Origin of the sequence: Sinosporangium album (assembly GCF_900100605.1) — a bacterium.
Classification (GTDB): domain Bacteria; phylum Actinomycetota; class Actinomycetes; order Streptosporangiales; family Streptosporangiaceae; genus Sinosporangium; species Sinosporangium album.
Genome location: NZ_FNCN01000007.1, coordinates 169863 through 227533 on the forward strand (window position 1 = coordinate 169863; position 57671 = coordinate 227533).

The 57671-nt window shown below is 73.5% G+C and carries 39 protein-coding genes and 2 pseudogenes (2 of these 41 cut by a window edge); 20 read left to right on the forward strand and 21 right to left on the reverse strand.

Going from position 1 to position 57671, the window contains the following annotated elements; translation table 11 throughout:
• Positions 1–545, forward strand: partial view of a sensor histidine kinase gene (locus tag BLQ73_RS09770; protein ID WP_093170057.1) — the 3' portion only. 826 nt of this gene lie to the left of the window's left edge; only the last 545 of its 1371 coding nucleotides appear in the window; its start codon lies beyond the left edge, outside the window; the stop codon is at positions 543–545.
• 34 nt (positions 546–579) lie between these two features.
• Here the strand turns inward: BLQ73_RS09770 and BLQ73_RS09775 are convergent, their stop codons facing one another.
• Positions 580–1500 carry a TAXI family TRAP transporter solute-binding subunit gene (locus tag BLQ73_RS09775; protein ID WP_093170058.1) on the reverse strand — a complete coding sequence of 307 codons (921 nt, stop codon included), beginning with the start codon at positions 1498–1500 and terminating at the stop codon, positions 580–582.
• A gap of 139 nt (positions 1501–1639) precedes the next feature.
• Here BLQ73_RS09775 and BLQ73_RS09780 point away from each other — a divergent pair, with 139 nt between their 5' ends.
• Positions 1640–2662 carry a DUF4037 domain-containing protein gene (locus BLQ73_RS09780; protein ID WP_218125695.1) on the forward strand — a complete coding sequence of 341 codons (1023 nt, stop codon included), beginning with the start codon at positions 1640–1642 and terminating at the stop codon, positions 2660–2662.
• Positions 2663–2701: 39 nt separating this feature from the next.
• Here the strand turns inward: BLQ73_RS09780 and BLQ73_RS09785 are convergent, their stop codons facing one another.
• The 5 genes from BLQ73_RS09785 to BLQ73_RS09805 form a co-directional block, all read right to left on the reverse strand.
• Entirely contained in the window at positions 2702–3301 is a 600-nt protein-coding gene (locus BLQ73_RS09785) for a rhodanese-like domain-containing protein (RefSeq protein ID WP_093170060.1), read from the reverse strand.
• An 82-nt stretch (positions 3302–3383) separates the two neighbouring features.
• The gene (locus tag BLQ73_RS09790; protein ID WP_093170061.1) at positions 3384–4724 is read right to left on the reverse strand and encodes an MBL fold metallo-hydrolase; all 1341 of its coding nucleotides are present in this window, start codon (positions 4722–4724) and stop codon (positions 3384–3386) included.
• Between the two features lie 307 nt (positions 4725–5031).
• Positions 5032–5301, reverse strand: coding sequence for a metal-sensitive transcriptional regulator (locus BLQ73_RS09795; protein WP_093170119.1), 270 nt, complete (start codon positions 5299–5301; stop codon positions 5032–5034).
• A gap of 390 nt (positions 5302–5691) precedes the next feature.
• The gene (locus BLQ73_RS09800) at positions 5692–6726 is read right to left on the reverse strand and encodes a tyrosine-type recombinase/integrase (RefSeq protein WP_093170062.1); all 1035 of its coding nucleotides are present in this window, start codon (positions 6724–6726) and stop codon (positions 5692–5694) included.
• Positions 6727–6990: 264 nt separating this feature from the next.
• Positions 6991–7926, reverse strand: a complete 936-nt coding sequence (locus BLQ73_RS09805; RefSeq protein ID WP_093170063.1) for an AraC family transcriptional regulator — start codon at positions 7924–7926, stop codon at positions 6991–6993.
• Positions 7927–8007: 81 nt separating this feature from the next.
• Here BLQ73_RS09805 and BLQ73_RS09810 point away from each other — a divergent pair, with 81 nt between their 5' ends.
• Positions 8008–8799, forward strand: coding sequence for an NmrA family NAD(P)-binding protein (locus BLQ73_RS09810; protein WP_093170064.1), 792 nt, complete (start codon positions 8008–8010; stop codon positions 8797–8799).
• 201 nt (positions 8800–9000) lie between these two features.
• On the opposite strand, the gene BLQ73_RS09815 is transcribed toward BLQ73_RS09810, so the two are convergent.
• The gene (locus BLQ73_RS09815) at positions 9001–10161 is read right to left on the reverse strand and encodes a pyridoxal phosphate-dependent aminotransferase (protein ID WP_093170065.1); all 1161 of its coding nucleotides are present in this window, start codon (positions 10159–10161) and stop codon (positions 9001–9003) included.
• A gap of 57 nt (positions 10162–10218) precedes the next feature.
• On the opposite strand from BLQ73_RS09815, the gene BLQ73_RS09820 reads away from it, so the two are divergent.
• Complete coding sequence (locus BLQ73_RS09820; RefSeq protein ID WP_093170066.1) at positions 10219–10764, forward strand: helix-turn-helix domain-containing protein; 546 nt, start codon at positions 10219–10221, stop codon at positions 10762–10764.
• A 220-nt stretch (positions 10765–10984) separates the two neighbouring features.
• Positions 10985–11428 (forward strand): annotated as a pseudogene (locus tag BLQ73_RS33920) (TetR/AcrR family transcriptional regulator); the annotation flags it as partial.
• 377 nt (positions 11429–11805) lie between these two features.
• Here BLQ73_RS33920 and BLQ73_RS09830 read toward each other — a convergent pair.
• Positions 11806–12585: a response regulator gene (locus tag BLQ73_RS09830; RefSeq protein WP_093170068.1), complete on the reverse strand. Its 780-nt coding sequence runs from the start codon at positions 12583–12585 to the stop codon at positions 11806–11808.
• On the reverse strand, positions 12582–13442 hold the full coding sequence (locus BLQ73_RS09835) for a sensor histidine kinase (RefSeq protein ID WP_093170069.1): 861 nt from the start codon (positions 13440–13442) through the stop codon (positions 12582–12584). The genes BLQ73_RS09830 and BLQ73_RS09835 overlap by 4 nt, the downstream gene beginning before the upstream one ends.
• A 134-nt stretch (positions 13443–13576) precedes the next feature.
• Here BLQ73_RS09835 and BLQ73_RS09840 point away from each other — a divergent pair, with 134 nt between their 5' ends.
• The 3 genes from BLQ73_RS09840 to BLQ73_RS09850 are packed head-to-tail and all read left to right on the forward strand — an operon-like array spanning position 13577 to position 15818.
• Positions 13577–14290: an ABC transporter ATP-binding protein gene (locus BLQ73_RS09840; protein ID WP_093170070.1), complete on the forward strand. Its 714-nt coding sequence runs from the start codon at positions 13577–13579 to the stop codon at positions 14288–14290.
• Positions 14287–15033 (forward strand): ABC transporter permease, encoded by a 747-nt coding sequence (locus tag BLQ73_RS09845; RefSeq protein WP_093170071.1) that lies wholly within the window; start codon positions 14287–14289, stop codon positions 15031–15033. The genes BLQ73_RS09840 and BLQ73_RS09845 overlap by 4 nt, the downstream gene beginning before the upstream one ends.
• Entirely contained in the window at positions 15030–15818 is a 789-nt protein-coding gene (locus BLQ73_RS09850; protein WP_093170072.1) for a hypothetical protein, read from the forward strand. The genes BLQ73_RS09845 and BLQ73_RS09850 overlap by 4 nt, the downstream gene beginning before the upstream one ends.
• 51 nt (positions 15819–15869) lie before the next feature.
• Here the strand turns inward: BLQ73_RS09850 and BLQ73_RS09855 are convergent, their stop codons facing one another.
• The 4 genes from BLQ73_RS09855 to BLQ73_RS09870 form a co-directional block, all read right to left on the reverse strand.
• A complete protein-coding gene (locus BLQ73_RS09855) occupies positions 15870–16277 on the reverse strand; it encodes a RidA family protein (RefSeq protein ID WP_093170073.1) in 408 nt (135 codons plus the stop codon).
• 49 nt (positions 16278–16326) lie between these two features.
• On the reverse strand, positions 16327–17424 hold the full coding sequence (locus BLQ73_RS09860) for a sugar kinase (RefSeq protein WP_093170074.1): 1098 nt from the start codon (positions 17422–17424) through the stop codon (positions 16327–16329).
• Positions 17425–17742: 318 nt separating this feature from the next.
• A complete protein-coding gene (locus BLQ73_RS09865) occupies positions 17743–19344 on the reverse strand; it encodes an N-acyl-D-amino-acid deacylase family protein (protein ID WP_093170075.1) in 1602 nt (533 codons plus the stop codon).
• 52 nt (positions 19345–19396) lie between these two features.
• A complete protein-coding gene (locus BLQ73_RS09870; protein WP_245690952.1) occupies positions 19397–20644 on the reverse strand; it encodes an alanine racemase in 1248 nt (415 codons plus the stop codon).
• Positions 20645–20789: 145 nt separating this feature from the next.
• Between BLQ73_RS09870 and BLQ73_RS09875 the strand changes: the two genes are divergently transcribed.
• Complete coding sequence (locus BLQ73_RS09875) at positions 20790–21542, forward strand: IclR family transcriptional regulator (protein ID WP_093170077.1); 753 nt, start codon at positions 20790–20792, stop codon at positions 21540–21542.
• 70 nt (positions 21543–21612) lie between these two features.
• On the opposite strand, the gene BLQ73_RS09880 is transcribed toward BLQ73_RS09875, so the two are convergent.
• From BLQ73_RS09880 to BLQ73_RS09895, 4 genes and pseudogenes are all read right to left on the reverse strand, one after another.
• A complete protein-coding gene (locus BLQ73_RS09880) occupies positions 21613–22218 on the reverse strand; it encodes a DUF1963 domain-containing protein (RefSeq protein WP_176955348.1) in 606 nt (201 codons plus the stop codon).
• Positions 22219–22665: 447 nt separating this feature from the next.
• The gene (locus tag BLQ73_RS09885; protein ID WP_093170079.1) at positions 22666–22920 is read right to left on the reverse strand and encodes a hypothetical protein; all 255 of its coding nucleotides are present in this window, start codon (positions 22918–22920) and stop codon (positions 22666–22668) included.
• Positions 22921–23178: 258 nt separating this feature from the next.
• Positions 23179–23697: pseudogene (locus BLQ73_RS09890) on the reverse strand (UDP-N-acetylglucosamine--N-acetylmuramyl-(pentapeptide) pyrophosphoryl-undecaprenol N-acetylglucosamine transferase); the annotation flags it as partial.
• Between the two features lie 246 nt (positions 23698–23943).
• On the reverse strand, positions 23944–24408 hold the full coding sequence (locus BLQ73_RS09895) for a hypothetical protein (RefSeq protein WP_093170080.1): 465 nt from the start codon (positions 24406–24408) through the stop codon (positions 23944–23946).
• Positions 24409–24655: 247 nt separating this feature from the next.
• Between BLQ73_RS09895 and BLQ73_RS09900 the strand changes: the two genes are divergently transcribed.
• Positions 24656–25891, forward strand: a complete 1236-nt coding sequence (locus tag BLQ73_RS09900; RefSeq protein ID WP_093170081.1) for an RNA-guided endonuclease InsQ/TnpB family protein — start codon at positions 24656–24658, stop codon at positions 25889–25891.
• Between the two features lie 124 nt (positions 25892–26015).
• Positions 26016–27017: a UDP-glucose 4-epimerase GalE gene (gene galE / locus BLQ73_RS09905; protein WP_093170082.1), complete on the forward strand. Its 1002-nt coding sequence runs from the start codon at positions 26016–26018 to the stop codon at positions 27015–27017.
• Here the strand turns inward: galE and BLQ73_RS31090 are convergent.
• Complete coding sequence (locus BLQ73_RS31090) at positions 27007–27318, reverse strand: hypothetical protein (RefSeq protein ID WP_143020192.1); 312 nt, start codon at positions 27316–27318, stop codon at positions 27007–27009. The genes galE and BLQ73_RS31090 overlap by 11 nt on opposite strands.
• A gap of 196 nt (positions 27319–27514) precedes the next feature.
• Positions 27515–28891 (reverse strand): NsdA family TPR-like regulatory protein, encoded by a 1377-nt coding sequence (locus tag BLQ73_RS09910; protein ID WP_093170083.1) that lies wholly within the window; start codon positions 28889–28891, stop codon positions 27515–27517.
• Between the two features lie 150 nt (positions 28892–29041).
• Here BLQ73_RS09910 and BLQ73_RS32190 point away from each other — a divergent pair, with 150 nt between their 5' ends.
• The 5 genes from BLQ73_RS32190 to BLQ73_RS31095 all read left to right on the forward strand — a co-directional run bounded on the left by BLQ73_RS32190 (position 29042) and on the right by BLQ73_RS31095 (position 36027).
• Positions 29042–29194 (forward strand): hypothetical protein, encoded by a 153-nt coding sequence (locus BLQ73_RS32190; RefSeq protein ID WP_176955349.1) that lies wholly within the window; start codon positions 29042–29044, stop codon positions 29192–29194.
• Between the two features lie 92 nt (positions 29195–29286).
• On the forward strand, positions 29287–32346 hold the full coding sequence (locus BLQ73_RS09915; protein ID WP_093170084.1) for a lantibiotic dehydratase: 3060 nt from the start codon (positions 29287–29289) through the stop codon (positions 32344–32346).
• Positions 32343–33635: a lanthionine synthetase C family protein gene (locus tag BLQ73_RS09920; protein WP_093170085.1), complete on the forward strand. Its 1293-nt coding sequence runs from the start codon at positions 32343–32345 to the stop codon at positions 33633–33635. Before BLQ73_RS09915 ends, BLQ73_RS09920 begins: the two co-directional genes overlap by 4 nt.
• Positions 33632–35707, forward strand: a complete 2076-nt coding sequence (gene fxlM / locus BLQ73_RS09925) for a methyltransferase, FxLD system (RefSeq protein WP_093170086.1) — start codon at positions 33632–33634, stop codon at positions 35705–35707. Before BLQ73_RS09920 ends, fxlM begins: the two co-directional genes overlap by 4 nt.
• A gap of 26 nt (positions 35708–35733) precedes the next feature.
• Positions 35734–36027, forward strand: a complete 294-nt coding sequence (locus tag BLQ73_RS31095; protein WP_143020193.1) for a hypothetical protein — start codon at positions 35734–35736, stop codon at positions 36025–36027.
• A gap of 762 nt (positions 36028–36789) precedes the next feature.
• Here the strand turns inward: BLQ73_RS31095 and BLQ73_RS09935 are convergent.
• Entirely contained in the window at positions 36790–38619 is a 1830-nt protein-coding gene (locus BLQ73_RS09935; RefSeq protein ID WP_093170087.1) for a hypothetical protein, read from the reverse strand.
• Positions 38620–38735: 116 nt separating this feature from the next.
• Positions 38736–39410: a helix-turn-helix domain-containing protein gene (locus tag BLQ73_RS09940; RefSeq protein ID WP_245690953.1), complete on the reverse strand. Its 675-nt coding sequence runs from the start codon at positions 39408–39410 to the stop codon at positions 38736–38738.
• Between the two features lie 68 nt (positions 39411–39478).
• On the opposite strand from BLQ73_RS09940, the gene BLQ73_RS09945 reads away from it, so the two are divergent.
• From BLQ73_RS09945 to BLQ73_RS33925, 4 genes are all read left to right on the forward strand, one after another.
• Positions 39479–40189, forward strand: a complete 711-nt coding sequence (locus BLQ73_RS09945; RefSeq protein WP_093170089.1) for an AzlC family ABC transporter permease — start codon at positions 39479–39481, stop codon at positions 40187–40189.
• Positions 40189–40497, forward strand: coding sequence for an AzlD domain-containing protein (locus tag BLQ73_RS09950; RefSeq protein ID WP_093170090.1), 309 nt, complete (start codon positions 40189–40191; stop codon positions 40495–40497). The genes BLQ73_RS09945 and BLQ73_RS09950 overlap by 1 nt, the downstream gene beginning before the upstream one ends.
• A 160-nt stretch (positions 40498–40657) precedes the next feature.
• Positions 40658–41683, forward strand: a complete 1026-nt coding sequence (locus BLQ73_RS09955; protein ID WP_093170091.1) for a GDP-mannose 4,6-dehydratase — start codon at positions 40658–40660, stop codon at positions 41681–41683.
• A 166-nt stretch (positions 41684–41849) separates the two neighbouring features.
• Positions 41850–57671 carry the 5' portion of a type I polyketide synthase gene (locus BLQ73_RS33925; protein ID WP_143020194.1) on the forward strand. 14967 nt of this gene lie beyond the right edge of the window, so 15822 of the gene's 30789 nt are visible here — the first part of the coding sequence; its start codon is at positions 41850–41852; its stop codon lies off the right edge, out of view.

Genomic DNA, 57671 nt, shown 5'->3' on the forward strand with positions numbered 1-57671 from the left:
CGATGGCGGAGATCGGGCGGCTGGCGGGGCTGGTGGAGGATCTGCTGGCTTTGGCGAAGGTCGAGGCGGGGGCGGTGCCGCGGGTGGTGGAGGCGGTGGCCGAGCTGGCTCCGCGGCTTGAGGGGTGGCGGGAGGTGTACGCGGCGAGCGGGCTGCGGCTTGTGGGGGTCCTGCCGGAGTCGCAGTGGGTGATGGCGGTTCCGGGGGCGGTGGGGCGGGTGGTGGACATCGCGCTGGACAACGCGCACAAGTTCGTGCCGGCGGGCGGGACGGTGACGGTGACGTTGGAGGGGGCGGTGACGTTGGAGGAGGCGGTTCTGCGGGTGGCCGACGACGGGCCGGGGCTTCGGTCCGACGAGCTGGAGGTGGCGTCGGGCCGGTTCTGGCGTTCGGGGTCGCACGTCAACGTGCGGGGCAGCGGGCTGGGGCTGGCGATCGCGGCGGAGCTGGCGCGGGTGTCGGGGGGTTCGCTGGAGATCCTGCCGGTGGAGCCGTGCGGGCTGGCGGTGGAGCTGCGGCTGCTGGCGGCGTGCGGGGAGGATTGACGCCGCCTGGCGGGGCCGCGGCGTGCGGGGCGGCTCAGCCGTACACCGAGCGGTAGTAGCGGGCGGCGCCCGGGTGCAGGGGGACGGCGCCGGTGTGGATCGCGTAGCGCAGGTCGAGCCTGCTGCCGGGCGCGTCGGGGGCCTCCAGCCGGTCGCGGTTCTCGAACAGCATCGCGGTGATCCTGTGGGCGGCGTCGTACGGCAGGGCGGCGGGGCACAGCAGGTAGCTCGGTGTCCCGACGGTCGGGACGGGTCGGCGGCTGCCGTACTGCCCGGCGGGCACCAGGGTGCTCTCGTACACCGGTCCGTGGGCTCTGCGCAGGGCGGGCGCCAGGGAGCCGAGCGGGATGAGGCGGACGGGGACGCGGCGGGCGAAGGCGGCCAGCGCCGGGGTGGATACGCCGCCCGACCAGAAGAACGCCTGGACTCGGCCGGCGAGCAGCGCCTCGATCGACTCCTCCAGGTCCAGGCGGAGGGTGCGGGCGGGCGGATGCAGGCCTACGGCGGCGAGCAGCCGTAGGGCGGTGACGGCGGTGCCGGATCCGTTGGCGCCGACGGAGATGGTGTGGCCGGCGAGCTGGCCGGGGGTGGTGACGGGTGAGCCGGTGGGGACGACGAGGTGGAGGTAGTTCATGTAGAGGCGGGCGATCGCGGCGATCGCGGGCCCGTTCGCGGCGTTTACGGCGTCGTCGGCGCTGTCGGCCATGGTGAACCCCAGGTCGGCGCGGCCGTCGGCGAGCATGGCGAGGTTGGCGACGCTGCCGCCGGTGGTGAGGACGCGTACGGCGAGGCCGCCGTGTCCGAGTTCGGTGGCGAGGCGGGAGCCGAACTGGGCGTAGGGGCCGCCGGCGGGGCCGGTGGCCACGCGCAGGGGTGCGGGGGGGCCGGGGTGGGCCGAGCAGCCGAGCGCCATGCCGCCGGGGAGTACGAGTAACCCGCGGCGGGACAGGCGCATGGGCACACGTTAGCCGCGCTCCCGTGACGTTTCCACCGTTAAGGCGACATGGGTGGATAGGGGGTGGGGGTGGGGGTGGCTGGGGGCGGCGGTGTGAAATTCGGGTGAATGTGGCGCGGCACTCAGGCACAGTGGCGTGATGATGTCCAATTTCGTGCAGGGGATCGACTTGTCGCGCGCTTTCTACGGGGAGGTGGTCCGGCCGCTGCTGCCGGGTGTGCGGCACAGCGCGGCGCTGATCGGGCCGGGGTCGGAGGTGCTGTTGTTCGATTCGCCGCGGTCGACCGACCACGACTGGGGGCCGCGGGTGCTGGTGTTCACCGAGCCGGAGCTGGCGGGCGAGGTGGCGGCGGCGGTGGAGGCGGGGCTGCCGGAGAGCTTCCAGGGGTTCGCGACGCTGATCGGCGGCAGGCACGGGGTGGTGGTGACCGACCTCGGGGCGTGGCTCGGGGAGCGGCTGGGGTTCGATCCGCGGGGCGGGGTGGGGGCGGCGGACTGGCTGGCGATGCCGTGGCAGCGCCTGGCGGAGGTCACCAGCGGCGAGGTGTTCTGGGATGAGTCCGGGGAGCTGGACCGGGTACGGCGGGCGCTGGCCTGGTATCCGGATGCGTTGTGGCGCTATGTCCTGGCGTGTCAGTGGCGGCGGATCGCGCAGGAGGAGCCGTTCGCGGGGCGCTGCGCCGAGGTGGGCGACGAACTGGGGTCGGTGGTGGTCACCGCGCGGCTCGTCCGGGACCTGGCGCGGCTCGCGCTGCTCATGCGGCGCCGCTACCCGCCCTACAGCAAGTGGCTCGGCAGCGCCCTGGCGCGCCTGCCGGGGGCGGCGGAGCTGGCCGACTCGCTGTCGGCCGCCCTGGCCGCCCGCGACTGGCCGACCAGGGAGCGCCACATGTCGCGCGCCTATGAACGGCTCGCGCTCCTGCACAACCGGCTGGGGCTCACCGAGCCGCTGCCGGCGGAGGTGCGCCTGTTCCACGACCGGCCGTTCCAGATCATCGGGGCCGACCGCTTCGCCGACGCCCTCACCGCCACCATCGGCGACGCCGCCGTCGCGGCGCTGCCGCACGCGGGGTCGGTCGACCAGTTCGTCGACAGCACCGACGTGCTGGTCCGCCCCGCGCTGGCGCGGGCCGCGGCCCGCGCCGTGCTCGGCCTCGGGTAGAGGGCGGGCGGCGGGAGGCGGGCGCGGGGCCGGGCGCGGTCAGGCGGGGGTGTGCGCGGCGCGCAGCGCGCGCAGGGCGGCGTCGAGGTCGATGCCGCCGCCGATGCCGCCGCCGCGGTTGTAGGGGAGCTTGGACAGGGCTGCTCCCATGGCGCAGGTGTTGGTGACGGCGGCGAACACCAGGCCGGCGCCGATCGCGCCGGCGGCGAAGCGGGCGCGCGGCCAGCGTACGCTCGCCGCGATCGACCCGGCGACCAGGCCGCCCGCGACCAGCCGCACCTGGCGTTCCAGGGCCCAGCGGGGCTTGGCGCCGGGCGCCGGGACGGTGGAGCCGCCGGCGGCGCTCCAGGCGTTGAGCCCGCCGTCGAGCACGGACGCCCCGGCCAGGCCCTCGGCGGCGAGCGCGGCGTGGGCGCGGGCCGCGCGGGCGCCGGCCTGGCAGACGATCAGGACGGGCCCGGAGAGGGCGTCGGCGACGCGCCGGGCGTGCCCTTCGGTCTGGTCGAGGGGCACGTTGACCGAGCCGGGGATGTGCCCGGTGGCGTACTCGCCCGGGGTGCGCACGTCCAGGACAGCGGGCGGTGCCTGGCCGGCGAGGAGGGTGCGGGCGGTGGCCACGTCGACGGTGGTGAGGGACATGTGGTTCTCCTGCGTTCGGGTGGTCGGGAATCCGGGTCGAGGTCTCGGGCGGGGTCTCGGGCGGGGGCTCTGCGCGCGGCGGTCACGCCGCGCGCAGGCCGGCGAGGTCGGCCACGCCCGCGCCGGTCAGCACCACGGGCCGGTGGCCTTCGGCCAGGAGGGGGCCGGTGGCGATGGCCGCGCGGCGGCCTGAGCCGCATGCCACCAGGACCGGCCGCGCCGGGTCGAGCCGGTCGGGCACGCCTTCGGCGTACAGGTCGGGCAGGTAGCGGTGCACGGCGCCCGGCAGCGGTGCGGCGGCGTGCTCGCCGGGGGCGCGCACGTCGAGGAGCTGGGCGTCGGGGGCGGCCAGGCGTTCGGCGAAGGCGGGCAGCTCCAGCAGTTCGAAGGTCTGGAGCGCGGCGGCCGGCCCGGCGTCGGTGAGGACGCCGACGACGGTGTCGACGCCGATGCGGGCGAGCTGGGTGAGGGCCTCCTCCGCGTCCTGGCCGGGGTCGGCGACCAGCGCGATCGGCGTGCCGTACGGCACCAGCCACCCCACCCACGATCCGAAGTCGTCGCGCAGTTCGACCGGGGTCGAGCCGGGCAGTATCCCGGCGGCCTGCCGGGCGCGGGGCCGTATGTCGACCAGGCGGGTGCCCTCGGGCAGCGCCGCCAGGTCCTCGGGGCGCAGGGCCGGGGCCGAGACGGGCGGCATCGGCGGCGCGCCGTACAGGTTGGCGGGGCCCATGTGCCGGTAGAACGCGGGGATCGGCAACGGTTCGGCGAGGATCTGGTCGGCGAACCGCTCGGCGTCGGGGATGGCCAGCAGCGGGTTGCCCGTGAGTTCGTCGGCGATGGTGGAGGTGTGGCGGCCGGCGCCGGTGACGGTGCAGAAGGAGCCTTCGCCGTGGGTGGGCAGGAGCCGTACGTCGCCGGGCAGTCCGGCGAGCCTTCGCAGGGAGCCGTGCTGGAGCCGGGCGAGGGTGCGGGCGCGTTCGGGGCCGAGCAGGTCGGGGCGGCCGGCGGAGGCGACGAGCAGGCTGCCGCCGGAGAACACCGCGGCGGGTTCGCCGTCGAGGAGGATCAGGTAGCTGGTGTGCTCGGGGGTGTGGCCGGGCGTGTGGAGCGGCCGCACGGTGAGGCCGCTCGGGCCGGTGATGTCCTCCAGGTGGAAGGCGGGGGTGTGGCGGTAGGCGGGGGCGGTCGCGGCGGGCAGGACGAGTTCGGCGCCGGTGGCGCGTGCGGCGTCGCGTGCGCCGGAGACGTAGTCGTTGTGCAGGTGGGTCTCCAGCACGAACCGCACGTGGACGCCTTGGCGTTCGGCGGTGTCGAGGAAGCGGGAGATGTCGCGCTGGGGGTCGACCAGGATGCCGTGGCCGTCGTGGACCAGCAGGTGGGTCTGGTCGCCCAGGCCGGGGGTTCGGAACGAGGTGATGTCCATGGTGGGCCTTCCGGGACGTGTCGGCACCCTTCGCGGGGTGTGCCGGGGATCGGTTGTCCGCCCCGATCCGGGAGGGGCCTCCGCGGGAGGTCTCGCTCCGGACAGGATACCCCGGGGGGTATCGTGGTCTGAGGCGGGTGCCGTTCCGGCGGGTCGCGCGGGCAGGAACGGCTCTGCTGCCGGACGCCGCCGGGCCCGCCCGGGCCTGCTTCGGGCCTCTGGCCGGGACCTCGGGCCGGTGGTCGGGCGGGGTGCTCTGGCCGGTGGTCGCGGCGGAGGGCTCAGGCCGGTGGTCGCGGCGGAGGGCTCAGGCCAGGGAGAGGAAGAGCTTCTCCAGCTCCTCGGTGGTCATCGGCGCCTGCTCGCCCCGGGCCTGCGCCTGCTGGCAGTGGCGCAGGCCGCTGGCCACGATGCGGAACCCGGCGCGGTCGAGGGCCTTGGAGACGGCCGCGAGCTGGGTGAGCACCTTCGCGCAGTCCTCACCCGCCTCGATCATGGCGATCACGCCTCCGAGCTGTCCGTGCGCGCGGCGCAGGCGGGTCATCGCGTCGCCGAGCATCGCCTCGTTCATCTCCATGCCTCCGACCATACCCGGGGGGGTATCCGCGGGCAAAGGCGCCCCGCCGGAATCGGCTTCCGGCCCTGGCTGAGCGGGCCGGAACGATAGGAGTGTGCATTTTTACCGGTTCGCGGTTTTCCGGCTTCTCGGCGGTATGCCGGTGCCGTAGCGTGGTCGCCGCCAGGCGGGCCTTGTACGGCGATCGCGCGCCGCGGGAGCGGCCGGATCCGGAGCGAGGCCCCTGCCGGGCTCGCGCACCGGCCCGCCCGCGGTGCGAGGAAGAGGACCCGGCGAACGCGGCGCCGGGGAGGAGAGGACAGGCCGAAGACCCGGAGCACCGCCCGGGGCCGCCCGTGCCGGTCGCGGCCGGAGAAGCGCCTCACGCGCCCTCCGGCCGCGACCCCCGGGTCACGCCTCCTCGGGGCGGCCCTTCAGCAGCGGATGCGCCCGCATCGCGACCTCCAGCTCGCCCGGCAGCTCGTCGCGGTAGCGGCCGAGCGTCGCCAGGTCGCTGTGGCCGAGGACCCGCCGCACCGCGTCCATGTCGACGGCGTCGGCCAGCAGGTGGGTCGCGGTGGTGTGGCGCAGGCCGTGAGGGGTGACCGAACGCCGGTGCGGCGGGTCGACCCGCCGCTGCACCCGGTCGATCACCGCCTGCACGTCGCCCCGCGCCAGGCGGTTGCCGCGCCACGACAGAAGCAGCGCCTTGTCCGGCGAGGGCCCGCGCCCGGACCCCAGGTAGGCGTCGAGCACCCGCGCCACGTCGGCGGGCAGCGGCACGTCGCGGGTGCGGCCGCCCTTGCCGAAGATGCGCCAGTAGCGGACGCCGTCGTTGACGTAGAAGTCCTCCACGTTGGCCCGCACCAGCTCCGACACGCGCGGGCCCATCGTCGACAGCAGCATCACGATCAGCGCGTCGCGCAGTTCGGTGCGCTGGTCGCGCCGCTTGGCGGACCGCTCCTGCGGCTCCGGCGCGGGCGCCCGGCCGAGCTCCCGGGCCGCGCCGATGAGGCCGCGGGCCTGCTCGCGGGTCAGGGCGCGGCGCTCGGCACGCAGCCCGCCGCGCTCCTTGGCCATGACCGTCGAGACGGTCATCGGGTTGACCTGCACCCAGCCGGCCAGGGTCGCGTGCTTGAACAGGGCCGACACCGAGCGGCGGAACCTCGCCTGGGAGGAGGCGCTCTGCCCTCCGGGGCCCGGCGCGGTGCGCCGCCCGTCGGGGAGGCGGGCGAAGGCCAGAAGGAGGGCGTCGACGTCTTCGCCGGTGAGGTCGTCCAGGACGTGGTCCTCACCGGCGAGCCGTACCAGGGTGGCGACGTCGCGGGCGTAGAGCTCGGCGGTGGAGGGGGACAGGGCGCCGGTCGAGGTCTTGGCGCGGACCAGCTCGATGTAGCGGTCGGCGGCCTGGGCGACGGTGATGCGGTTGAGGTCGGCGGGCCGCATGGTGTCGGGGTGGGTCCTTCCGCTCGGAGACGGGGGCGTGCCTCGGGCCCGGCTGCGGGCCCGAGGCGGGTGTGGCTCTTCCCGACCGTACCCATCTCCGCCGACATCGGATCAGTCGTCGTCCCGTGGCGGTCCTCCGGCGGCCGGGCCGGGGCGGGGCGGGGCGGGCACCGGGTACCGGGGCGGGGGCGGTCGGCTCGGCGGTCGCGAGGGGTTATGAGGGGCTACGAGGGGCTACGAGGGGCTACGAGGGGCTACGAGGGGCTACGAGGGGGCCGCCGCGCGGACGCTGCCGGGGCTGACGCCGCGGACGCGTTTGAAGGCGGCGCTGAAGCCGAACGGGTCGGCGTAGCCGACGCGGCGGGCGGCGGCGGCGACGGTGAGTCCCGCGCCCGACAGCAGGTCGGCGGCGAGCGCCATGCGCCATTCGGTGAGGTAGGCGAGCGGCGGCTGCCCGGCGAGGGCGGAGAAGCGGCGGGCGAAGGCGGCGCGTGACATGCCGGCCTCGCCGGCGAGGGCGGCGACGGTCCAGGGGCGGGCGGGGTCGTCGTGCATGAGGCGCAGGGCGCGGCCGACGGCGGGGTCGGTGAGGGCGGTGTACCAGCCGGGGGCTTTGCCGCCCTGCCGGTCGAACCAGAGGCGTACGGTGAGCACCAGCATGAGCTCCAGGAGCCGGTCGAGCACGACCTGCCGGCCGGGGCCCTCGCCGGTGATCTCCTCCTGGACCAGTTCCAGGGCCCGTGCGATGCCGCGGTCGCCGCTGGGGACGACCGCGAGGGGAGGGAGGGCCGACAGGAGCCTGGTGCAGACCTCGCCGCCGAGGGGGAAGTGGCCGCTGAGGACCAGGCACTCGCCGTCGGCGGTGCCGTACGTGCGGGGGGCGAGAGGGGCGCTGATCAGCGGGTCGCCGGGCGGGCCGTCGTAGCGGCCGGGGCCGTGGACGAACACGGTGGGGCGGGTGGTGGGGGAGTCGGCCACGACGTACGGCGAAGGCCCCTTGACCAGGGCCGCGTCGCCGGGCGCCAGCCGTACGGGCCGGCCGCCGTCGGGCGTCACCCACGCCTCGCCGCGCACCACGGCGGCGACCGTCAGCGGCGGGGGCGCGGTGAAGCGCAGCGACCAGGGCGGGGAGGCGATCGACTGGCAGAAGTCCGCGCCGCGGGCGCGGACGCCGCCCAGCAGTTCGGTGATGACGTCCACACCCGCAGTGTAGACGGACGCCTATGTTCTTCAGCGGATCGCCTATGGGATTGTCTTGGTGCGGGCTGGTGGGATGGGGGCATGACCGATTCACCGATTCTCGTTCTCGGCGGCACCGGCAAGACCGGGCGCCGCGTCGTCTCCCGGCTGCGCGCCCTCGGGTTGCCTCACCGCGCGGCTTCGCGTTCGGGGGAGACCCGCTTCGACTGGTACGACACGTCGACGTGGGGGCCCGCTCTGGACGGGGTGTCGGCGGTCTACCTGATGCCGCCGCCGCTGAGCGCCGACCCCACCGAGGAGATCGCCGGCCTGCTGTCGGGGTTCACCGGGCGGGTCGTGCTGCTGTCGGCGCGTGGTGCCGAGTTCCATCCGGCGGAGAAGGCGGTGCGTGATCTGGCGGCGGAGTGGACGGTCCTGCGGCCGACGTGGTTCAACCAGAACTTCAGCGAGGACATGTTCGCCCCGGCCGTGGCGGCGGGCGAGCTGGCGCTTCCGGCGGGCGACGGGCGTGAGCCGTTCGTCGACGCCGAGGACATCGCCGATGTGGCGGTGGCCGCGCTGACCGACGGCCGCCACGCCGGCGAGGTGTACGAGCTGTCGGGGCCGGAGGCGTTGACGTTCGGTGAGGCCGCCGCCGCGATCGGGGAGGCCGCCGGGCGGCCCGTCCGCTACACGCATATCGCGTCGGACGACTTCCGCGCCCTGCTGACCGGGGCGGGCCTGTCGGAGGAGCTGGCGCAGATCCTCGCCGCGGAGATGGAGCACATCGCCGCGGGCCGCAACGAGCGCCTGAGCGACGGAGTCCAGCGGGCCCTCGGCCGCCGACCGCGCAGCTTCGCCGACTACGTCGCCGCCACCTGGCCCCGCCGCTGACGGCCCGTCGCCGTCTTGGTGCGCCCCGCCCTGCCCCGCCCTGCCCCGCCCTGCCCCGCGCCGCCGCCCGGGCGGCGGCGGGCGGGGCCGCCCCCGGTCTCTAGTCCCGGGGGCGGAGCGAGGTCCCCCCGAGCCCCCCTGGCCGTCGTCCGGACCGGAGGGACGGCGGGCGCATCGCGCGGCCCGTCAACGCGCGGCCCGTCAACGCAGGGCCAGGTCGAAGCGGTCACCGAGGGTGGTGAGGCGTTCGACGGGTTCGTTGGCGAACACGATCCGCAGGTAGTGCCTTCCGCTCGGGCCCCAGCCGTCCATGGGGGTGGCCGCGATCTTCGCGCGGTCGAACAGGCGCCGGGACAGCTCGGCGGCGGTCAGCTCCAGGGGCCTGGCGTCGAGGAGGAGCGACCACCCGCCGTGGGGCCGGACGACCGGGTAGGCGGCGAGCTGCCGCAGGACCGTCTCGCAGCGGCGCCGCCATTCGGCGGTGGCGGCGGCGACGTCGGCGTCGGCGTCCGGCGCGTCCAGCGCGGCGGCCACGGCGGCTTGTGCCAGGCCGACCTGGCAGACGACGTTGGTCAAGCCGACCAGGCGGATGTCGGCGACGATGTCGGCCGGGCCGGCCACCCAGCCGACGCGCCAGCCGATGAGCCGCAGCTCCTTGGAGGCCGAGCCGACGGTGATGGTGCGGCGCGCCAGGCCCTCGTGGGCCGCCGGGTGGCTGGGAGGGCGGCCGTCGAAGCGGATGCGTTCCATGGCCGCGTCGTAGATCAGCCAGGCGTTGTGGCGTTCGCAGGCGTCGGCGAGGGCGGACCAGTGGCGGTCGTCCAGGACCAGGCCGGTGGGCATCGCCGGCCCCATCATGAGGACCGCCGCCGTGTCCGGGCCGACGGCGGCGGCGAGCCGTTCGGCGTCGACGGTCCAGCCGTCGGCGGTGGGTTGTGCGGGGACGAAGCGGGGGATGCCGCCGGCGAGCCGGACCCGGTTGACCAGGCCGGCGTAGATCGGGTCGCACAGCACGACCTCCTGCCCGGGTTCCACGGTTGCGAGCAGCGTGTTGAGGATGCCGTTGAGCCCGCCGGCCACGCTGACGCACTCGGTGTCGGCGTCGTGGCTCCGCCCTGAGATGCGCCCGACGTGCGCCGCGGCGGCGGCGCGCAGGGAGCGGTGCCCCTGGAACGGCAGATAGCTGTTGGCCGCGTCGTCGTCGATGGCGGCGCGCGTGGCGGCCAGGGCGACGGCGGGCGGCCGCAGGTCGGTGTCGAGGTTCTCCAGTCGCAGGAACTCCGGGTCGCGTACGGCGTCGGCCGCGTCACCTAGGGTGTCCACACCGATGCCCGGGATGTCGCGCAGCCGTGTCACCGTCATGTCTCCTCCAAGCCCGAACCGTTTTTCTGGTACAGGCATACCACTATGCTGATACGCATGGAACTCGCGCAAGTGGTGGGGCGGAACGTGCAGCGGCTGCGCACAGCGGCCGGGATATCCCTGGCCGACCTGGCAGCCGCCGGCGGCATCAGCAAGACCACGCTGCACGGCATCGAGCAGGGCCAGGGCAACCCGACCCTGAGCACCCTGTGGGCCCTGGCCACCGCGCTGAAGGCGTCCCTCGGTGAGCTGCTGGAGGCGCCCGCCTCGACGGTCGAGGTGGTGCGCGCCGGTGACAGCCGGCCGCAGGTCGAGGGCGACGCGGTCAGCGCGCGCCTCCTCCACCGCATCAGGCTGCGCGGCACCGTGGAGGTCTACGACATCGCCGTCGCCCAGAGCGGCCAGCACTCCGACGCCCACCTGCCCGGCGTCGAGGAATGCCTCGTGGTCACCCGCGGACGCCTCACCACCGGGCCCGCCGACTCCCCCACCGACCTGGCCGAAGGAGACTCCATCCGGTTCGACGCCGCTCACCCGCACCTGTACCGGGGGCGCTCCGCGCGCAATCGCGCCGTCCTGCTCATGGTGCACCCCGAGAGCTGACCAGAGCGCCGGCATAGGCCACCCGAAGGGTTGTCTCCGCCGAGCCGCCGACGCGCGATAAGGGGATACCGGCGTGTCCGGACCGGCGCCCGCCGCGGCCTTCACCGCCGTCGGTCCCGCCAGCCAGGTCGCGCCGGTCAGGTCGTGCCGGTCAGGTCGTGCCGGTCACCGGCGGTTCCTCCGGGCCGGGCAAGGCCGTCGCGGACGGAGTGGACGCGGAGTGGACGCGCCCGTGCGCGCCATCGCGGCGCGTGCGGGTATAGGGATCGGCACGGTCTACCGCCACTTCCCCACGCGTGCCGACCTGGTCATCGCCGTGTATCGGCACCAGGTGGACTCGTGCGCCGAAGCCGGTCCGGTTCTGCTGGCCTCCGCCAGCTCTCCCCACGCCGCCCTGAAGCAGTGGATCGACCTGTTCGTCGACTTCCTGGTCACCAAGCACGGGCTCACCGAGGCACTGCAGTCCGACAGCGCGCGCTTTGAGAGCCTCCACGCCTACTTCCTCGACCGCATGGTCCCCGCGTGCGCGGCGTTGCTTGAGGCAGCCGTGCAGGCGGGTGAGGCTCCCGCAGACGTGACCGCGTACTCGCTCATGCGCGGCATCGGCAATCTGTGCATCGGAGCCGATTCCCACTACAACGCGCGCCGCCTCGTCGACCTGCTGGCCATAAGGACTAAGGCAGGAGGGCGCCACGTGAAGCATCCAAGGGCTGCCGATCCCCGACGCAGACGAGGACATCGTCGGGTACACCGTCGGCTGCGCGGTGAGGCAGCCCGTGACCGGCGACGATGCCGGGCCCGCGGCCGAAGAATGCTGCGCGGGCAGGGAGCGCGGGCAGGGAGCGCACGCTGGCGGCGGCCCGCGATCTGCCCGAGTGGCTCCTCCACCTCCTGAAGGAGGCGGAGGAGTCACGACGTGATGAAGGCAGTCGGCAAGGACGTCTCCCGGGTTTCGTCGACCACCAGTACCGCTCCGCTACCGCCCGGCTGCTCGATGACGAACACTCGCAGGTGGCCCGGGTCGGACACGGGATTCTCCGGTCAGGGCTTGGGCGTCGACGTGATCAGGTCGTTCTCGTAGGCGGCGATGACCAGTTGGGCGCGGTCGCGGGCGGACAGTTTGCTCAGCAGGTTGCCGATGTGGGTTTTGACGGTCTTGATGGAGATGGTCAGGGCATGCGCGATCTCGTGGTTGGACAGGCCGCGGGCCACCAGGGTGAGCACCTCGGTCTCGCGTTCGGTGAGGTTGCGCAGGCGCGGCGCGGCGCGGGTGCCCGATGTGCTGAGGTAGTGCTCGACCAGGCGGGTGAGGATGCTCGGGGCGAACAGGGCCTCGCCGGCGTGCGTACGGCGGATCGCCGCGATGAGCTCGTCGGGATGGGCGTCCTTGAGGAGGAAGCCGGCGGCTCCGGCGTGGAGCGCGGCGTAGACGTACTCGTCGAGTTCGAACATGCTGAGCACGAGGATCTTGACCTGCGACAGGGCCGGGTCCCGGGTGATGGCGCGGGTGGCCTCGATGCCGTCGCCGCCCGGCATGCGGATGTCCATCAGCACGACGTCGGGTTCGAGGCGGCGGGTGAGGGCGAGGGCGTCGTGGCCGTTGCCGGCCTCGCCGGCGACGGCCAGGCCGGGGGTGCCGTTGATGACGATGGCGAGGCTGTGGCGCAGCAGCGGCTGGTCGTCGACGAGCAGGACGCGCACGGGCGCGGCGTCGAGGCCCGCGGCGTCGCCGTCCTCGATGTCTTCGACGGTCTCGCGGCCCCTGGGCCCGCGGTCACGGGCGTCGGCGTCCCCGCCCGGGGCGTGCGGTGTGCCGGTCATGCGTGCCGCCCGTCGGGGAGGCGGGCGGCGAGGTGGAAGCCGCCGCCGGCGGGGCCGGCCTCCAGGGTGCCGCCGAGGGCGGTGACGCGTTCGCGGAGTCCGCGCAGGCCGTGGCCGGCGCCGGGCTGGGAGTGCCAGGAGCCGGCGCGTCCGCTGTCGCGGACGTCGGCGACGATGGTCTCGCCGTCGCGGCGCACCTCGACCCGCACGTCGGTCGGCCCGGCGTGGCGCGCGGTGTTGGCGAGGGCCTCGCGGACGACCTCGCACACCGTGACCTGCACGCCCGGGGACACCTCGCCCACCGGCCGCAGGTCGAGGACCGCCCTCAGCCCCGACCTGGCGGCGTGCTCGACGATCGCCGGCAGGTCGGCCAGCGTGTCGGCGGGGCGCAGCGGGGCGCGGTCGCCGTACGGCTGCCGCAGCACCGCGAGCATGCGCCGCAGCTCGGTGGTGGCCTCCCGGGCCGCGCCCTCGATGTCGGCCAGCGCCTGCCCGGTCTCGCGTTCGCGGTCCGGGCCGTGGACGCGCCGCGCGGCGGCGGCGCGGACGGTGATGAGGCCGAGGCCGTGGGAGACGATGTCGTGGAGTTCGCGGGCGACGCGCAGGCGCTCGGCGTGCGCGGCCTTGTCGGCCGCCCAGGCGGTGAGCCGCCGCTCGTAGTCGCGCCGCTGCCTGCGGGTGCGGACGGCCGCCCAGGCGGTGGCGGCGACGGCCAGCGCCGTGACGGCCGACGGAACGACCCTGCTGAGCGCTCCGTCGGCGCCGGTGAGGAGCAGGGCCGCGCCCAGGACCGCCCAGGCCGTCGCGGCGGTCCGCCACACCCCTGACGCCCAGGTGGGGCGGTCGCTGGTCTCCACCGGGCCGAGTGTAGTCCGGGGCCGGCCGGTGCGGCATCGGACCAGGGTCTGAGGCACTCCGGCCGGAGGCGCGGCGGCCGGGTCCGGGCCGGGAGCCGATGCGGCGGGCCGCCGCGCGCTGGTGTGCTGGGGCCATGATTCAGATTGATCGCCTCGTCAAACGGCGGGGCTCGACGGAGATCCTGTCCGGTGTCGGTTTCGAGGCCCGGGCGGGCCGGGTGACCGGTTTCCTCGGCCCGAACGGCGCGGGAAAATCGTCCACACTGCGGATCCTGCTGGGCCTGGACCGCGCCACGTCGGGGACGGCCCTTGTGGGCGGTGTGCCGTACGCGCGGCTGCGCGACCCGCTGTCGAAGGTGGGTGCGGTGCTCGACGGGTCGGGGGCGCACCGGTCCCGCACCGGCAGGGCCCACCTGAGGTGGGTGGCGGCGTCGGCGGGGATCGGGCGGACCCGGGTGGAGGAGGTGCTCGCGCAGGTCGGGTTGTCGGACGCGGCGGGCAGGCGTGTCGGCGGCTACTCGCTCGGCATGGGGCGGCGTCTCGGGCTGGCCGCCGCGCTGCTGGGCGATCCGGAGACGCTGGTGCTGGACGAGCCGGTGAACGGCCTGGACCCGGAGGGGATCCGGTGGTTGAGGATGTTCCTGCGCGGGTGTGCGGCGCAGGGCCGCGCGGTGCTGCTGTCGAGCCACCTGATGGGTGAGCTGGCCGAGACCGTCGACGACGTGGTGGTGATCCATCGCGGCCGGGTCTCCGCCCGCGGCACGTTGGCCGAGGTCACCGGGGGCCACTCCAGTCTTGAGGACGCGTTCTTCGCCCTGACCGGCGGCGGAGGGGGTGGCGGGCGGTGAGGCTGCTTCGTGCGGAGCTGTCCAAGCTCGTGTCGCTGCCGTCGGTGTGGACGGCGTTCGCGGTGGGGCTGCTCGTCCCGTCGGTCATCGCGTATCTCAACGCGTCGTCGATGAGAGGACGGAACGCGCAGGCGGCGGGTCTGGACGTCGGGTTCGAGGAGCTCGGGTTCGGTGTGATCGCGGCGATCATCCTCGGTGTCGTCGCCGTCAGCAGCGAGTACGCCACCGAGGGGGAGGAATCGGCCGGGGGCCGCCAGATCACCGCGAGTCTGACCGCCGCGCCGTCCCGCGGCGGGTTCCTGCTGGCGAAGATCGGGGCGGTCGCGCTCGCCGCGGCGGTGATGTCGGCCGTGGCGACCGCGGCCACGCTGGGGGCGGTGGCGTTCGCGCTGGCCGACGCGGCTCCGCCGATGGGGGAGGAGGTGCCGCGGATGCTCGGCGTGGTCGTGTACTGGGTGCTGACCGCGCTGCTCGCCTCCGCGATCACGCTGCTGACGCGCAACGGGATCGTGCCGCTGGCGGTGCTGATCCTGAACACCTCGGTGGTGTCGGTCACGTTCCTGCTGAGCAAGGTCACGCCGCTGGCGAGCTACCTGCCCGACATGGCCGGGGCGCGGATGATCACCTCGAGGATCCACTCGTCCGTCGAGATGCCGCCCGTGGTGGGCGGGCTGGTCATGGCGGCGTGGGTGGCGGCGCTTCTGGCGGTCGGGGCGGCCGTCTTCCTGCGGAGGGACGCGTGAGGGGCGGCGCGCGCCCCGCCGGCGAGGTGCGCGCCGCCGGGGCGCGCCGGGCCGGGGCGCGGGAGGCGCGCCGGGCGCTGCGGGCCGAGCTGCTGAAGCTGCTGACGCTTCCCGCCGTGTGGCTGACCGTCGCGGGGACGTGGGCGGCGGCGGTCGCGCTGGCGGCGGCGTTCGCCGCGGCCGGCCGGCGCGGCGGCGCGGCGGCGGCCTCCGCGCTCGATGTGGGGCTCGCGCCGGTGGGGTATGCGCAGGCCGGGTTCATCGTGCTGGGGGTCGTGGCGGCTGTCTCGGAGTACGGCGGAGGCCAGATCCGCACCACGCTCGCGGCGATGCCGCGCCGTGCCGTACGGCACGGGGCCGGGATCGCGGCGCTGCTGCTGGTGGCGGTGCCCGCGGCCGTGGTGGTGTGCGTGTCCGGGGCCGCGGTCGCGTGGTTGGTCCTGGGCGGCGCGGCGGGGGCCGCCGGCGGCGGGCGGGCGTGCGCGGCGGTGGCGGGCGCGGTCGGCTATCTGGCGCTCACCGCGGTGCTGGCCGGTGCCGTCGCCGGCGTGGTACGGCGCGCGGTGCCGGCCGTCGCGGCGCTGCTGGGCCACTACTTCATCGCCGGGCCGCTGCTACGGGATCGGGCGGCGTTCGCCGCGTGGCTGCCGGACACGGCCGGCCTCGGCATGTGGTCGGCGGGTGGCGGGGGGCTGGGCGCGGCGGCGGCGTGGGGTGTGGTGGCGGCGTGGAGCGCCGCCGCGGCGGCGGTGTCGCTGGCGGTGTTCGTGAGGCGGGAAGCCTGACGCGCGGGACGCCGGGCGCGGGCGGCCTCGTGCCGCCCGCCGGGTGCGGGGTCAGCCGATGACGGCCTGGGCGTCGATCTCGACGAGCATGGGCTCTTGAGGCAGCTCGACGAACACGGTGGTGCGGCACGGCTTGACGCCGCCCGCGGGGATGTTCTCCTCGATGAACTGGGCGTAGACCTCGTTCATGAGGGGGAAGTCGGCCCGCTTGGTGAGGTAGACGCGGAACATGACCACGTCCTCGACGGTGGCTCCGCCGGCCTCCAGGATGGCTTTGACGTTGTCCAGGGTGCGGCGGGTCTGGGCTTTGACGTCGCCGTGGTGGAGGTATTCGCCGGTGGCGGGGTCCTGGGGGCCTTGGCCGGACACCTGCAGGATGGGGCCTTTGCGGACGCCCTGGGAGAACATCCACGCGGGGGCGGGGGCGCCGTCGGTGCGGACCTCGGTCTTGTCGCTCATGGGTGTTCCTCGGTGCTCGTCGGTCGGTGGTCGGTCGTCGGTTCGGTGGTCAGCGGTCGGCTTCGGCCGTACCGGAGGGGACGGGGGCTGGTCGGGGGAGGGCGGGGGAGCTGATGCCGCGGGCGGTGACGCGGGTGGCGGCCCAGTCGGCGGGGGAGGCGGCGAGGAGGGCTGCGGCGGTGCCGCGGGAGGGCGGGGAGCCCTGGTCGCCGCGGGCGGTGAGGGCGGCGGCGGCCGACAGGTGGCCGAGGCGCAGGCAGGCGCGCTGGTCGAGGCCGCGGAGCGTGCCGGCGAGGTATCCGGCGGCGAACGCGTCTCCGGCGCCGGTGGTCTCCACGACCTCGACGGACAGCGCCGGTTCGGACACGGCGGCGCCGTCGCGCAGCAGGGCGGTCACGTGGCGGCCGGAGTCTTTGACGACCAGGGTGCGGGGGCCGGGGAACATGCGGCGGAGCGCGGCGGGGTCGCCGACGCCGAACGCGGCTTCGGCTTCGTCGGCGCCGAGCAGCAGCAGGTCGGCGGCGTCGAGCAGCGGCGGCAGCACGGCGGCGTCGCGGTCGTGCCACAGGGCGGGGCGCCAGTTGAGGTCGAAGCTGATGGTCTGCCCGGGGCGGCGCCGGCGCAGCAGGGCGCGCACCAGCTCCAGGCAGGTGTCGGACAGGGCCGGGGTGATGCCCGACAGGTGCAGCAGCCGGGCGCCGGACAGCAGGGGGCCGGCGACGGGGTCGGAAAGGAGGGCGGGGGCGAGGGCGCTGGCGGCGGACCCGGCGCGGTAGTAGTGCGCCCTGGTCTGCCCGGCGGGCGGCGTGGAGGCGGGGGCGGGCCCGGCGGCGCCGACCTCCTTGAGGTAGAGGCCGGTGCGGCGGTGGGGGTCGACGGCGACGGCGGAGGTGTCGACGCCCAGGGAGGCGAGTTCGGCGATGAGCCTGCGTCCGAAGGCGTCGTCGCCGACGCGGCTGATCCAGGCGGTGGGGATGCCGAGGGAGGTGAGCGCGCTGGCGACGTTGGACTCGGCGCCGCCGACGGTGACGGTGAAGGTCTCGACGGCGTCCAGGGGGCCGGGGCGGTCGGGCAGCAGGGCCGCCATCGACTCGCCGACGCAGACAGCCTGTGGGGTGGGGCCCTCCTGGGCCTCCTGTCGTGCCATCGGAGGGTGTGCTCCTCGTGGGTGTGTCCGCGCCGGTCGTGGCGGGGCTCGCTGTGTCGGCGTCGCCGTGCCGGGGCGTGCTTCGGCACCGGTGTCCGTTTGTCTCGTCAGGATGTTAAAACTCGGCGAGATTTTTCGCAACATACGTTGCATAATATGCAACGCCCCTACGGGCGGGCCGAGCGCCGCGGAGGTCAGGTCCGCGGCGTCCGGCCCGCCAGCCGGGGGAGACGGGCTCCGCGCCGGTCGCGGCTAGGCACCGCGCTGAGCGAGGCGGCGCCTAGACGGCGGCGGGTCTCCGTACGGCACGGGCCCGGGTCAGGCGGCGCGCCTCCTCGCGGCCCCCCTGCCGGTACGGCGGAGCGCGCCCCCCGGCAGCGCCCCGGTGAGCCTGCCGTCGCGCAGGACCTGCACCCCTTCGACGAAGACGTGCGGGACGCCCTCCGCCTGCCGGCGCGGCTCCTCGTAGGTGGCGGTGTCGCGGACGGTCTGCGGGTCCAACAGCACCAGGTCGGCGTGGTAGCCCGGCCTGACCAGGCCCCGGCGGTCCAGCTTGAGGCGCGCCGCCGCGCGCCCGGTGAGGTGGGCGACGCACTCCTCCAGCGTGAGGACGCCGAGCTCGCGCACGTAGTGGCCGAGGTAGCGGGGGAAGGTCCCCCACGCGCGCGGATGCGGGCGGGCCCCCACCAGCAGGCCGTCGCTGCCGCCGGTGTGGGCGGGGTGGCGCATGATGGCGCGCACGTTCTCCTCGTGGCCGACGTGCTGCAGGATGCCGGTGGCGAGCCGGTCGGCCACCAGCAGCTCGAAGAACACCTCGGTGCCGCTCCGCCCGCGCGTGGCCGCGATGTCGGCGACGGTGGCGCCGACGCAGGAGGCCAGGTCGGGGTTGGCGGTGCCGGAGATCTGGACGGTGCCCCAGTCGGCGGTCACGCCGTGGCAGCCGTCGCTGCCGCGCTCCTCCACGTCGAGGCGGATGCGTTCGCGTGCGGCGGGGTCGGCGAGCCGCTCCAGGGTGCGGGCTGGGCCGCCGGCCGACGCCCAGCTCGGCAGCAGCGCGGCCAGCGTGGTGGCGCCCGCCAGGTAGGGGTAGGTGTCGAGGGTGATGTCGCAGCCGCCCGCCGCGGCGGCGTCGAGCAGGTCGAGCAGTTCCCCGGCGCGGCCCTCGTTGACGCCGAAGTTCATGGTGGCGTGGGCCAGGTGCAGCGGGCAGCCTGACTCGCGGGACAGCTCGACCATCTCGGCGTACGCCGCAAGGGCGCCGGCGCCGTACGAGCGGTGGTGGGGGGAGAAGTAGCCGCCGTGGGCGGCGACGACGCGGCACAGTTCGGTGAGTTCGCTCGTCGGGGCGTACATGCCGGGGGTGTAGGTGAGGCCGGCCGACATGCCGACGGCGCCCTCGGCCATGGCGGCGGCGACGAGCAGCTTCTGCCGGTCGAGTTCGGCGGGGGAGGCGGGCCTGTCGTCCCACCCCATGGCGAGCATGCGCACGGTGCCGTGCGGCACCAGGTAGCACGCGTTGACGGCGATGCCCCGGTCGAGCCGGTCGAGGTATTCGCCGACGCTGCGCCAGTCCCAGTCGAAGCCGTCGGGGTCGCCGTTCCAGCCGGCGATCTGGCGGCGGAGCTGCTCCAGGGTGGTGTCGTCGACGGGCGCGTACGACAGGCCGTCCTGGCCGAGGACCTCCAGGGTGACGCCCTGGCCGACCTTGGCGAGGTGGTCGGGCTCGGTGAGCAGGAGCAGGTCGGAGTGGGAGTGCATGTCGATGAAGCCGGGCGCGAGCACCAGGCCGGCCGCGTCGAGTACGGCGGCGCCGGCGAGGTTGTCGCCGATCTCGGTGATGAGGCCGTCCTCGACGCGGACGTCGGCGGTGTAGCGGGGGGAGCCCGTGCCGTCGGCCACGGAGGCGTCCTTGATGATCACTGGTTTCTCCTGGAGGGCCGGGCGGCGCGGGGCGGCGGTCAGCTGAAGGCGGTCAACTGAAGAAGGTGCGGACCAGGTCGACGACCCGCTCGCCGTCCACGACGGGGATCAGCGACCACTTGTCCAGGGCGGTGCACGGGTGGGACAGGCCGAGCCGTACGACGTCTCCGTGGGCGAGGTCGGAGCCGGGCGCCAGGCTGAGGAAGGCGTGCTGGTCGTTGACGGCGGTGACGGCGGCGCCGCGCACCGGGCCGGCGCCGCGTCCGCAGACGGAGTGCGGCTCGGGCAGCCCCTCGTCGAACGGCAGGTCGCGCTTGCCGGCGTCCAGGAGCGCCAGGCCCGGTTCGGGGCGGGAGATGACGCGGGCGAAGCCGTACATCGCCGACCGGAGGGGCTCTTTGCCGACACCGCGCGAGAAGGGGGAGATGGCGCGGTAGAAGCCGTCGTCGTGGACGACGTAGGCGCCCGAGCGCAGCACGACGCGGGTGGGCAGGTGGCCGAGTACGGCGGCGACCCGGTCGAAGTAGGCGCTGCCTCCGGCGGTGAGGACCGGGTCGGTGGTCTCGTGGTCGAGGCGGTCGTGCAGGTCGGCGAGGCGCGCCAGGTAGGCGTCGACGGTGTCGAGGCTCTCGGGGGAGGCGTCGTGGGCGAGGGCCCCCTCGTAGCCGGCGGTGCCGGCCAGGCGCAGGGTGGGCGCGGCGCGTACGGCGGCGCCGACCTCGAGCGCCTCCCGCAGGTCGCGGGCGCCGGTGCGCCCGCCGGGGGCGCCGAGTTCGACGCACACCTCGACGGGGCGGACCGTTCCGGCGGCGCGCAGCGCGGCGTCCATGAGCCGCACCGAGGCGGCGGAGTCGACCCAGGACAGGAACGAGAAGCGGGGGTCGGCGTCGAGCTCGGCGCCGACCCAGGCCAGTCCCGCGGGGTCGAGCAGGCTGCCGGCCAGCATGAGCCGCTGGACGCCGAAGGCGCGGGCGACGCGCAGCTGCGGCAGGTTGGCCAGGGAGATGCCGTAGGCTCCGGCGTCGAGTTGCCGCTGCCACAGCGCGGGGGCCATGGTGGTCTTGCCGTGGGGGGCCAGGGTGAGCCCGGCGTCCTCGGTCCAGCGGGCCATCAGGTCGATGTTGTGGGTGAGGGCCGCGGCGTCGAGGGTGAGCAGCGGCGTGCCGAGGCGGTCGAGGGTGGGGGCGCCCGCCAGGAACTCGGCGACGGTCGCGCCCGCGGCGTCGCCGGGGATCGCCTTGAATCTCCAGTCGAGCGTCTCCGAGCGCAGAGCATGTACGGCGGCGGCGTCGATGCCCACCCGACCTCCCCGATTGCGTATTCTGCAACGTGCGTTGTATGTTGTGTTTGAGTGTTCTAGCATCGGTGCCGGACGGCAGTCAACGCCTGCCGCCGGAGCCCTTCCCCCTGCGCGGCTCGCCGCCGCGGGCATCTGGAGACGCGGGATGAGTCAGAGTCTGGGCAGAGGTCTTGCGATCCTGAGCGAGCTGGCCGAAGGCGGGCGGTCGCTCGACGACCTGGCCGAGCATCTGGGCGTGCACAAGACCACAGTGCTGCGGTTGCTGCGCGCCCTGGAGGACAAGCGGTTCGTCTACCGCGACCCCGGCCACCGCTACCACCTCGGGTCGCGGCTTTTCGCCCTGTCCAGCCGCGCCCTGGAGCAGCGCGGCGTCCGCGGCACCGCCGCCCCGCACCTGTCCCGCCTCAACGAGGCCACCGGCCAGACCGTCCACCTGGCCGCCTACGAGGGCGGTGAGGCGGTCTACATCGACAAGTACGACTCGCGGCACCCGGTGCGCATGTACTCACGCGTCGGGCTGCGCGTACCGCTCCACTGCACCGCCATCGGCAAGGTGCTCCTCGCCGACCTGCCCGAGCGGGAGCGCCGGCGGGTCGCCGAGACCATCGAGTACACCCGCTTCACGGCCAACACCGTCTCCGGCCCCGAGGAGTTCCTGGCCCACCTGTCCCGCGTCGCCGACCAGGGCTACGCCGTCGACCACGCCGAACACGAGACCTTCATCAACTGCCTCGCCGCCCCCATCCGCGACGCGAGCGGCGCCGTCGTCGCCGCCGCCTCGATCTCGGTGCCCGACGTCGTGCTGCCCTACGAGCAGGTCCTCGGCCTGCTGCCTGACCTCGTCGCCGCCGCCCGCGCCGTGTCCGCCGACTGCGGCTGGCAGCCCGCCCGGGCCTGACGCCGTACGGCACGGCCCCGCTGTGGTGGCGGGGGCCCCGGCCACCGGCTACCTGCCGCGACGGGGGTTGTCAGCCCTGCAGGACGACGGATGCCGCATCACAGGGAGGGCAGGCGAAGACGAACGCCTCTCCGCCGCCGAAGTTCATCAGCCAGTTCCGGCTGTAGCCTTCCCTCATCTGCGCGACGAAGCCCATGGGCACACCGCAGGTGGAACACGCGGGCGTCATGTCGGTCTCCCACCACTCCGCTTCGCCGCCCAGCCAGCCGACCACCTTGAACTCGGCGACCTCCTCGGCCGTCTCCGGCTCCACCTCGCAGATGCCGATCTCGAAGCACTGCGGGAGAACGAACGCCTCTCCGGGAGAGGCCGCCGCCGCCGTGGAGCCCGCGGCGAACAGGTAGGCGCGGTTCCCGCCGGCTTCGGGATTCCAAGCCTCGCACTGACCGGGCTCGTTGTCGCACATGAAGAACGACAGAAGGGCTCCGGCCCGCAGGGACTCGGAGTGGTCGCCGCCGAGGTCGTCCGCCAGCAGCTGCAGCAGAAACCGCAGCGGCCCGCCGCACCTGGAGCAGCGCGGCCAGGAGAACCCCTCCGGCGCCAGCGGCAGGCCGCCGATGCGGCTCACCCGCGCCGCGACCTCCACATCCTTCACAAACACCATCGATCCACTCACGGCCCCGCAGCCTATACCGCTCACCAGCCCTTGCCACCCCGACACCCACACGAGGTCCGACGATCGGCCCCGGCGCTCATGCATCCCCGGAAGCCCTTCCGAGGCCGGGGCCGTACGGCGCAGGCGGAGGTCGGGCCCGTACCGCACGGCGTCGTTTGCCCCGTGGGGATCGCCCCTGAACCTGGAGCTAATGATGCGGAGATGGGTTACGTCCAGCGTGTTGGCCAGCGCCCGGTCGTGGCCCAGGAACTGTGTGCGGTAGACAGGTCCGGCGCTGCGGTGTGCTTCGTCGGTTTTCCTGAACGATCTCGTCGTTCAGATCGTGCCGACCTTGGGAATCAGGTCGCGCACATGTGCGTGATATGAGGGGTGGAGCCAGGGGCGTGACCAGTCGCTTCGCTCGATGGCTCGTCGGAGCATGATGCCGGTGGCGATCTCTTCGTGTCCTTATCGCTGTCCAGCGACCAGCCGCATGACGTCAAGGTCGAGAAGTTGCAGGCGTACTACGCCATGTTCCGCGATGTCACCGACCCACACCGACCCCACCCCCACATCACCAGCCTGGTAAACGATGTACTGGCCAATGCAGGGCCGGTGACCGCGCACCTCAACGTGCTTGAGGACTACTACGAGGTTCAGCAGCGCCGTGTCCGTACGCTCCTCAATCTGCTCAACCTGCCGATCCGGCTGGTTACTGTGCATTTCAATACCGCGACCGGCCGCATCGTGATGTGCGATGAGGCGGTCGTCGCGGCCAGGCTGATTGTGTGCGTCAGCCGGACGCAGCGGACAGGATCACGTCCACCAGCCTGTCGGCCGCGTCCGGCCGACCATGCGCACGGGCCTGCTCGGCGACGGCCGTACGCCGACGGGGGTCCATCAGAAGCGGCCCCACGGCCTCCCGCACAGCGTCTGCGGTGACCTTGCCCAGCAAGGCTACGGCCGCGCCCGTGTCATGCAGGTCGAAGCCGACGATACAGCGATGCGCGTCGCGGTTCGGGCCAGGAGCCGGTTGGCCAGCCCCAACCGGACCGTCTGCTCGTGGACCACCAAGGGGCGACGGCACATCCACGCCGCCACCCCCACGGGGACAGCGACGTAACCGCCCGTGGCCAGCACGACATCGGGGCGGAAGTCGGCGACGAGCCTGCGGGCTTGGCCAACGCCGCGCGGTACGTTGCCCATGTCCTTGATGTTCTCCGGCGAGATCATCTTCAGCGGGTTCGCGGAGCGTCGGATCTTTCCGGTGGCGACGGCGGCGAAGTCGATGCCCTCGCTGCCGGCGACACGGGCCTCCAAGCTGTCGGCGGTTCCGACCCACAGTGCCTGCAACGTCCCGCCGGTGGCCGCGAGTCTGGCCTTCAGCGTGCGGATCGCTGTGAGCGCGGGGTACGTGTGGCCGCCTGTCCCGCCTCCCGTCACGATCAAGCGGAACGGCCGCTCGGAATTCCAAGCGGCAACGGCATCACTGTTCACCATGCTCCCAACTCTGGATACGTCGGACACCTACCTCCAGCGCATGAAGTCGTCGTGCGTAGATAGGTCATGGCCTGACGCGTATGCCGACTGAGCTTAGAGGCGGAAGTGCTGCCGGGGAGGGGGTTCCCGGCTCTCCTTGATCATAGTGCCGTGCGTTGGCGATGGCGTGGTGGAGCAGCACGCCGAGGGAGGAGGAATCAATCACGCCGCGGGGACGGATGACGGCCCGCCGCCGCGCTTAGCCGATCACGTGTCCATGATGCGGCGAAGGTGCCCGTAATGGGCTTCCAGATACGCCCGATAGTGATCATCAAATGGCAGCGTGAAATTGGTTGACCACGGCACGGGGCAGGCGCTCGAATGCTCCGGCTCGGGGCAGGCAAGCCTGCTCAGCTCGTCCAGCAGCTCCCGTAGGCCGTCTCCGTATACGCCGATGCGCAGTTCGATCACGCGTCGGTCGCCGGGCTCGGCGCCAGGGTGCTCCAAACGCCACTGTTCAGGTAGCTCCTCATACAGCTCGGACACCGTCAGCTCTTCTTCGCTGCCCGGTTCGGTCGGCTGGTCGCCCGGGATTGAGGAGAGCGCCCACGCTCTGACTATGGGCGCTCTCCGGGAGTGCTCGTCCAGGAGCGATCTCGCCTTATCCGTGAGCTCTTCCGTCGCCGCTTCGGCCCCGTATAGGCCCATGCGCAGTTCGAATAGGTCCGCCATCGTTCCAGGCATCTCCGCGGTGTTCGGCGCACGCTGACCGTGCGGCAGTGCTCCGCACGGTACCCGTCGCCGAGTCTGGAGATCACGTCATTTTCTGAGCGGCGGCGTCGGCCGATGTTCATCAGGAACCTCCGAGGAAACCCCCGCCTTCAGGCGGGGGAGGAATCGGATCCCCTGCGGAGCAGGGCAGGGGCAGGCGTTTCGCCGGCAGGCGAAACGCCGTACGAACACATGTACGATGTGAGCCATGGCGCAGACCGTGAAGCGGGCCTACAAGTACCGCTTCCACCCGACCCCCGGACAGGCCGCAGAGCTCGCCCGGACGTTCGGCTGCGTCCGCCTCGTCTACAACAAGGCCTTGGAGGAGCGGACCCGCGCCTACAGGCTGGAAGGCCGCCGCGTCTCCTTCGTGGAGTCGTCGGCCGCGCTGACCGCGTGGAAGCGGAGCGGCGACTACGATTTCCTGTTCGAGGTGTCGTCGGTTCCGCTGCAGCAGGCGCTGCGCCATCTGCAGGCCGGGTTCGCGAACTTCTTCGCCAGGCGGGCGAAGTATCCGGTGTTCAAGAGCAGGAAGAGGTCGCGGGCGTCGGCGGAGTACACCCGCTCGGCGTTCCGGTGGCGCAACGGCACGCTGACGCTGGCGAAGATGGACGGCCCGCTGGACATCGTGTGGTCGCGCCCGCTGCCGGAGGGTGCCGAGCCGTCCACGGTCACCGTGTCCAGGGACGCGGCCGGGCGGTGGTTCGTGTCCATCCTGGTGGAGGAGGAGATCGCCCCTCTGCCCCCGGTCGAGGCGTCGGTGGGCGTGGACGCGGGCATCACCGCCCTGGCCACCCTCTCCACCGGCGAGAAGATCGTCAACCCGCGTCACGAGCGGGCCGACCGCCGCAAGCTGGCCAAGGCGCAGCGGGCGCTCGCCCGCAAGGAGAAAGGGTCGAACAACCGGGCCAGGGCCCGGCTCAAGGCGGCGCGTATCCACGCCCGCATCACCGACCGCAGAAGGGACCACCTGCACAAGGTCACCACACGGCTTGTTCGCGAAAACCAAGTGATCGCCGTGGAGGACCTGACCGTCCGCAACATGGTCCGCAACCACTCCCTGGCCCGCGCCGTCAGCGATGCGTCCTGGCGGGAGCTGCGGACGATGCTGGAGTACAAGGCCGCCTGGTACGGCCGGGAACTGGTCGCGGTCGACCGGTGGTTCCCCAGCTCGAAGCTGTGCTCGGAGTGCGGGGCGCTGCAGGGGTCGATGCCGCTGGGTGTCCGGATGTGGGAGTGCCCGTGCGGGGCGGTCCACGACCGGGATGTCAACGCCGCGAAGAACATCCTCGCCGCCGGGCTGGCGGAGAGGCGAAACGCCTGTGGAGCCGGTGTAAGACCTCAAAGGGGGATTCCTCCTGGCGGGCGGCTGGCGGTGAAGCAGGAAGGCCGACCGGTGACGGTTGGAATCCCCTCCCTTCAGGGAGGGGAGGATGTCAAGTGAGCTGACTCGGATTCTGTTCTGCTGAGCTCCGAGGTTCGTGGAACACGGATAGCGTTGGGCGGCGGGCACGCTCGCGGCGTGTCCATCCGAGAGCTGTTCCCGAGATGGTCCAGGGAGGAAGCGCGTGAAGGTCCTTATCGCAGGTGGGGCGGGGTTCATCGGCAGCACGATCGCCTCGGCGTGCGCCGACAACGGCATTGAGCCTGTGATCCTGGACAGCCTTGTCACGGGGCGCAGGGAGTTCACCGCGGGCAGGGTCTTCTACGAGGGCGATATCGCTGACGGGGCGCTGGTCGACCGCGTTTTCGCCGACCACCCGGACATTTACGCGGTCATCCACTGCGCCGCGCTGATCGTCGTTCCCGATTCCGTTGCCGACCCGCTGGGCTATTACCGGGAGAATGTCGCCAAGGGCATTGACTTCGTCGGCCACGTGGTCCGCAACGGCTGTTCGCGGCTGCTGTTCAGCTCGTCGGCCTCGATTTACCAGGCCGATCCCGCTGATTTCTCCGTCGATGAGAGCTCCGAGATCGAGGCGCTCAGCCCTTACGCCCGCACCAAGTCCCTTTTCGAGACGTTCCTGCGCGATGTCGCGGCCTCCAGTGTGCTGCGGGTGGTGTCTCTGCGGTACTTCAACCCGATCGGTGCCGACCCGGAGCTTCGCACCGGGCTTCAGGTGCGCCGGCCGACGCACGCCCTGGGCAGGATGATCGACGTGCACCGGGCGGACGGCGCGGAGGTGTTCGCCGTCACGGGTGTCGACTGGCCGACCCGCGACGGCTCGGGCATCCGCGATTACGTCCACGTGTGGGATCTGGCCGCGGCGCATCTGAGGGCCGTGGAGCGGTTCGACGACGTCACGGGCGGGGAGCCGTACCGCGTCGTCAACCTCGGCACCGGGCAGGGGACCACTGTCCGGGAGCTTGTCGCGGCCTTCAACGCGGTCACCGGCGAGGAGCTGCCCGTCGTCGAGACCGGTCGGCGCCCGGGCGACGTCGCCGGGGCCTACACGCGCAGCAGCCTCGCCCAGGAGATCCTCGGCTGGAAACCTCAGCTCAGCATCGCCGACGGCATCCGCGACTCGCTGCGATGGGTGGCCGCGCGCGACACAGTGATCAGCGACTAGTCCGCCGGTCGGCCTTCGATGGGGCGCAGTGGGGGGAGGTCCACAGGGCCCAGTCGGGGCGGGAGCCGGCGGGGCGCCAGGTGGGGGGCGGGGATGCCGACGGGGGGAGGAGGACGCTGCACACGCCGTACGGCACAGCCTGCTTGTCGCCGTTGAACCGCTCCAGCTCGGTCCACCACACGCGTGCCGCGGGAGGCAGGGCGCGGAAGGCCGCCAGCGGGTGTTCGGCGAGTTGCATCTGCCGGCCGATGTCGCGGTCCGGGCGGGCCCCTGGTCTCGGGCGTGGCGGTGAACCGGCCATGATTGTAGGCGCTGCCTATCTCAGAGATCGGCAGCCCAGCCCATTCACCCGAGCAGCTCGGCAAGCGCAACAGCTTCGTGGACGCCGCGACTGTCATCGTCCGGCGAGCTGCGATCAGCCGACTGATGTCTTACGGAGCGGTCCCGCCCGTGCCCGATGAGCCCGCGCCAACCTGTACGTCGCTACCATCCTCCCGTCAGGAGGCGAGGACTGCATCGTTGAGATCCGTTGCGGCGTGCGGTGAGCGTCGGGCGATGAGCGCCGCGACCTGCCGGGTTTGGCCGACCAGCAACGGAACGCGCAAGTCGGCTGGAAGTGCCGTGATCGCATCGCTAGCGATCTTGGCGGCCTGGTCGGAGTCTCCCTGACCGGCAACGTAGCGGGCCCGGTCAAGCAGAATGAGGGGCCGGTCCATGGGGTCGTCGTCGGGATAGGCGGCCAGCGCCCTGTCCTGCTCGTCCCAAGCGCGTGCGTCGCCCGTCCGGCTGAGGACCTGCGAGCTGTACATGGTCATTTCGGCCTTGGGGAACCCGAAGAACGGCTCATCGGTCTGGCCGGGAGTCAGCTTCCCGAAGATGGTCTGGGCGGTGTCGAGTTCGGCGACGGCTCGGTCACCGGCACCGAGGTGCGCGTGGGCTCGGGCGGCGAGCCCGGCGAGTTGGGCGGCGGGTGCGCTCGGCGTCCGGCCCAGGGTCGCGCGCGCACGGTCGGTGATGGCTATGACGCGCGCCGGGGCGGATCCGTAGAAGGCGGTCATGGCTTGGGCCATGGCGATCCAGTATCGCTGTGTGCTGTCTCCGGACAGATGGGCGTATCGGCCGGCGGTGTGAAGCCAGTCGCGGGCTTCTCTCTCGAAGTCCAGATCGGTGTAGAGCGCTCCGACCAGGCCGCAGAGCCGGGAGGCGATCAGATGAAGGTCGGTCTGGTGGGGATAGCGTTCGGCGAGTGCGGCGATTTCGTCCAAGTCAGGGCGGAGCTTGGTGAGCAGAAGTCCGGGCGGCCTCGTGCCATAGGCGGCGACGTGTCCGGCTGCGACGTCCGCCCAGTGTTCGAGGTCGGCCGCTGGGAGGACTCGCCGGAGCCCGGTCTCCATCCGTGACCGGGTGTCTTCCAGGCTGATCAGCGGTGTGGCGGCGGCGAGGGAGAGGAACTGTCGGCGCTCCAAGGGGTCCTCCGGGTCGGTCAGCACTACCGGAACCTGAGCATGCCCTACCAGAGTAGCGATCGGTTCCGGTTCCGCCAGTCCGAGTCGTTCCAGGGGACAGCGGAACCACAGGGCGAGGTAGCGCCGGTAGAAGGTCCCTGGACCGCCGTGACCATTCTCCCACTTGGAGTAGTTCTGGACCGATGGTGCGCCGTCCGTGCAGGGGTGGCCTTCGTCGGTTGCCAGGCCGCGCACTCCTGCGATCACGTCCGTCTGGACCTGCCCGGATGCCAGGCGCCAGGCCATCAGCAGGGTGGGGGTGGCTGCTTCCTGGTGAACGGCCTGCACAAGCTGCCACGGGCTCCAGCTTTCCTTCGCGGCTCTGGCGCGCAATTCGGTGGTGATCGTCTCGCGTCCCTGGAGGTCCACGAGCGCACGGTAACACCGATGTCCTGACAAGCAAGGCCCAACCGGGTTGTGGCCCGACCACAACCCGGTTGTGAGTAAGTGGGAATTTCACGCCGTCGTTGAACGGGGTTGGGTGAAGACATCGCTTATCCGACTTGAGGAGGCTCTCCCATGACCGTCCAGTCTGCTGCCCAGGACGTCGCGGAGCCCGGCTCGCTACTCGCAGGGCTCGACATCACGGTCGTGGAGGCCGGACCGGCGACCCTGTCGCGCAGATGCTCCACCGACAACGGGTGTGACACGCTCGCGAACGGCGACTGCTGATCCGTCCCCGCCGGCGGTGACCCCCGCCCCTCCCTGGGGGTCACCGCTCGCCTTCACCCAGCCGGACCTTCGTAGTGCCCAAGGAGTCAGCAATGCCCTCCCATCGGTGGTATGCGCCTGTGGATGCGGCCATGCTCCGCGCGGCGACCGTTGCCGACGCTTTTGTCCCGCCTTCGCCGTGGCCGAATGTCGACCAGGACGCCAGCCGCGAGGAGATGTGCCAGTGGATCGCCAAGGTTTGGTCCGACACGCAGATCGCCGACGCGGTCAGGATTGCCAGCCCGAGCCTGGCGGATCGAATCGACGGCATCTGCGCTGGAGGGCGTCCTCCGAGAGCTCAGAGTCGGCGCGCTCTGTTGGCGCTTGCCTGCTACCTGCTGCGGATGCGAGGCCGCTCCACGCCGTTCGGGCTGTTCGCGGGAGTGACCTCGTTGCGGTGGGACCAAGACCCGATCGCCCGGTGGGAGCCCGATCGGCACTGGATCCGTACCCGAGCGCACTCGGTCTGGCTCTCCGCAGTCATCAGCGAGCTGGAAACCCATCCGGAGCTTGCGCGCCGACTTCCACTCGTCTTGAACGACCTGGCTTTCGAACGCGCAGGTCGTCTGGTCATCCCGTGGCAGCCGCACGCCACCGATCCGGCACGGCCCCCGGCAGGCGAGATCTCGCCGTCGATCACTTCTGCGGTCCGGCTCGTCATCGACCACGCCCACACGCACCTCACCACCGATGACCTCACCGGCAAGATCAGCGCCGAGCTGAACGCTCCCTCTGATGCCGTCGAAGAGCTGCTTCGCCATCTCATCGCCGCGGGTGTTCTCATCACGAGCCTCCGGCCTCCTTCGACGTGCCGTGACTGCCTCGCTCACCTCCGTGACCGCCTGGCTGAGGCCGACGCAGTCAGCATCCCGGATCTTCAACCGCTGCTTTGCGACCTGGAGCAGATCGCCGCCCAGCTCGCCGAGGGACGCATCGAGACCGGCGTGCGGATGCGGGAGCTGGCCGCCGTCGAGCATCCCGTCACGGTCGATCTTCGGGTCGGAGCCACCGTCGTTCTGCCGCTGCAGATCGCCGACGAAGCTGCGGCGGCTGCCTCTGCCCTGGCCAGGCTGACTCCCCATCCCAGCGGCGACCCCGGCTGGCGGGTCTACCACGACGCGTTCCTCTCACGGTTCGGAGTGAACGCTATCGTCCCGGTCACGGAGCTGGTCGACCCTGTTACGGGACTCGGCTACCCCGACCACTTCGCTGCTCCCGCTGTCGACCTGCCCAGGGAGCTGACCGCCCGCGACGCGCGGCTTCTCGCTCTCGCCCAGCAGGCCGGTCTGGACGGAGCCCGCGAGGTCGAACTCGATGACGCATTCATCGACGGGCTCCACGACGACGCCGTGAGCCTGCGTATCCCTCCGCACCTTGAGTTGTTCACCCAACTGTGGGCGCCGGACACGACAGCTGTCCGCAGCGGGGATTTCCGGCTTGTCATCTCCGGGGTGGCCCGCACCGGTACGGCTCTATCCGGCCGGTTCATCGACCTCTTACCCGAAGCAGACCAGCGGCATCGCCGAACCGTCTACACCGGATTGCCGACCGTGGTCGAGGGCGCGGTTGCGGCCCAGCTTTCGTTCCCGCCGGTCCACGCGCACCTGGAGAACGTCGCTCGCGCCCCGCAACTGCTCCCGTCCCTGGTCACCCTGGCGGAGCATCGCATGGGGGCAACCGCCCGGTTCCCGCTGGAGGATCTGGCGGTCACAGCCGACAGTCGCGGCATGTACCTCATCTCGCTGTCGCAGGGCAGGGTGGTCGAGCCGATGCTCGCCAACGCCGCCGCCCGTCACGTCATGCCGTCGATGGCCCGGTTCCTGTTCGAGATCTCCCGTGCCCGCATCGCCTCCTCGTCACCGTTCGCGTGGGGAGCAGCCCGATGTCTGCCATTCCTGCCGCGCATCACGTACGGCCGGACCATACTGAGCACGGCACGCTGGTCGATCTCACCCGCCGCCCTACCCCGCCCCGATCTCTCGGACGCCCAATGGCGCAAGGAGTTCGAGACGCTGCGCCATCGTCTCCGGCTTCCAGACACGGTCAGCATCGGCGACTCCGACCTCCGGTTCCGCCTGAACCTCGATGAGCCAATGGATCTGGCGATCCTCCGCGACTGCTTGGACCGTGCCGGGGCAACCGGGCATACGACCGTGGTGGCCGAAGGCTCGACCCCCGCTGACCACGGCTGGTTCGACGGCCGCGCCCACGAACTCGTCATCCCGGTCGCATCCACCCGACCAGCAGGTCCCGCGCCCAGGGCCACGGCTCGATCCGCGGGGCCTGTGATCATCAGGCGGGGTCACGGTCTCCTGCCTGGGAGCGGGCATATCCTTCTGGCGAAGCTCTACACCGATCCCAGCGTCTTCGACACGATCCTCGTCCAGCATCTCCCTGAACTGCTGCATCAATGGCTTACGCCGCCGTCCTGGTGGTTCGTCCGCTACCGGGACCCTCACCCCCATCTACGGCTCCGCCTCCACGCAGGAGACCAAGCCGACGCCTTCACAAAGGTCAGCGCGTGGGCAACGGACCTGCGCAACCAAGGACTCATCAGAAGCCTCGTCTTCGACACCCATCTTCCCGAAGTAGCCCGCTACGGCGACGGTGAGGCCCAAGTTGCAGCAGAGAGGCTTTTTGCCGCGGACTCCATGGCCGTCCTCGCCCAGCTGGCAACCTTGCAACAAGGCCGGAATGTGCACGCGCTGTCCCTCATCGCGGCAGGCATGGCCGATCTCGTCGGGGGCTTGAGCGGTGGTCGCACGGCCGGGATGGAATGGCTGATCAACTACGGTGATCTCGGGGCTGGTGACCGACCAGATCGAGACATCGTCCGCCAGGCCGTCCAACTCGCCGAACCCGGCGCGATCATTGATCTGCGCGGCGGCACGGTCATCGCCGATACCTGGGCCAGGCGCGCGGATGCGGCAGCCGACTACAGCCGCTACCTGGCCGACAGACAGTCGGAAGCGGCAGGAACAATCCGGTCGCTGCTGCACATGCACCACATCCGCTTCATCGGGATCGACCCCGCGAGCGAACGAACCTGTCACCGGCTCGCCCGTGCCATCGCACTGGCCTGGACCTCACGCCACCGAGAGGTCCACCCATGAAGCACCTGCCAGACCTCGTCCTTCCCTTTGAAGTCGATCAGCAGGCTGCGGGCGTCCTCGCCTCGCGCCTCGCCGATGCGCTGGCCGTCCCGCCATCGCACCCGGCCGAGGCTGGTGACGGGCCTGACAGCACACGCTGGGACGGCCAGTCCCTGTCCTGCGGGCACGCTGGAATCGCGGTCCTGCACGGCGTCCGTGCCCTTGACGGTCATGGCGCCTGGACACGCGCGGCCGACTGGTTCACCGCAGCCGTCCGAGAACCGATCGCCGCAGCGGGCGGCGCCGGTCTCTGGCATGGGGCTCCCGCCGTCGCCTTCGCCCTCCATACCGCCGTCCGACCCGGCGATGCCGATCACCATCTCAACCGGCTCGACGGCGTCATCTCGGCGATGACGGATCGCCAGATCAAACGAGCCGACGAACGCATGGCAGCGGGCCGCAGACCCTCGCCTGGGGAGTTCGACCTCGTCCGGGGACTCACTGGTCTGGGTGTCTACTTCCTGCGCCGCGACCCCACGGGCCCGCACCTTCGTGAAGTGCTCGGCTACCTCATCCGCCTGACCACTCCAGTTCCCGCCGAAGACTCCGCCGGAACGAGGGCACCAGGCTGGTGGACCAGCCACCTGCCCGAAGGCCGTCCTGCCGTAGACTTCGCCGACGGTCACTCCGACCAGGGCATGGCCCACGGCATCGCCGGCCCACTCGCCTTGCTCTCCTTGACCTTCCGCGCTGGGATCATCGTCCCCGGCCAGGCCGAAGCGATCATGACGATCAGGGACTGGCTGGAGCGCTGGCAGCAGACCGGCGAAGCCGGACCGTGGTGGCCGGAACGGCTCACCCTCACCGACCTTGACCAGGCACAACCGCACCAGAAGGGCCCTGCCCGGCCATCTTGGTGCTACGGAACCCCTGGAATTTCCCGCGCACTACAGCTCGCCGCCCTGGCTCTCAATGATGCCGAGCGCCAGCACCGCGCGGAGCGAGCACTTCTCGCTTGCGTCACCGACCGATCCCAGCTGTCCCGCCTGGGCAATCTGGCGTTGTGCCACGGTTGGGCCGGGCTGATCGCCACCGTTTGGACGACCGCCGCCGACGCCTCCGCACCCGCCCTAGCCCGGCGGCTACCACGTCTCATCGAGGGTCTCATCGGTTCTAGTCATCCCCCGCTGGACAAGCCCGGGTTGATCGATGGAGCCGCCGGTCTCGCGCTCGTCCTGCACAGCATCGCCACCGGCACGCTCGCCGCTTGGACGAGCTTCCTACTGCTTACTGGAGTAGACCCCACATGATCCGCCCCCAAGAGGTCGTCGATTCGAGCGAGTGGCGTGAAGCCAGTGTTTGGCACGAGAGCTGGCAAGCCGCCGAACACGCTGCCGTTCACGCCTTCGGCCCACAGCTGGTGAACCTGGAAACCGCCGGAGTGATCACCATGTGGTGGTTCACTCGCAAGGGCGCGGAATGGCGTATCCGATACCTTCCGGCCCCTATCCGCGAGGTTGATGCCGCAGCAGCGATCAGCCGGATCCTTGACGCCGCCGCCACTGAGGGGCTGTGCACCCGGTGGGCTCACACGATCTACGAGCCGCTCATCGGGGCCTTCGGCGGGCAGGCTTCGCTCGACTCCGCTCACACACTGTTCCACGCGGACAGCCGACAGGTTCTCGGCCACCTCACCATCGGCGGCGGCCACAAGCGGGAACTCGCCCTTCTCCTGATCGCAGCGATGCTCCGCGGTGCCCACCGGGACTGGTACGACCAAGGGGAAGTGTGGAGACTCCTCACGCAGGAGCGCACCATCCCGTCCTCACCCTTGGCCCACGACGACATCGCGACCGTGCAGCAGCTCCTGATCGGCGATACAGAGTCCACACCCGCCAAGATCGGCGTCCCGGCTTCATGGTTCGCCGCTTATGAGCACGCCGGACAGCGGCATTTCGACCTCGATCGGCTCGGTGTTTGCACACGTGGTCTGAACGCCGTGCTCGCCCACCACGCCCTGTACGCCTGGAACCGCCTGGGTCTTCCCGAGCCGGTCCAAGGGGCTCTCGTTGCCGCAGCCGCCCATGCCGTGTTCTGTCCCGGCCTGATCGATTCTTCCGCCGCGAACAGCGGGCATGCGGTCGGGCCGATGAGTAATGTCGTCGCGGTGACCACCGACACCACCACTCCTGACCCCAGTCCCGCCGAGCTCCGCGATGAGCTCGCCGACAAGATTCTCGGTCGCGGTACGTTCCGCACCGCAGCCGTGGAGCGGGCGTTCCGGACCGTGCCCCGCGAAGTCTTCCTCGGCGCCGTCGAGCTTGCCGAGGCGTACAGGCCCGGGCCGGTGGTGACCAAACGGGCCGGCGACGGCACTGCCCTGTCGTCGGCGTCCGACCCCAACCTCGTCGCGACGATGGCCGAAGATCTGGACGTCCGTCCAGGCCATCGCATCCTGGAGATCGGCGCGGCCACGGGCATCAATGCCGCCATTTTAGCCGAGCTCAGCGGCACCCAGGGCCGTGTCACCACGATCGAGATCGACCAGGACCTTGCCGCCGGGGCTGCCGCCGCCCTTGCCAAGACTGGCTACACCACTGTCACCGCCATGTGCGGCGACGGCGCCGCCGGTTGGACGGCGGCTGCCCCCTACGACCGGATCATTGTCACGGCTGGCGCTTGGGACATCTCCGCTCCCTGGTGGGACCAGCTCGCCACCGGCGGCAGGATCGTCATCCCGCTCCGTCTCCACGGCAGCGGCCTGACCCGCTCCATCGCCTTCGACCTCCAGCCGTCAGGTCACCTCACCTGCAGCCACACCCGCGTCTGCGGCTTCGTCCCCATGCGCGGAGCAGCCGCCCAGGCCACCACCTCGATCACGCTCGCCGAGCACGTCACCCTCAACATCGACGCCGCCGACGAAGCCGACCAAGGCGCGCTCGCGCGGGTGCTCACCCACCCCGGCGAGGCCCGGTGGACCGGGATCAACGTCACCGACTTCGAGCCCGTCGAGCACCTCGATCTGTGGCTCGCTACCCACAGCACCGGCTTCAGCCGACTGTCGGCCGGAGCGCCCGCCCGCCGCGCCGGTATCGCCGATCCGGCACTGCGCTGGGCGGGTGCCGGGCTCTACGACGGCGCCACCCTCGCCTACATCGCCGCACGCCCGCACGGGCCGGCCTCCAGAGAACTCGGCATCACCGCCCACGGCCCCGGCAGCCGCAGCCTCACCGATCGCTTCATCGAACTCCTACATGAGTGGAACCACACCCGGCCCGCCCGACCGGTCATCACCGCCCACCGGGCGGACACCCCCGACGACCGACTCAAGGCCGGGACCCGCATCGAGCGGCCCGACACCCGCCTGACGATCGCCTGGTAGCAACCTCGCCCATGGAGGTGCCGCGCATGGACACCCGAACCGCACCGCAGCGCCTCACTGACCTGGCCGCGCGCCGCTTCCCGCTGGTCGCGCGGTCCCAGGTCATCTCCCGGCCGCTCTCCACCCGAATCAGCCAGATCGAATCCCGAGCCGGGCAAGCTCGGCAGAACGGGCCCGACGGCGTCCTCCGCGCCGCCGAAGCCCTCAATCTGGCGGCTCTCCTGCTCAGCGACCTCGGCATCCCACACCTGGCCCGCGGTCGGTCTGGACGCCGCCTTTCCCCTCGGCGGGTTTCTCACCGGCCTGTTGCTGGGCGGTGACCCGCGCGCAAGGTCGTCCTGGCCGGCTCTCGCGTCGAACTCGCACTCGGCTCGCACCGCAGCCCCGGCCGTAAGCCGGTCAACACCCCGCCCATCCCCGTCCACCACTTCAAATGGAGGCGCGGCGTCGAACAAGACCTGCGGCGGCGCATCACCTGACACACCGCCGGCACCTGGCGCGAGATCAGCCCGGCGATCCGCACCGAGGCCGCCCGCCTCCTGGAGCACCTTCAAGCCCACGGCGAGCGCATCCACACCGCCGGGCCGATTCCCTTCCACCCGGTCGACCTCGCCACGACGCCGCCGTGGTGGCCGCACGCCTGCGCAGACCTGCTGGACCGGTGGCGCCCACCCGGGTCAGGACCGTCCTGAGCCGCCGACGCGTGCGTCGGCGCTCACCATCCGGACGGGACGCCGTTTTCGCACCGAGGAGGTCCGCCGCCAGATGCTGTCCGCAGTCGGCCGCAGCGCTCACCTGCTGGGGTGGAAAAGGGCCAGCAAGGGCTTGCGCAGCGGTACTACCTCCAGGCCTACGCTCTTGCCACCGAGTCCGGCATCACGGGACACGACGGGTTCGTGATGCGCACGATGGCCATGCAAGGCCTCAAACTCCACCGCCCCGAGTACTGCCAGGAATGGTCCCGGCATGGCACATATCGAGATCGGGCGCCGACTGTGCTCCCCGCGCACGCGGGGATGGTCCGCCAGCGTCGCTGACGGCATGCGCGACTCGGTGCTCGGCGATCAGTCTGCCCGTCTGCCCTAGGGTCCCGGGGTGCAGTGGGGTGAGGTCCACAGGGCCCAGTCGGGGCGGGAGCCGGCGGGGCGCCAGGTGGGGGGCGGGGGTGCCGACGGGGGGAGGAGGACGCTGCACACGCCGTTCGGCACGGCCTGCTTGTCGCCGTTGAACAGCTCCAGCTCGGTCCACCACACGCGGTGCGTGAGCTGAACCCAGATCCGCCAGTCGACCCGGTTGTCGACGGCGACGCGGCCCGGGGGTGGCTGGGGCCACCATGCGGGGTCGGCGGGCGGCGGGGGTTTGGGGGCGATGTGTACGGCGAAGGCCGCATTGGCCGCCACCAGGACGGCGGCGGCCAGGGGCCACCGGGTCCGGCGGGGGGTGAGTGCGGCGGCGGCCAGGCAGGCGAGCAGGGCCGCCGCGGTCCATGAGGCCGCGGCCATGTCGAGTCTGTCGTGGACCCCGCTGAGGAAGATCACCTCGGGGAAGTCGAAGGCGATGAAGGTGTAGCGGCGCAGGCGGTCCCCCGCGTAGAGGGCGGCGGCGCCTCCGGCCGCCGCGGCCGTGGCCGCGGCGCCTAGGGCGAGCCCGAGTACGGTGGCCCGCCGCCTGCCTCCCGGTATGACGGCTAGCCACCCGGGCCGTCCCAGGAGGGCGGTTCGCCGGACGCGGGGAAAGGCGGCTTCCTCCGGCACGGCGGCAAGCGGCCCGGTCGGCCCGGGGGCGGCGGTGCGGCGGGTGCGGAGGAGGGCGGCGAGGCCGGCGATGGTCCAGGCGAGGGCGACGCAGGCGAGGTAGCGGCCGTAGGCGTAGTTGCCGACGCGGTGTTCGTCGGGCAGTGCGGCCGAGGAGGCGTAGGCGATGCCCAGGGTGGTGGCGAGCAGTACGGCTGCCGCCACGCGGTGGGCGTGCGGGGCGGAGCGCCGCAGGGCGGTGGCCGCGGCGGCGATGAGGCCGACTCCGGCGAGGCCCCAGGTGGCGACGGCGAGGTACCAGATCTGGCCGGCGGCGCCGGCCAGGGCCCAGGCCTGCCCGTCGAGGCTGGTGAGGCGGTCGACGAGCAGGCCCGACAGGTCGCGGGCGCCGCCGGGGTAGAGGGCGGCGGCCAGCTCGGCGTTGAGGACCGCGCCGGCCAGGGCGGTCGTGCCGCCGGCGGCGGCCCCCGCGAGCGCCGCCTTCGGCGCAATCCGCCTCCTGAACGCCAGAAGCGCCACCGCCACCACCCACACGCCGAAGATGACGTATCCCCGCATGTGCACCGATGTCGCGAAACCCGCCAGCACCCCGCCCAGGGCCGCCGCCCGCGCCGAGCCCCGGCTCACCGTGTCGTGGACGGCGAGCAGCCACCCGAGCAGCAGCGTGGGCAGTACGGCGTCGGCCAGCGCCAGCCCCGAGAACACCAGCAGCGACGGCGACGCCCCCGCCGCGAAGGCCAGGAGCAGCGCCGGCCGTACGGCTGTGCCGAGGCGGCGCAGCGCCGCATAGGCGAGCGGGAACGTGGCGGCGGCCACGGCCGCGCCGGTGCCGGCGACCAGCCGGTAGGCCGTCTCCGGGTCGGAGGTGAGCCAGAAGGCGGGGACGAGCAGCAGGGCGTAGCCGCCCTGGTAGAAGGTCGAGCCGCTGTAGTCGCCGCCGGGCCCGCCGGCCAGCAGGCGGGCCGCGAGCAGGTATCCGACCTCGTCGGGGTTGGCCACCGGCCCGGAGTGGTAGCGGTACAGCCAGAGCCGGAGCGCGAACTGCGCGGCCCACCCGCCGGCGAGCAGCCACCCGATCCACCGCCCGGCCGGGGGTCGTGCCCTCGCGTCCGCTGCCGGCGGCGCGGATGGGTGGTGGCGAACGGACAGCAGCGGCATGGATTTCCCCCGATCCGCCGTCGGGTATCTCCCGACGGCAGCGGAGGAAGCTCAGCAAAACCCCCATAACCCGGCCGTCACCTCATAGGGGTTATGCCGGCGTTATAGGGGGCGGGTCAGAGGTACTCGCTGATCAGTACGGCGACCGTGTCGGGTTCGAGGGCTTCGAAGGCGTGGGGGGCGTCGCCCGGGTAGACGGCGTAGTCTCCGGGGCCGAGTTCGACGGGGGCACCGGTGGGGCCGAGGAGCGCCCGGCCGGAGGAGATGACGACGTGTTCGGTAGTGCCGGGCATGTGGGGGGCGGACGTGTGGCGTTCGCCCGGCTGGGCGACGATGCGGTAGATGTCCTGGCGGGTGCCCGGTGCGCTGGAGGCCAGGAGGGTGACGGCGTAGTTCGCCTGTTCGGAGTAGGTGGCGGTGCCTTCGCCGACGCGGACGACGAGCACGTCGGGGCGGGGCGGGTCGACGAGGCGGCTGAAGGGGACGCCGAGGGCGACGGCGAGGGCCCACAGGGTTTCGATGCTGGGGTTGCCGGTGCCCGACTCCAGCTGGGACAGGGTGGATTTGGCGATCCCGGCCCTTTTGGCGAGTTCGGTGAGGGACAGTCCGGTGCGGGTGCGTTCGCGGCGGATGGAGAGGGCGACCACGGCCACGGGGTCGACGGCGGCCATCCCGTGGGGTGCGGGCGTGCCGCCGTTCCCGGCGGTGGCCGTACGGCGGGGCCCCGTGTCGGCCGGCGGATCGGCGGCAGCCGTACGCCGGGACTGCGGGGCTTTGCCCGGTGGGGTCATATTCGTTCGCTCCAGACGTCCATTGTTTGAGTTGACGAACGGCATCAGCTATGTCCATTCTATTAGGTATGCGTTCGTTATGGCGAACTGTTGATCGCGACACGCTTCGCGACATCGTTCTCGTGTGCCTCGCCGACGCGGTCGTCGCGGTCTCCTTCGGCGCGATCGCCGTGTCCGGCGGTCTGTCGCCGTGGGTGCCGATCGTGATGTCGCTGCTGGTCTTCGCGGGCGGCGCCCAGTTCGCCGCCCTCGGCGTGGTCCTCGCCGGGGGCGGCCCGGTCGCCGCCGTCGCCACCGGGCTGCTGCTCAACGCGCGGCTCCTGCCGTTCGGCTTCGCCGTGGCCGACGTGGTGGGCCGCCGGTGGTGGACGCGGCTGATCGGCGCGCACCTGATGACCGACGAGGCCGTGGCGTTCGCGCTGCGCCACAGCGACCCGCGGCAGCGCCGCGCGGCGTACTGGGTCTGCGCGATCATGCTGTTCGTCCTCTGGAACGTCGCCGTCGTCGTGGGAGCGCTCGCAGGCGGCATGGTGGGCGACACCAACGTCCTCGGGCTGGACGCGGCGTTCCCCGCGGTCCTGCTGGCGCTGACGCTGCCGGCGCTCACCGACCGGGGCGTCCGCGACTCCGCGCTGCTGGGGGCGGCCGTCGCGCTGGCTGCGGCGATGTTCCTGCCCGCCGGGCTTCCCGTGCTGCTGGCGCTGGTGGGCCTGGTCGCGCTGCTGCGCCGGCCGCAGGTGGCCGGCGCCCAGATCGATCCCGACTGGAAGGTGAGCTGATGCCCGTTCTCGCCATCGTGCTGCTCGCCGCGGGCACCTACGCGTTCCGCCTGGCCGGGCCGCTGCTCGCGGGCCGGATCACGATCCCCGAGCAGGTGCGGCGGGTGCTGTCGGTGAGCGCCGTGGTGCTGCTGTTCGCCCTGGTGTGTACGGCGGCGCTGACGCAGGGCCACGCCTTCGCCGGATGGGCGCGGCCCGCCGGGGTGCTGGTCGCCGGGGTCCTCGCCGTACGGCGGGCGCCGTTCCCCGTGGTCGTGATCGCCGCCGCCACCACCACGGCGGTGCTGCGCCTGCTCGGCGTCCCCTGACCCGGCACCGGGGGCCCGCCCCCGGTCGCCCCGGGGAAGTCTCGAAAATTCCTTAGCCCGTTGCTGCTTCGCTGACTGTGCCGCGGGCGGCGGCCGGGAGGCGCCCGCGGGGGTCTGGACCGTCCGGCGGTCCGTGTCCGCGGTGGCGAAAGGGATGAGGATGTCCAAGCGTGCGCTGATCATCGGGGTGACCGGCCAGGACGGGTCGTACCTGGCCGAGTATCTGATCTCCCTGGGGTACCGGGTGTGGGGCCTTGCGAGGGGGCAGGCCAACCCCCGCAAGGCCCGCATCGGCGGGCTGATCCCCGACCTCGAGTTCGTGGACGGCGACCTGATGGACCAGGGCAGCCTGGTGTCGGCCGTGGACATGGTGCAGCCCGACGAGGTCTACAACCTGGGGGCGATCTCGTTCGTGCCGATGTCGTGGCGGCAGGCGGAGCTGGTCACCGAGGTCAACGGCACCGGGGTGCTGCGGGTGCTGGAGGCGATCCGCAGGGTGAGCGGGCCGGCCCGGCCGCCGTCGGGCGGCGGGATACGGTTCTACCAGGCGTCGTCGTCGGAGATGTTCGGCATGGTGGCCGAGTCGCCGCAGCGCGAGTCGACGCCCTTCCACCCGCGCAGCCCCTACGGCGTGGCCAAGACCTTCGGGCACTACATCACCTGCAACTACCGCGAGTCCTACGGCATGTACGGCGTGTCGGGAATCCTGTTCAACCACGAGTCGCCGCGGCGCGGCGCGGAGTTCGTCACCAGGAAGATCACGCTGGCCGCCGCCGGGATCAAACTCGGGAGGCAGGACACGCTGCGCCTGGGCAATCTCGACGCGGTGCGCGACTGGGGTTTCGCCGGCGACTACGTGCGGGCGATGCATCTGATGCTCCAGCAGGACGAGCCGGCCGACTACGTGGTGGGCACCGGCCGTATGCACTCGGTGCGCGACGTGGCGCGGGTCGCGTTCGAGTATGTGGGTCTTCGGTGGGAGGACCACGTCGTCGTCGACCCGGGCCTGGTGCGGCCGGCGGAGGTGGAGACGCTGTGCGCCGACTCGGCGGCGGCGCGCGAGGCGCTCGGCTGGGAGCCCGAGGTCGGGTTCGCCGAGCTGATCCAGATGATGGTCGAGTCCGACCTCGCCCAGGTACGGCTGGCGCGCGACTACGGCGCCGAGGTCGTCGGGACGCGCTGGTAGCAGACCCTCGCGAGTCCCCACGGGGGTCGACAGGCCGGGCTGATCCGACACTAGGGATTTTCCTTGCCGGGTCACCTGAGACTGAGCGCTGCGCGGGTGATCGACGCCTGGCGTCCGCCTCTCCGGTCCCCGCCGTCCGCCGGCCTCCAGATGGGTTTGAGTTGACATGAGCAACGAACAGAAGCTCCGGGACTATCTGAAGCGGGCGAGCGCCGACCTGCAGCGCTCCAGGCAGCGGGTGCACGAGCTTGAGGCGGCGGCGAGCGAACCCATCGCGATCGTGGGCATGAGCTGCCGCTACCCGGGAGGCGTGGCGAGCCCCGAAGACCTGTGGGACATGCTCGCCGAGGGGCGGGACGGCATCGGCGCGCTGCCGGCCGACCGGGGGTGGGAGCTGGACGCCGGGGACGGGCCGGTGGAGATGGACGGGCCGGGGGAGATCCGCGGCGGTTTCCTCGACGGCGCGGCCCACTTCGACCCCGACTTCTTCGGGATCTCGCCCCGCGAGGCGCTGGCCATGGACCCGCAGCAGCGGGTGCTGCTGGAGGCGGCGTGGGAGGCGTTCGAACGGGCCGGGATCGACCCGGCGTCGGTGCGGGGCTCGCGGACGGGGATGTTCGTCGGGGCGATGCCCCAGGAGTACCGCGTCGGCCCCGACGACGACGCCGGAGGCTTCGTCCTGACGGGCAACGCCACCAGTATCGTCTCGGGCCGCCTGGCGTACTTCTTCGGGGCGGTCGGCCCCGCCGTCACCGTCGACACCGCCTGCTCGTCGTCGCTGGTGGCGCTGCACCTGGCCGCCCAGGCGCTGCGCGCGGGCGAGTGCTCGCTGGCGCTGGCCGCCGGCGTCACGGTCATGTCCAGCGCGACGACGTTCGTGGAGTTCGCCCGCCAAGGCGGCCTGGCCGCGGACGGCCGCTGCCGGTCGTTCGCCGACTCGGCGAACGGCACGGGCTGGGCGGAGGGCGTCGGCGTGCTGGTGCTGGAACGGCTGTCGGCGGCCCGCGCGGCCGGGCACCCGATCCTCGCCGTGGTCCGGGGCACCGCCGTCAACCAGGACGGCGCGTCCAACGGCCTCACCGCCCCGAGCGGCCCCTCCCAGCGGCGTGTCATCGAGCAGGCGCTGGTCAACGCCCGCCTCACCGCCGACCAGGTCGACGCGGTCGACGCCCACGGCACCGGCACCACCCTCGGCGACCCCGTCGAGGCGCAGGCGCTCTTGGAGACGTACGGCCAGGGCCGGGACCGGCCCCTGTGGCTCGGTTCGGTCAAGTCCAACCTCGGCCACACCCAGGCCGCCGCCGGGGTCGCCGGCGTCATCAAGATGGTCATGGCGATGCGGCACGGCCTACTGCCGAAAACCCTTCACATCGACAACCCGACGAGGCATGTCGACTGGTCGGCGGGAGCCGTACGGCTCCTCACCGAGCAGACGCCCTGGCCGCCGCGGCGCGAGCCTCGCCGCGCCGGCGTCTCCTCCTTCGGCCTCAGCGGCACCAACGCCCACGTCGTCCTCGAACAGGCGCCGCCCCTGCCCCCGCACGGGCCCGAGCCGGAGCCCGAGCCCGAGTCCGGGTCCGGGGCCTCCGCCGCGCGGCCGGTGGACGGGGTGGTGCCGTGGCCGCTGTCGGCCCGGACGCCCGAGGCGCTGCGGGAGCAGGCGGCGCGGCTCGCCGCCCGCCTGGCGGACCGCCCCGGGGCGGACGCCGCCGACGTGGCGTACTCACTGGCCACGACCCGCGCCGCCCTGGAGCACCGGGCCGTCGTCCTGGCGGCCGGCCGCGAGGAGGGCCTGGCGGGGCTCGCCGCGCTGGCCGGAGGCGACCCGGCGGGCGTCCGGCATGTGGTGGCCGGCCCGGCGGGCGGGGTGCGCGGCCGTGTGAAGGCGGCGTTCCTGTTCACCGGCCAGGGGGCGCAGCGGGCCGGGACGGGACGGGAGCTGTACGACCGCTTCCCGGTGTTCGCCCGCGCGCTCGACGAGGTGTGCGGACACCTCGACCCGCTGCTCGACCGGCCGCTGCGCGAGGTGATGTTCGCCGCGCAGGGGACACCCGAGGCCGAGCTGCTGCACCTGACCGGCTACGCCCAGCCCGCGCTGTTCGCGCTGGAGGTGGCGCTGTTCCGGCTCCTCGAATCGCGCGGCGTCCACCCCGACGCGGTGGCGGGCCACTCGGTCGGCGAGATCGCCGCCGCGCACGCCGCCGGGGCGCTGTCGCTGGCCGACGCCGCCGCGCTGGTCGGCGCGCGGGCCCGCCTCATGCAGGCGCTGCCCGCGGGCGGCGCGATGGCCTCCTTGCAGGCGACCGAGGCGGAGGTGCTCGAACACCTCGCCTCCTTCCACGCCGGCGGCGCCGACGGGCCCTTCGGCGCGCCCATCGGGGTGGCGGCCGTCAACGGGCCGGGCGCGGTCGTGGTGTCCGGTGCCCGCGACGCCGTCGAGAACGTCGCGGGCCACTTCGAGAGCCTCGGCCGCGCGGTCAGACACCTGCGGGTGTCGCACGCGTTCCACTCGCCGCTGATGGACCCGGTGCTCGAAGATTTCCGCGCCGCCGCCGAGCGGCTGGCCGTCCGCACGCCCGCGGTTCCCGTCGTCTCCACCCTGACCGGGGGGTTCGTCCCGGCCGAGCGGTTGGCGTCGCCCGACCACTGGGTGGAGCACGCGCGGCGAGCCGTACGGTTCGCCGACGCCGTCGCCTGCCTGCGCGAGTACGGCGCGGGCGCGTTCCTGGAGCTCGGCCCCGACGGTGTCCTCGCGGCCATGGCGCAGGCGTGCCTGGACGGCGCGGCGACGGCGGTGCCCGTCCTGCGGCGGGGCCGCCCTGAGGCGGAGGGCGTCGCCGAGGCGGTCGCGGCGCTGTACGTGCGGGGGGTTCCCATCCGGTGGGAGGCGTACTTCTCCGGCTCCGCCGTACGCGCCGTGGACCTGCCCACCTACCCCTTCCAGCACCGGCGGTTCTGGCCCAAGAGCGCTCTGTCGGGCCTAGGCGGTGTACGCGCCTCCGGCCTCGGCGCCGCGCGCCACCCCCTGCTCGCCGCGGCCGTGTCGGTGGCCGACGCGGGCGGGCTGCTGCTGGCCGGACGGCTGTCGGCGCGCACGCATCCGTGGCTCGCCGGGCACACCGTGCGGGGCAGGGTGCTGCTTCCCGGGACCGCGTTCCTTGAGCTCGCCGTACGGGCCGGCGACGAGGTGGGCTGCGACCGGGTGGAGGAGCTCACGCTGGCGGCGCCGCTGGTCCTGCCGGAGCAGGGCGGCGTGCAGGTGCAGGTGTGGGTGGGCAGCGCCGACGAATCGGGCCGGCGCACCCTGGGCGTCCATTCCCGCCCCGACGGCGCGGACGACCAGCCGTGGACCCGGCACGCCACCGGCATCCTCGTCGAAGGCGGGCCGTCCGCCGCCCCCGACGGTTTCGCGTCCCTCACCGGAGGGCAGTGGCCGCCCGCGGGCGCCCATCCCGTGGACCTCGGCGAGCTTTACGTACGGCTGGAGGACGCCGGCTTCTCCTACGGCCCGCCGTTCCGCGGCCTGGTCGCCGCGTGGCGGCGCGGTGACGAGGTGTTCGCGGAGGCCGCGCTGCCCGAAGGCGGCGACGCGGCGGCGTTCGGCCTGCATCCGGCGCTGCTGGACGCGGCGCTGCACGCGTCGGCGTTCCTGGACCTCGGCGAGCACGGGCGCGGCGGTCTGCCGTTCTCCTGGCAGGACGTCGTCCTGCACGCCGCCGGAGCGCGGGCGGTCCGCGTACGGCTGGCGCCCGTCGGCGACGCCGCCGTGTCGGTCGAGATCGCCGACGCCGACGGCGGGCCGGTCGCCACTGTCGGGGCGCTCACGCTCCGCGCCGCCGCCGACGCCCCGGAGGGCGCGGCGCCGCCGGACGCGATGTTCGCGCTGGAGTGGGTTCCGCTGCGTGCCGCCGCAGCGGCGTCCCGCACCGTGGGGCTGGTGGGCGCCGACCCCTTCGGGCTCGGCGTCGCCCCGGTGGACGGCCCCATGTCCATGCCCATGCCCGAGGTCGTCCTCGCCCCGGTCTCCGGCCTTGGCGCCGCAGGCGCCGGGGTCGCCGGGATCGCCGGGGTCGGTGGGGTCGGTGGCGGCGCGGCGGGCTCGGAGGCCGGCGGTGCGGATGCCGCGGTCGGCGTGGCAGGCACGGCCTTCGTAGCAGGCACGGCCTTGGACGTCGAAGGCGCGGACGTCCTGGTCGGCGGCGCGGGTGGGGCGTCCCCGGTTCCGGGAACCGGCGGTGCGGATGTGCTGGTCGGCGGCGCGGGCTCGCCGGCCTGGGATGTCGGCGGAGTGGATACCGCGGACACGGGTGTCGTGGGTGTGGTTCACGCGGTGACGGCGCGGGTGCTGGCTCGGATGCAGGCGTGGCTCGCTGACGAGTCGGCGGGCGGATCGCGTCTGGTGTTCGTCACGCGGGGCGCGGTCGCGGTCGGCGGGGGCGGCGGTGTGGCCGACGTGGCCGACGTGGCCGGGGCGGCGGTGTGGGGGTTGGTGCGCTCGGCGCAGGCGGAGCATCCGGGGCGGTTCGGGCTGCTGGACCTCGACCCGGACGAGGAGGACGCGCACGACGACCAAGCCGGGGACGACCCGGTCGGCGCCCACCCGGAGGCGGACGTCGAGGGGACCGGAGGGCCGGCGGCTCTGGTCGCGCGCGTGGCGGGGGGTGATGAGCCGCAGGTCGCGATCAGGAAGGGTGTACCGCTGGTCGCGCGCCTGGCCAGGGTGCGTCCGGGGGACGGGCGGCGCGGCGGTGAGGACGCCGGCGGCCGGGCACCGGTGTGGGACCCGGACGGCACTGTGCTGGTCACGGGCGGCACCGGCGGGCTGGGCCGGGTGCTGGCACGCCACCTGGTGGCCGAGCACGGAGTGCGGCATGTGCTGCTGGCGAGCCGGAGCGGGCCCGCGGCCGGGGGCGTCGCCGTACTGGCCGAGGAGCTGCGGGCTCTGGGCGCGCGGGTAGCGGTGGAGGCGTGTGACCTGGCGGACCGCGAGGCGGTGGGGCGGCTGGTGGCGGGGGTGCCGGAGGAGCATCCCGTCACGGCGGTGGTCCACACGGCCGGGGTGCTGGACGACGGGCTGATCGAGGCGTTGACGCCGGAGCGGCTCGGCGCGGTGCTGAGCCCCAAGGTCGACGCCCTCTGGAACGTCCACCAGGCCACGCTTTCCTGTGATTTGTCCGCGTTTATCGTGTTCTCGTCGGTGTCGGGGACCCTCGGCGCCGCAGGCCAAGGCAACTACGCCGCGGCCAACGCCTTCGCCGACGCCCTGGTCCACGCCCGCCGCGCCGCCGGACTGCCCGGCCTGTCGCTCGGCTGGGGACTCTGGGCGCCTACCGGCGGCATGGCGCGGTCCCTCACCGACGCCGACCTCGAACGGCTGGCGCGCATGGGCATGCCCGCGCTCTCCGAACGCGACGGCCTGGCGCTGTTCGACGCCGCCCTCGCGTTCACCGGCCCCACATCGGCCGGGCCCACATCGGCCGGCCCCACATCGGCCGGGCCCGTGGTGCTGCCGGTCCGCCTCGACCTGCCCGCGCTGCGGGCCCACGGCGACGTGCCGCCCGTGCTGCGCGGCCTGATCCGCGCGCCCGCGCGGCGTACGGCCGCCGGCGCCGCCGCGGAAAGCCTGGTGCGCACCCTGTCGCTGCTGGACCCGGAGGCGCGCACCCGGGCCGTCGTCGACCTCGTCCGTACACACGTGGCCGGGGTGCTGCGGCACGGGAGCCCCGCCGACGTCGACCCCGCGCGCACCTTCCAGGACCTCGGCTTCGACTCGCTGACCGCCGTCGAACTGCGCAACCGGCTGCGTACGGCCACGGGCCTGCGCACCTCGGCCACCGTGGTGTTCGATTACCCGACGGTGAACGCCCTGGCGGGCCACGTGCTCGCCGAGCTCATGGGGGCCGACGCCCCCGCCTCGGCCGACGCCCCGCGCGCGGCCACCGCCGACGACCCGATCGCCGTCGTCGGCATGAGCTGCCGCTACCCGGGCGGGGTGGCGTCCCCGGACGACCTGTGGCGGCTCGTGCGCGAGGGGACCGACGCGATCTCGGGGCTGCCCGCCGACCGCGGCTGGGACCTCGACGCGCTGTACGACCCCGACCCCGACCACCTCGGCACCACCTACGCGCGGGGCGGCGGCTTCCTGCACGAGGCCGCGGACTTCGACGCGGCGTTCTTCGGGATGAGCCCGCGCGAGGCCCTCGCCACCGACGCGCAGCAGCGGCTGCTGCTGGAGGCGTCGTGGGAGGCGGTCGAACGCGCCGGGATCGACCCGGTGTCGCTGCGCGGCAGCCGTACAGGGGTATTCGCGGGCGTCATGTACAACGACTACGCGGCCATGCTGACGGGCGGCCGGTTCGAAGGCCACCAGGGCAGCGGCACCTCGCCCAGCCTCGCCTCGGGTCGCGTCTCCTACGTGCTCGGGCTGGAGGGCCCGGCCGTCACCGTCGACACGGCCTGCTCGTCGTCGCTGGTGGCGATGCACTGGGCGATGCAGGCGCTGCACTCGGGCGAGTGCACGCTGGCCCTGGCCGGAGGGGTGACGGTGATGTCGACGCCGACGTCCCTCATCGAGTTCTCCCGCCAGCGCGGCCTGTCTCCCGACGGCAGATGCAAGGCGTATTCGGACGCGGCCGACGGTGTCGGCTGGTCGGAGGGCGTCGGGGTGGTGGTGCTGGAACGGCTGTCCGACGCGCGGCGGGCCGGGCACCCCGTGCTCGCCGTCATCCGGGGCAGCGCCGTCAACCAGGACGGCGCCTCCAACGGCCTCACCGCGCCGAACGGCCCCTCCCAGCAGCGTGTCATCCGGCAGGCGCTGGCCGCGGCGGGGCTGTCGGCGGCCGACATCGACGTGGTGGAAGGGCACGGCACCGGCACCGCGCTCGGAGACCCCATCGAGGCGCAGGCGCTGCTCGCGACCTACGGGCAGGACCGGGACACGCCGGTGCTGCTCGGCTCGGTCAAGTCGAACATCGGCCACACCCAGGCCGCCGCGGGTGTCGCCGGCGTCATCAAGATGGTCATGGCGATGCGGCACGGCGTCGTACCGCGCACTCTGCACGTCCACCGGCCGTCCTCCCACGTGGACTGGGAGGCGGGGGCGGTGGAGCTGCTCGCGGAGGAGGTGCCGTGGCCGGGGATCGGACGGCTGCGGCGGGCGGGCGTGTCGTCGTTCGGGATCAGCGGCACCAACGCCCACGTCATCGTGGAGGAACCCCCGGCTCCCGCCGCTGGCCCCCGGCGGGACGGGGAGCACGGGGAGCACGGCGGAGGGCAGAGCGGAGGGCGCAGCGGAGAACGCAGCGGAGAACGCGGCGGGGAGGCGGCGGGGGAGAGGCCCGGTGCGGGAGCGGGGCCGGACGCCGGGCCGGACGCCGGGCCGGACGCCGGGCCGGACGCCGGGCCGGACGCCGGGCCGGACACGGTGACCGCGTGGCCGCTGTCGGGCAGGAGCCTCGCCGCGCTGCGCGACCAGGCGGCCCGCCTCCGATCACACCTGAACCTGATACCCGAGGCCGCCTGCGCAAACGTGGGCCGCGCCCTCGCCACGACCCGGTCGCACTTCGACCACCGCGCCGTCGCCGTCGGCGGCCCCGCGGACCTGCGCCGCGCCCTGGCCGCCCTGGCGGCGGGCGCCCCCGACCCGGCCCTCGTCGAGGGCGAGTACGGCACCGCCGGCGCGTTGGCCATGCTCTTCACCGGCCAGGGCGCGCAGCGGCCCGGCATGGGACGCGAACTGTACGGGCGGTTCCCGGTGTTCGCCCGGGCGCTGGACGAGGTCGCCGGGCACCTGGACGCCGGGCTCGGCAGGCCGCTACGCGAGGTGATGTCCGCCGAGGGCGACCTGCTGCACGAGACCGGGTATGCGCAGCCGGCGCTGTTCGCCGTCGAGGTCGCGCTGTTCCGCCTGTGGGAGTCGTGGGGGGTGCGCCCCGACCTGGTGGCGGGCCACTCGGTCGGCGAGATCGCCGCCGCCCACGTGGCGGGCGTGCTCACCCTGCCGGACGCCGCCGCGCTGGTCGGCGCGCGGGCCCGCCTCATGCAGGCGCTCCCGGAGGGTGGGGCGATGGCGGCGCTCCAAGCCACCGAGGACGAGGTCGACGAGGCCGTGGCAGTCCTCTCAGAGACCTCAGAGGACGGCGGCCCGGTCTCCGTCGCGGCGGTCAACGGCCCGGAGGCGGTGGTGGTCTCGGGCGCCCGTGCCGCCGTCGAGCGGATCGCCGCCCACGTCGAGGGGCTGGGCCGTACGGTGAAGCGCCTGCGGGTGTCGCACGCGTTCCACTCGCCGCTGATGGACCCGATGCTGGACGACTTCCGCCGCGCCGTCGCCGGGCTGGCCTTCGCCCCGCCGCGCATCCCGATGATCTCCACCGTGACCGGGCGAGCCGCCGGGGACGAGGTGTGCTCTCCGGAGTACTGGGTCGAGCACGTCCGCCGTACGGTGCGGTTCGCCGACGGCGTGTCGGCGCTGCGGGAGGCGGGCGCGGCCACGTTCGTCGAGGTGGGGCCGGGTGGTGTCCTGGCGGCGCTGGCGCAGGACCTCGTCGGCGGCGACCCCGCTGTGGACGCCTTCCCGTCGCTGCGCGCCGACGGCGGCGAGGTGCGCGCCGCGACCGCGGCGCTCGCCCGCCTCCACGTGCGCGGTGTGGCGGTGGAGTGGCCGGCGTTCTTCGAGGGTACGGCGGTGCGCCATGTCGACCTGCCGACCTACGCCTTCCAACGTGAACGGTTCTGGCCTGAGGCGCTTCCCGCCGAGGCGACCACCGCCGACCCGGCCGACGCCCAATTGTGGGGCACGGTCCGGCGCGGCGACACGGCCGGGCTGGCCGCGCTCCTCGGGCTGGGCGACGAGCAGCACGCCTCGCTCGCCGCGCTGCTTCCCGCCCTCTCGCGGTGGCGCGGCCGACGTGAGGAGAACGCGGCGCTGGACGCGCTGCGCTACCGGGTGACGTGGAGACCTTTCGCCGTCGGCGCGACGCCAGTCCTCGACGGTACATGGCTGGCCGTCGCCGCCGACGGCGCCGACGACGGCGTACCGGCCGCGCTGCGCGGCCTGGGGGCGCGTGTCGAGCGGCTGACCGTCCCCGCCGCGTGCCGGGACAGAACCCACCTGGCCGCCCTGCTCACCTCGGCCGTCGCGGACGCGGGCGGCGTCGCCGGGATCCTGTCCCTCCTGCCCCTCGCCGACAGCGCCTCGCCCTCGCCCGCCGATCCCTTGGCCGTGGATCCCTCCGCCGGTCCCGAGGCTGCCAACGGCTTCGGACTGCCTGCCGGGCTGGCGCTCAGCGTGCTGCTGGCGCAGGCGCTGGTGGACGTGGACGTGGCGGTGCCGTGCTGGACGGTGACGCGGGGAGCGGTCGCGACCGGTCCGGGTGACGCCGCGCCCGATCCCGCGCAGGCGGCCGTGTGGGGGCTCGGGCGCGTCGCGGCCTTGGAACGGCCGGGCCGGTGGAGCGGCCTGGTCGACCTGCCGCCCGCGTTGGACACCGCCACCGCGCAGCGGCTGGCGGGGCTGCTGGCAGCCCCGCCGGGCGAGGGGGCCGAGGACCAGGTCGCGCTGCGCGCCGGCACCGCGTACGGCAGACGCCTTGTCAGGCACCCCCTGGGCGACCGGCCCGGCGCCGGGGAGTTCACCGCGACGGGCACGGTGCTCGTCACCGGAGGTACGGGCGCGCTCGGGGCCGACGTGGCGCGGGGGCTGGCCCGCGCCGGGGTGGGGCATCTGCTGCTGACGAGCCGCCGCGGCCCCGGCGCGCCGGGCGTCGCCGAGCTGACGGCGGAGCTGCGGGACCTCGGCGCGCAGGTCACCGTCGCCGCGTGCGACGTCGCCGACCGGGATGCCGTCGCCGCCCTGCTGGAGGCCGTGCCGGCCGACCACCCGCTGACGGGCGTCGTACACGCCGCGGGGGTCGGCCAGGCGGCGCCGCTCACCGGCACGCCGCTGGCCGATGTCGCGGAGCTGGTCGCGGCGAAGATACGCGGCGCGGCCAACCTCGACGCACTGCTGGGCAACCGCGCCCACGACCGCGCCCACGACCGCGCCCACGGCAACGACCGTCGGCGCGGCCACGGCGACCGTGACGGGGGCGTCCAGGGACGCGACCTCGCGTTCTTCGTCCTGTTCTCGTCGGTCGCCGGCGTGTGGGGCGGGGCCGGGCAGAGCGCGTACGCCGCCGCCAACGCCTACCTCGACGCGCTGGCCGAGCGGCGCCGCGCGCGTGGTCTGGCGGCCACGTCGATCGCGTGGGGGCCGTGGGCGGAGGCCGGGATGGCGACCCACGCGGCCGTGTCGGAGAGCCTGCGGCGTCAAGGGCTGCGGTTCCTCACCCCCGCCACGGCGCTGGCCGCGATGTGGCGCGCCGTCGCCCGGGGCGACGCGGCGGTGACGGTGGCCGACGTCGACTGGGAGCGGTACCTCCCCGTGTACACGGCAGGAAGGCCCAGCGTCCTGTTCGATGACCTGCCCGAGGCGCGGGCGCTCAGCCGTACGGCACCGCCCCGCGACCCGGCCGCCGACGGCATCGCGCGGCGGCTCGCCGGGCTGGACGAGGCGGAGCAGCGGCGCGTCCTGCTTGAGGTGGTGCGGCGGGAGGCCGCCGCCGTCCTCGGCCATGTGGACGCCGACGGTGTGCCCGCGCGGCGGGCGTTCCGCGACGCCGGGTTCGACTCGCTGACCGCCGTGGAGCTGCGGCGCAGGCTCGCGGGTCTGACGGGGCTGGCGCTGCCCGCGTCGATGGTGTTCGACCATCCGACACCCGCGGCGCTCGCCGCCCACCTGCGTGATCTGCTCGCGGGCGCGACCGGCGACACGCCGGCGCTTCCCGCGCCGTCCGCCGCGGGCGCGTTCGACGAGCCGATCGCCGTCATCGGCATGGGGTGCCGGTTCCCCGGCGGCGTACGCTCCCCGGAACAGTTCTGGGACCTGGTGTCCCAGGGGGGCGACGCCATCGGCGATTTCCCCGCCGACCGAGGGTGGGACGCCGCGGCCCTCTACGACGCCGACCCCGACGCGCCGGGCAAGACCTATTCGACACAGGGCGGGTTCGTCCACGACGCCGGCGAGTTCGACGCCAGGTTCTTCGGCATTTCGCCGAAGGAGGCCCTGACGATGGACCCGCAGCAGCGGCTGCTGCTGGAGACCGCCTGGGAGGCGTTCGAGTCCGCCGGGATCGACCCGGCGTCGGCGCACGGTACCGCCACGGGCACGTTCATCGGCTCGACCTACCAGGAGTACGGGCTCGGCATGGACGACGGCTCGGCCGGTCACGCCGTGACCGGTACCAGCCCGAGCGTGCTGTCCGGGCGGCTCGCCTATGTGTTCGGGCTGGAGGGGCCGGCCGTCACCGTCGACACGGCGTGCTCGTCGTCGCTGGTGGCGCTGCACCTGGCCTGCCAGTCGCTGCGCGCGGGGGAGAGCTCGCTGGCGCTCGCCGGCGGCGCCACCGTCATGACCAACCCGGCCGCTTTCATCGCCTTCAGCAGGCAGCGGGCCCTGGCGGGCGACGGCCGCTGCAAGGCGTTCGGGGCCGCCGCCGACGGCATGTCGCTCGCCGAAGGCGTCGGGGTGCTCGTGCTCGCCCGGCTGTCGGACGCGCGGCGCGCCGGGCACGAGGTTCTGGCGGTCATCCGGGGCAGCGCGGTCAACCAGGACGGCGCGTCCAACGGCCTCACCGCCCCGAACGGCCCCTCCCAGCGGCGCGTCATCCGCCAGGCGCTCGCGAACGCCGGTCTCACGCCCGCCGACGTCGACGCCGTCGAGGCCCACGGCACCGGCACCGCTCTCGGCGACCCCATCGAGGCGCAAGCCCTCCACGAGGTGTACGGCGAAGGCCGCGAACGGCCGCTGCTCCTCGGCTCGGTCAAGTCCAACATCGGCCACACCCAGTCGGCCGCCGGTGTCGCCGGGGTCATCAAAATGGTCCTGGCCCTGCGCCACGGCGCGCTCCCGCCGACGCTGCACGCCGACGCGCCGTCGCCGCACATCGACTGGACACCCGGCACGGTGTCCCTGATCACCGGCCCCGCCGCCTGGCCCGCCGGCGACCGGCTCCGCCGCTGCGGGGTGTCGTCGTTCGGCATCAGCGGCACCAACGCCCACGCCATCCTCGAAGAGGCCCCCCGCGACGCCGCCGCGCACAGCGAAACGGGCGGCGGCGACGCCCCGAGGCCCGCCGCGATACCGGCCGTGACGGCACCGGCCTTGACGGCACCGGTCGTGACGGCACCGATCGTGACGGGGGCGGTCCCATGGGTGGTCTCGGCGCGTGACCCCGCGGCGCTGCGCGGCCAGGCGTCCCGCCTCGCCGTACACGCCGACTCCCTGAACGCCCGCGACGACGCGCCCGGAACGCGGGACACGCTCGACACGCGGGACCTCCGCGGCCCCCGCGAGGTGCTCGACGTCGGGCACTCCCTCGTGACCACGCGGTCGATGTTCGACCACCGGGCAGTGGCGATCGGCGCGGCGGTCGGCTCGGCGGGCGGCGGCCTGCGGGCGGCGCTCCGGGCGTTCGGCGACGGCGGCGCCTCGCCCGGCGTCGTCCACGGGGTGGCCGACCTCGGCGGCAAGACGGTGTTCGTCTTCCCCGGCCAGGGCTCCCAGTGGTACGGCATGGGCGCGCGACTGCTGGACGAGTCGCCCGTGTTCGCCGAGCGCCTCCACGAGTGCGCGCGGGCGCTGTCGGAGTTCGCCGACTGGTCCCTGCTCGACGTACTGCGGCAGGCGGACCACGCGCCGACGCTCGACCGGGTGGACGTGGTCCAGCCCGCGTCGTTCGCGGTGATGGTGTCGCTGGCCCACCTGTGGCAGTCGTGCGGTGTGCGGCCCGACGCCGTCGTGGGGCATTCGCAGGGCGAGATCGCGGCGGCGTGCGTGGCGGGCGCGCTGTCGCTGGAGGACGCCGCCCGGATCGTGGCGCTGCGCAGCCAGGCCATCGGCCGCGTGCTGGCGGGTTCGGGCGGCCTGGTGTCGGTGCCGCTGCCGGTCGCGGAGGTGGAGCGGCGGCTCAGGGGACGCGGCGGGGACGTCTCCGTCGCGGCGGTCAACGGCCCGAGCGCCGTGGTGCTGGCCGGGGCGGCGGACGACCTGGAGGCGCTGACGGCCGGGCTGGTCGCCGAGGGAGTCCGCGCCAAGCGTGTCGCCGTCGACTACGCCTCGCATTCGGCACATGTCGAGCTGCTGCGCGACGAGCTGCACGCGGTGCTCGCCCCGGTGCGGCCACGCGCCGCCGCCGTGCCGTTCTACTCGACGGTGACGGACGACCGGCTCGACACCGCCGACATGGACGCCTCCTACTGGTACCGCAACCTCCGCAACCCCGTGCTCTTCCACTCCGCGATCACGCGGCTGCACTCGGCGGGGCACGACAAGTTCATCGAGGTCAGCTCCCATCCCGTGCTGACGATGGCGGTCCAGGCGGCCGTCGACGAGCTCGGCGGCGGGGCCGCCGCCGTAGGCACGCTGCGCCGCGACGACGGCGGCGCCCACCGCTTCCTCTTCTCTCTCGCCGAGGCGTTCGTCCGGGGAGCCCACGCCGACTGGGGGCGGGTGTTCGCGGGGACGGGCGCGCGCCGGGTCGCCCTGCCGACCTACGCCTTCCAACGCGAACACCTGTGGGCGGTCGCGCCGCGGCCGGCGCCCGCGACCCGGGCCGACGCCGCAGACTCCGACTTCTGGGCCGCGGTCGAACGGGACGACGCCGACACCCTCGCCGCTGACCTGCGTGTCGACCGCGACCGCCTGGCTCCGCTCCTGCCGGCGCTGTCCGGCTGGCGGCGCGCCCGCCGCGACCGCACGACCGTCGACACGTGGCGCTACCGCGCCACGTGGAAACCCCTCACCGGCCTGCCCCCCGCCGCCCTCACCGGCACCTGGCTGCTCGTCACGCCCGACGGGTACGGCGACGCCGACGTCGGCGCCGCCCTCACCGCTCACGGCGCCCAGGTCCGGCACGTCACGGTGCCTCGCGCCTGCGCGGACCGCGACAGCATGGCCGCCCTGCTGTCCGAGGCGGCGTCCGAGGCGGCGCGTATCGTCCACGACGACCGGCAGGACGGCAGGCACGACGACCGGCCGGCCGGCTCGCACGGCTCGCACGGCGCGCCGGCGGAAACGGAGGCCGCTGCCGCCGACACGGCCCCTCCGGGGGAGGAGCCCGGCATCGCCGGGATCGTGTCCCTGCTGGCGCTCGACGAGACGCCGGACGAACGGCAGCCGGCGCTCCCCGGAGGGCTCGCCGCGACGCTCGCGCTGGTCCAGGCCCTCGGCGATCTCGGCGTCGACACCCCCCTGTGGTGCCTCACCAGGGAGGCGGTCTCCGCCGGACGCGCCGACCGGCTCGCCCGGCCCGTCCAGGCGCAGGTCCACGGCCTGGGGTGGACCGCCGCGCTGGAGCACCCGAAGCGGTGGGGCGGCGTCGTCGACCTGCCCGGTTCCCTGGACCGGCGCGGCGGCGAGCGGCTGGCCGCCGTCCTCACCGGGGCTACCGGCGAGGACCAGCTCGCGATCCGCGCCCACGGCGTACTCGCCCGGCGCGTCACCCGCGCCGCGCCCGCCGACTCGCCCGTGGTCGATGCGCGCGCCGCAGATGCGCCCGCGCACGTCGACCCGGCTGCCCGGCAGCCTGCCGCCCCTGCGCTCGGCCCCAACCCCGTTCCCGTTCCCGGCGGCGCGTCCGCCGGCCGCCCGACCGGCCCGGCGCGGCGGTGGGTGCCGCAGGGCACCGTCCTGGTCACCGGAAGCGGCGGGACGCTCGCGCCGCACCTGGCCCGGTGGCTCGCCACGCAGGGGGCTCGGCACATCGTGCTGGTCGGCCGCCGCGGCGGCGACGCGCCGGGAGCGGCGGACCTGGCCGCGGAGCTCGCGGCGCGGGGCTGCGAGGCGGTGTTCGCGGCGTGCGACGTCACCGACAGAGACGCGGTCGCCGGCCTGCTGGCGGATCTGCGCGCGGGGGGCCACACCGTACGCTCGGTGTTCCACACGGCCGCGGTCATCGAACTCGCCGCGCTTGAGGAGACGACCGCCGAGGCGTTCGCGAAGGTCATGCACGCCAAGGCCACCGGGGCGCGGCACCTGGACGAGCTGCTCGACGACGACCAGCTCGACGCGTTCGTCCTGTTCTCGTCCACGGCCGGCATGTGGGGCAGCGGACGGCACGCCGCCTACGTCGCCGCGAACGCCTACCTGAACGCGCTCGCCGAACACCGCCGGGGCCGCGGCGCGCCGGCCACCTCCGTTTCGTGGGGGATCTGGGCCGACGACATGAAACTCGGCCGGGTCGACCCTCGGCAGATCCGCGGCAGCGGCCTGGTCTTCATGGATCCGGAACTCGCGCTGATCGGGCTGCGGCACGCCCTCGACGACACCGGCCCCGTGACCGTCGTCGCCGACCTCGACTGGGAGCGCTACTACCCGGTGTTCACCTCGGGGAGGCCCACCGCGCTGTTCGAGGACATCCCCGAGGTGAAGGCCCTGCGGCAGGATGCGGAACGGCGGACGCCCGCGGGCGGGTTCGCGGCCCGGCTGCTGGCGCTGCCGGCCGCAGAACGCGACCGCGCGCTGCTCGACCTCGTACGCGCCGAGGCCGCCACCACCCTCGGCCATACCTCTCCCGACGCCCTGCCCGAGCACCGGGCGTTCCGCGACGCCGGGTTCGACTCGCTGACGGCCGTCGATCTGCGCAACCGGCTGTCGGCCGCCACCGGGACGGCCCTCCCCACCACGATGGTGTTCGACCATCCGACCCCCGTCGCGCTCGCCGCCTTCCTGAGGTGGCGGCTCGCCGGCGCGGACGGCGACGCCGTCGGAGCGGCGGACACGCCGGTTCTCGGTGCGTCCCCGGGCGAGCCCATCGCCGTCATCGGCATGAGCTGCCGCTACCCCGGCGGGGTCGCGTCGCCCGAAGACCTGTGGCGGCTCGTCGAACGCGGCGGCGACGCCATCGGCGAGTTCCCGCCCGACCGGGGCTGGGACGCCGCCGGCCTCTACGAC

What these genes read in the sequence shown, in the direction of transcription:
- BLQ73_RS09775 (WP_093170058.1), bottom strand. Translation starts at nt 1,500, where the DNA reads ATGCGCCTGTCCCGCCGCGGGTTACTCGTACTCCCCGGCGGCATGGCG.
- BLQ73_RS09780 (WP_218125695.1), top strand. Translation starts at nt 1,640, where the DNA reads ATGATGTCCAATTTCGTGCAGGGGATCGACTTGTCGCGCGCTTTCTAC.
- BLQ73_RS09785 (WP_093170060.1), bottom strand. Translation starts at nt 3,301, where the DNA reads ATGTCCCTCACCACCGTCGACGTGGCCACCGCCCGCACCCTCCTCGCC.
- BLQ73_RS09790 (WP_093170061.1), bottom strand. Translation starts at nt 4,724, where the DNA reads ATGGACATCACCTCGTTCCGAACCCCCGGCCTGGGCGACCAGACCCAC.
- BLQ73_RS09795 (WP_093170119.1), bottom strand. Translation starts at nt 5,301, where the DNA reads ATGGAGATGAACGAGGCGATGCTCGGCGACGCGATGACCCGCCTGCGC.
- BLQ73_RS09800 (WP_093170062.1), bottom strand. Translation starts at nt 6,726, where the DNA reads ATGCGGCCCGCCGACCTCAACCGCATCACCGTCGCCCAGGCCGCCGAC.
- BLQ73_RS09810 (WP_093170064.1), top strand. Translation starts at nt 8,008, where the DNA reads ATGACCGATTCACCGATTCTCGTTCTCGGCGGCACCGGCAAGACCGGG.
- BLQ73_RS09815 (WP_093170065.1), bottom strand. Translation starts at nt 10,161, where the DNA reads ATGACGGTGACACGGCTGCGCGACATCCCGGGCATCGGTGTGGACACC.
- BLQ73_RS09820 (WP_093170066.1), top strand. Translation starts at nt 10,219, where the DNA reads ATGGAACTCGCGCAAGTGGTGGGGCGGAACGTGCAGCGGCTGCGCACA.
- BLQ73_RS09830 (WP_093170068.1), bottom strand. Translation starts at nt 12,585, where the DNA reads ATGACCGGCACACCGCACGCCCCGGGCGGGGACGCCGACGCCCGTGAC.
- BLQ73_RS09840 (WP_093170070.1), top strand. Translation starts at nt 13,577, where the DNA reads ATGATTCAGATTGATCGCCTCGTCAAACGGCGGGGCTCGACGGAGATC.
- BLQ73_RS09855 (WP_093170073.1), bottom strand. Translation starts at nt 16,277, where the DNA reads ATGAGCGACAAGACCGAGGTCCGCACCGACGGCGCCCCCGCCCCCGCG.
- BLQ73_RS09860 (WP_093170074.1), bottom strand. Translation starts at nt 17,424, where the DNA reads ATGGCACGACAGGAGGCCCAGGAGGGCCCCACCCCACAGGCTGTCTGC.
- BLQ73_RS09875 (WP_093170077.1), top strand. Translation starts at nt 20,790, where the DNA reads ATGAGTCAGAGTCTGGGCAGAGGTCTTGCGATCCTGAGCGAGCTGGCC.
- BLQ73_RS09885 (WP_093170079.1), bottom strand. Translation starts at nt 22,920, where the DNA reads ATGCACAGTAACCAGCCGGATCGGCAGGTTGAGCAGATTGAGGAGCGT.
- BLQ73_RS09895 (WP_093170080.1), bottom strand. Translation starts at nt 24,408, where the DNA reads ATGGCGGACCTATTCGAACTGCGCATGGGCCTATACGGGGCCGAAGCG.
- BLQ73_RS09900 (WP_093170081.1), top strand. Translation starts at nt 24,656, where the DNA reads ATGGCGCAGACCGTGAAGCGGGCCTACAAGTACCGCTTCCACCCGACC.
- BLQ73_RS31090 (WP_143020192.1), bottom strand. Translation starts at nt 27,318, where the DNA reads ATGGCCGGTTCACCGCCACGCCCGAGACCAGGGGCCCGCCCGGACCGC.
- BLQ73_RS32190 (WP_176955349.1), top strand. Translation starts at nt 29,042, where the DNA reads ATGACCGTCCAGTCTGCTGCCCAGGACGTCGCGGAGCCCGGCTCGCTA.
- BLQ73_RS09915 (WP_093170084.1), top strand. Translation starts at nt 29,287, where the DNA reads ATGCCCTCCCATCGGTGGTATGCGCCTGTGGATGCGGCCATGCTCCGC.
- BLQ73_RS09920 (WP_093170085.1), top strand. Translation starts at nt 32,343, where the DNA reads ATGAAGCACCTGCCAGACCTCGTCCTTCCCTTTGAAGTCGATCAGCAG.
- fxlM (WP_093170086.1), top strand. Translation starts at nt 33,632, where the DNA reads ATGATCCGCCCCCAAGAGGTCGTCGATTCGAGCGAGTGGCGTGAAGCC.
- BLQ73_RS31095 (WP_143020193.1), top strand. Translation starts at nt 35,734, where the DNA reads ATGGACACCCGAACCGCACCGCAGCGCCTCACTGACCTGGCCGCGCGC.
- BLQ73_RS09935 (WP_093170087.1), bottom strand. Translation starts at nt 38,619, where the DNA reads ATGCCGCTGCTGTCCGTTCGCCACCACCCATCCGCGCCGCCGGCAGCG.
- BLQ73_RS09940 (WP_245690953.1), bottom strand. Translation starts at nt 39,410, where the DNA reads ATGACCCCACCGGGCAAAGCCCCGCAGTCCCGGCGTACGGCTGCCGCC.
- BLQ73_RS09945 (WP_093170089.1), top strand. Translation starts at nt 39,479, where the DNA reads ATGCGTTCGTTATGGCGAACTGTTGATCGCGACACGCTTCGCGACATC.
- BLQ73_RS09950 (WP_093170090.1), top strand. Translation starts at nt 40,189, where the DNA reads ATGCCCGTTCTCGCCATCGTGCTGCTCGCCGCGGGCACCTACGCGTTC.
- BLQ73_RS09955 (WP_093170091.1), top strand. Translation starts at nt 40,658, where the DNA reads ATGTCCAAGCGTGCGCTGATCATCGGGGTGACCGGCCAGGACGGGTCG.